This window comes from Streptacidiphilus jeojiense (genome assembly GCF_000719095.1).
Classification (GTDB): Bacteria; Actinomycetota; Actinomycetes; order Streptomycetales; family Streptomycetaceae; genus Streptacidiphilus; species Streptacidiphilus jeojiensis.
Window position 1 is genome coordinate 56624 of sequence record NZ_JOEH01000004.1, and the last position, 57293, is coordinate 113916.

The window sequence follows — 57293 nt, forward strand, 5'->3', positions numbered from 1 at the left end:
CCCGCGGTCGCCGGGCCCGGTCCCGGAGCGGAACGGGGCGTAGGGGTAGAAGGCGGCCGACACCAGCGGCGCCGCCGAGGCCGGTAGCCGCCAGGACACCGGCAGCCGGTGCGGCACGATCCTCGGGTTGTGCGCCAGCAGGGTCATCACCGCACTGCTGGACGGGTCGTAGCTGAGCCCCGCCCACTGGTCGGTGCCGACGATGGAGAACGGGTCCAGCTGGCCCGGGTCGCCGACGAACAGGGCCCGCTCGAACAGCCTGGCCACGGCCAGCAGCGCGTCGGAGCGCATCTGGTAGGCCTCGTCGACGATGGCGTGCCGCCAGGGGTCGACGTCCTTGACCCACTGCCACTTGGCGGCGGTGGACACCACCACCGAGCACTCCAGCAGGTCGGCCGGCTTGGTGGAGGCGGACACGGCCGGGTGCCGCAGCGCCTCGGGCGCGGGCGCGGCGTCGCTGCCGTGCAGCCGTCCGACGGTGAGCCCGGGGTCTGCCGTGGCCAGCCGGTCCACCAGGTCGTCCACCTGGCTGTTGGTCTGCGCGACGATCATCAGTCGTTCGCCGGCGCCGACCAGCTCCCGGGCGGCCCGGACCACCAGCGTGGACTTGCCGGCCCCGGGCGGGGAGTCGACCACGGTGCCGCGCTCGGTGCCGTGCAGGGCGGCGTCGAGGATGGCGGCGACGGCGCGGTCCGCCTCGGCGCCAGGGTCCGCGCCGGGGCCGGTTCCGGGGCCGGTTCCGGAGGCGCCACCGGGCGGGCGGGAGAGCGGAGGCACAGGTCAGGCCCCTTCTTCGTCGGCGGGCGCGGTCGGGAGGTCCGGCTGGGCGGTGGCCGTGCGGGTGACCGGAGGGCCGCCGTGGGTCCAGGGGGTGTCCTCGGGTTCGGGCAGCGGCGCGGACTGGCGGGCCGTCAACTCGAAGAGGGTGAAGCACACCTGCTCGCCCGGCTCGGGGACGCTGCCCGGCTCGGGCTCCTTACGGCGGCCCATGCCGTTCAGCAGCCGCACCGTGACCAGCCCGGCCGCCGGGTCCGCGGACACCAGCTCGGCCTTCTGCGCGGTGGGGCCGCCGGCCCGGTACAGCTCGCGCCCCGGGTCCCCGTGCGGACGGTCCGAGGTGCGGACGGTGACCAGCGGCCGCGGCTTGGGGCTGCGCCCGGTCTCGTCGTACGCCGCCTCGACGGCGACCACCCGTCCGGCCAGGGCCTCGCCGGCGAGCCGGTGCTCGGCCATGGCCAGCGGGTCGTCCAGGGCCTCCTGGATGTCCAGCCGGGTCTGCTCGCGCTCGCGCTGGGCCAGCTTGCGGGCGGCGGTCACCGCGTCGTCGCGGACCGGCTGCGGGGGCTCGCCGGCCGCGATCCGGTCCCGGTGCGAGGTGTAGGACCAGCGGTCGCCCTCCCAGCGCTCCGGCAGGTGCGCAGCGGCGGGCAGCGCCCGGAGCAGGTCCAGGCCCTGCCACAGCCGGTCCCAGGTCGGTCGCAGCACCGCCTCCAGCAGTGCGGCGATCTCCGCCTCGCGGGCCTGCGCGGCCACGGCGTCGTCCAGCTTGCGGGCGGCGTCGTAGCGGGTGATCGCCGGGGCCAGCAGGCCGCTGTCGAAGCGCGGGTCGGTGGTCGGCCCGGCCGGCGGGCACAGCAGCTGGCCGTGGCCGTCCCGGGCGGTCTCCGCCAGCAGCGCGGCCTCGGCGCCGGTGCGGCCGGCGGGCGGGTCGATCCAGGCCAGCAGTGCGCCCAGGTGCTGGTCCTCCAGCCGGCTCTGCCCGGTGGCCCAGTGCCGGCCCAGCAGGTCGGTCATGGCGAGCAGCAGTGAGGAGCCGGGGACCTGGGCCCGGTCCCGCAGGTGGGTCAGCCAGCGGCCCAGCAGCGGGACCCGGGCCGGCACCGGGTAGGGGCCCGGGTCGACCCCCTCGTCGAGCGCGGTCTCGGCGCTGCGGCGGAAGCGGGTGGAGCGGCCCAGCAGCCCCAGGAACTCCACCGCGGCCGGGCCGGGAACCAGCAGTTGCGGGGCGTTGGTGCACAGTTCGCGCACCTGCTCGGTCTTCTCCCCGGTCGCCGGGTCCTTCACCTCCCTGGTCAGCAGGTCGACCTCGGTGCCGAACCCCTCCAGCCAGGGCAGCAGCTCGGCGGCGAGGTCCGCGAGCAGAGCGAACCGGCGGTCCCGGTCCAGCGGCTGCGGGACCGTCAGCAGCACCGGTGACTCCCGGTCCTGACCGAGCATCACCGCCAGCGGCGCCCCGGCCTCACCGGCGGCGGCCAGCGGCACCAGGACCATCGGCCGGTCGGCGAGGTGCCGGTGCCGTACCGTCGCCAGCGGCACGGCCCGACCGTCGCGGACCGCCTCCATCCGGGCCAGGGTGGAGAGCAGGCTCATCCGGCACCGCCCACGGGGGCAGCGGCCTGCAGCGCAGCGGTCTGCAGTGCCTCGGCGCGCAGTGCGGCGGCGCGGGCGAGCCGCAGGGCGGACTCGGCGTCGCCGTCGTCGGGGGTGTCGGCGAGGGTGTCGGAGGGGGTGCCGCCGGCGGTGTCGGCGTGAGTTCCGCCGGGTGCGGTGACTGCGGCTGCGGCTGCGGCCAGGGCCTGCTCGACGGTGTGGAAGCTGCCCAGCTCGCCGCGCACCCCGCGGCCCAGGGTCTCCACCGATCCGGCGCAGCGGGCCTCGGCCCGGCAGTGGAAGCCCAGTTCGCAGGCGGAGAGGCAGTCCGGGGAGTACACCGCCTGCAACGCGCCCACGGCGGCGGCTAGTTGCCCGTCGGAGCGGTCCCGGCCGAAGCCGGTGCCGGTCGGGAGGACGTCCAGCAGCTGCTCGACCCGGGTCAGCCGGTCCAGCTGGCGCCGGGTGACCGCCATCGGCTTGCGGACGTCGACCGCGGCGGCGGTCGGCTGGTTGCCGAAGTCCTTGGGGCAGACCAGCAGCGCCGTACTGTCGGGGGCGCCGGCCAGGCCCTCGGGCTCCCGGTAGGGGTCGCGCACCGGCTCGACGCCGGCCAGCGCGGCCGCGGTCTCCCGCAGCGCGAGCACGTACACCGCCGCCTGCCGGGCCGCCGCGCCCACCTTGACGGCATCGGCCCCGCCGTCCAGGATCGGGAAGGACTTGATCTCCACCACGGTCCAGCGGCCGTCGGGGCGGACCACCACCAGGTCAGGTTCCAGATGCGCGGTCGAACCGGCGACCTCCAGCCGCAGCAGCGGCTGGTCCAGCACCGTCCACACGCCGGGCCGGGCCGCGGCAGCGGCCAGCGCGACCCGGGCGCTGGCGACCCGTCCGGCCGGCAGTCCGGGGTCGTCGACCAGTTCGGCGAAGACCACCGGAGCGCTGTCCTCGGGCAGCCGCAACTGCTCCCTGAGCAGGTCCAGCAGCACCGTGCAGCCGTCGGCCTTGACCCGGCGCTCGAAGCCCAGGCCACGGCTGATCGCGAACGGCGACTGACCGAACGGCGCCGGGTTCCCGAGCCGGGTCGCCAGATCGGTCTTGTCCACCCCGGCGGCGTCCAGCACCGCCCGCCGGCCGCACCCGGGATTGGCCGCCAGCGCGGCCAGTGCGCGGGCGTCCAGACTGCGTTGCGGCGCGTCGCCGCGGAGGCCGGCGAGCCGGCGCTCCAACGGACTCGGGGACAGCCTCGGCGACTGCGGGGGCTCCGGTGCCGGACGCCCGGGGATGAAGTCGTTCATGGTGCGGATCAGTCTTGCACCCACGACTGACAAGGGGAGCGCCGTACGGGTCAGTGCAGCGCCGGAGTTCGCCGTTCGACGGGTGCGGCGGGTATGCCGGAGGCGACGGCGGTGCCGGGTGCGGTGGATGTGCTGGCTGTGCTGGATGCGGTCTGACGGGACGTCGGGATCTGCTGGTAGTCGGGAACCGGGTGGCGGACCGGCAGATGGATCGGCAGGTGGACGATGTGGGTGCGGGATCCCGAGGTTCCCCGGAGCCGGTCGGTGAGCCGCAGCGCCGGGCCGGTGAGCAGCGCGCCCACGCCCAGCAGTACCGCGCCGGCCACGCAGTCCAGCAGGTAGTGGTTGCCGGTGCCCATCACCACCATGGTGATCACCAGCGGGTAGAGCAGCCCCAGCGTCCGCACCGTGCGGTCCCGCGCCAGCCGGAACAGCAGCAGCCCGCACCACAGCGACCAGCCCACGTGCAGGCTGGGCATCGCCGCGAACTCGTTGGTCATCGACCCGAGCCCCTTGGGCGCGCTCGCCGCCCCGCTCCACCAGCCGAGGTTGGCGTGCTGGGCCATGGTGTCGGTGAAGCCGTAGGAGGAGGGCATCAGCCGCGGCGGGGCCGCGGGGAACAGGATGAAGCCGACCAGGGCCAGCACCGTGGTGATCCCCAGCCAGGTCCTGGCGCGGCGGTACTGGTCGCGGTGGTGCCGCCAGAGCCACACCAGCACCGCCGGGGTGACCAGGTAGTGCAGCGTCGCATAGGCGTAGTCGGCGGGTACGCCGAGCCACTGCTGGCTGCTGAAGGTGCTGTTCAGCCAGCGTTCCGGGTCGAGGTGGAGCCACTGCTCCACGTCGATCAGACTCCGCGCGTCCTGTACGGCTTCGCCGAAGCCGCCGCTGACCAGCAGCCGGCTGCCGTCGTAGACCAGGTAGATCGCGGCTACCAGCAGCAGTTCCAGCTGCCAGTGCCCCGGTCGCCTCCTGAGAAGGGTGCGTGCCATGACCACTCCGGACGTTCGAGCGAAAGCGTACGCTCTACCGTACGCTGTACGTTAGGGAGAAATCATCTCCGGGTCACATCTGGTTCTCACCTGGGCCCTGTAATCTCCGACACAGCGCCCTCCCAGGGCCCAGACAGCCCCCCGTCCCCGCAGCGTCCGGAAGGCCATGTCGCAGTCAGTGCCCCGCCGTCGTGCCCCTCGCAATTCCCTCAGCGCGGAGCTGATCGTCGACCGTGCCCTCGCGCTGCTGGACCAGAAGGGCATCGAGGCCTTCTCCATGCGTGCCCTGGCCGAGGAGCTCGGGGTCGGCACCATGGCGCTGTACACCTACTTCCGCGGCAAGGAGGAGCTGTTCCGGGCCGCCCGGGACCGGGTGCTCGGCACCTACCAGCCGCCCTGCACCAGCGGCAGCTGGGACGAGCAGCTGCGCGCCCTCTGCCTCTCCATGTACGAACTGTTCACCGGCCGCCCCTCGGTGCTGCAACTGCTGGCCGAGGGCAAGGCCGAGGGCGACTTCGCCGACGCCGCCTCGGTCACCATGGAGCAGGTCGTCAAGCTGCTCTGCGGGTCCGGCCTGGACCGCCAGGCGGCGGCCCGCGCCGCCGGGACGCTCATCGGCTTCACCATCGGCTCGGCCCTGCGCCAGGTGCGCGAATGCGATGAGGAGGGGCAGATGACGGCCAAGGCCGAGCTGCTGCGGCGGCGCTTCGCCGCCCTGTCGCCGGAACGCCACCCCGCGCTCACCGACCTGGCCCCCGAACTCACCGTCGCCCGCGAGGACGGCGAGGGTCAGTACACCTTCGGCCTCGGCCTGATCCTGTGCGGCCTGCGGGAGCTCGCCGGCTCGGACTGCGCGGCGCCGCAGTCCTGATCCGGTCGTGGATCAGGGATCATGGACGGGTACACCAGCACTGCCATCCAAGGGAGACCCCTGTGCCCTCGCGCATCCTTCTGGTCCGACACGGCGAGACCGAGTGGTCCGCCGGCGGTCGGCACACCGGGCGGACCGACATCCCGCTCACCGAGGAGGGTCGCGAGATGGCCCGCCGCCTCGGCGACCGGCTGAAGCGCGAGCCCTGGGGCGGCCTCCCGGCTGCCGAGATCCGCACCAGCCCGCTCCGGCGCGCCCGGGAGACCTGTGAGCTGGCCGGCTTCGGCGACCGCGCCCTGGACACCCCCGACCTGCTGGAGTGGGACTACGGGCGGTACGAGGGCATGACCGGACCCGCGATCCGGGCCGAGGACCACCCGGGCTGGCTGATCTGGCGCGACGGCGTCCCGGACGGGGAGACGCTGGAGCAGGTCGCGGCCCGCGCCGACGCCTTCATCGCCTGGACCGCCGAGCACGGCGGCGTGCCCGACCCCGACACCACGGTGATGCACAGCGCCGACAACGACGTGCTGGTCTTCGCGCACGGCCATTTCCTGCGCATCCTCGCCGCCCGCTGGCTGGGCCTCCCGGCCACCCACGGCCAGCGGCTCAAGCTGGGGCCGGCCACCCTCTCCATCCTCACCTGGGAGTACGGCGCCAGAGCCGTCGAGCTCTGGAACGACGGCTCGCACCTGCACTGAGCCGACGCACCGGCGAACCGTAGCACCGGCAACCAGCAGCAGCCGAACGGTGAGTGACGTCCCGTCAGCTCGCCATGGAGACGTCGTAGCGGCTGATGAACTCCGCCACCTCCGGTACCGCCCGGTGCGGCCGCAGCCGGGACGCCGTGTCGGCGACCATGGACCTGATCCGGGTGGAGTGCACCTCGCCCAACAGGGCCACCACCTGGCCGCCGCTGGTCGCGGCGGCGGCCAGCTCGCCCCGTCCCAGCTGGTCGTGCGCCAACTCGGCGGTGTAGAGCGCCCTGTTGCGGACGAAGTGGGGCTGCTGGAGCTCTATGGCGCTGCGGGCGCAGCCCTCGGCCTGTTCCCACTCGCCCAGCGCCGACCAGCACTGCGCCTCCAGGCCGGCCAGTTCGGCCTCGCCGTAGAAGGACATCCACTCGGGATCCGCCTCGGCCGGGCCGGCGGCGTACAGCCGCTGGGCCTGCTGCAGCGAGCGCACACAGGCGCCCCGGTCCTGGAGCTGGGCCCAGGCCCCGGCCTCCCGCATGGCCAGCAGTGAGCAGAGCCGCTGGGAGCCGAGCTTCAGGGCCACCTGGTGGGCGGCCTGGGCGGCCCGGACCGCCTCGCGGGGGCGGCCGGCGTCCCGGGCCAGGAAGGCGCTGTTGCAGAACGCATGCGCCTCCAGCGCCGGGTCGTCGGCCATCCGCGCGGTGGCCAGGGCCTCGGCGTAGAAGGAACGGGCATCGGCGAGCCGCCCCGAGTCATGGGCGAGCCAGCCGACCGAGATCGCCAGCTCCCCGGCGCCGGACTGCAGCCGCTGCTCCACCCCCCGGCCGTAGGAGCCGCAGTTGAGCAGTTGGTAGGCGGTCCGCAGGACCCGTCCGGCGCGGTCGAAGAGTGCGTCCCCGCCCTGGACGTCGTCGAGCAGCCGGATCTCCCTGACGGCCGCCTCGACCCGGCGGGCGTCGGCCGCGCCGACCTTGCGGCCCGGGGCCACGGTCCCCGGGGCTGCGGCAGCCGCCGGTAAGGGTTGGTCCAGGCCCAGCACCGCGGCCATGGTGACCGGGGCGCCGGACAGGAACGTGCGTCGGTGCACGTCGTCGTTCTCCTCGTGGTTCTGGTCCGTGGTCTCCCGCATGCCGCCTGCGCGCCGGGCTTCGGCGCGCGGGGCGAAACCCAGGTCCTCCAGGGAGGAGCCGGGGAACATATGCAGGAAGACCCTCTCGTACGCGTAGTTGGGGCGTCTGATGGCACCCGACTCGACCCGTCCCACATAGCGCGCGTCGCAGGATACGTGCTCGCCGATCTCCCGCCCGGCCCGCCGTACGGCGGTGGCGAACTCGCCCGCCGAGCGGTCCCCGCGCAGTGCTCGCATCGCCTGGTTCACAGTGAGTGCTGCGGTGTGGTTGGTGAGGGTGTTGGTCATGTCGGCCCCCTTGCTCTCAGACGCCACGACAGTACCCTCTGCAATGATTCGAACACTCAGGGTTTCTGGACAAACCGGGCATGCGCCGGAAAGATGCCATGAAATGCCATGCTCTGCCAGGCATGACAACCGTGGCCCCGGTGCCCCCTGATGCGTTGTGCTTGGCAGTAACCGCCGACACCACTCAACGGCGAGCGGTCAATGATGGAGGCGTCCATGTTCGCAGCGGAGTTCCCTTCGGACCCGTTCCCTGCGGCTCTGCCCACTCCCTCCTGCGATCTGGTGAGGGTTCCGGAGCGGCAGGGGCTGGAGACCGTCGACATCCTGCGGTTGCGCGGGGCCTGCGGCCCGGTGCTGCTGGAGGACGCCGACGCGACCCTCTCCTTCCTGGTCCCGGCCGGCGCGGTCGACACCTGGCAACTGCCCGGCGGCTCCTGCACCGAGGCGCTGGCGCCGGAGGACGACGGCGCCTGGCTGCTGCCGCCCTCCCCGGAGCGTGCGCTCACCGACCCGGCGCAGCTGTGCGCCGCCCTCGGCGAGGCCGCCAGGACGCTGGCCGCCTCCGGCTCCGGCGCGGCCGCCGCGGACGGGGCCTGACCAGCGGATCCGTCGCTGCCCTGACCCTCGGCTGCCCGCATACTTGGCAGGTGGCCAGGAAGCAGCAGCACCCCACCCCCAAGAAGTCCGTACCGCAGGACACGGCCGAGCAGGTCGCCTCGGGCCGGGCCGAGCTGGTCCCGGACCGCGACCGGCCGAACGCCTGGACCCTGCTGCTGGACGGCACGCCCCAGTCCCATGTGGACCTGGACGACCCGACCCGGCTGTCCTTCGAGTACCAGCGCCGCTTCGGCCACCTGGTGGACCTCGCCGCACCGCCCCGGCAGCCGATCACCGTGCTGCACCTGGGCGGTGGGGCGCTGACCCTGGCCCGCTACGTCGCCGCCACCCGGCCGCGGTCCCGGCAGCAGGTCGCCGAGATCGACACCGCGCTGACCGAGTTCGTCCGGCGAACCCTTCCGCTGGACCGCGGCTGGCAGCTCCGGGTCCGCGGCGGTGACGCCAGGGAGATCCTGGCCCGCGCCCCCGAGGCCCAGGCCGATCTGGTGGTGGCGGACGTCTTCAGCGGTGCCCGGACCCCGGCGCACTGCGCCTCGGTGGAGTTCGCCGGGCTGGCGGCGCGGGCCCTGCGGCCGGAGGGGCGCTACGCCGTCAACGTCACCGACGGCGGCCGGCTGGACTTCGTCCGGGGCCAGGTGGCGACCCTGCGTGCGGCCTTCGCCGAGGTGGCGCTGATCGCCGACCCGGTGGTGCTGCGCGGTCGCCGGTTCGGCAACCTGGTCCTGGTCGCCGCCCAGCAGCCTTTGCCGCTGGAGCAGTTGACCCGGTTGATCGCCACCGACCAGCACCCGGGACGCATGGAGCACGGCCCCGGCCTGACGGACTTCCAGGCGGGGGCCGTGCCGGTCGCCGATGCCGGCGCGGGCCCCTCACCCGCGCCGCCACCGGGCGCTTTCACTTCTTGATCGACCCTTTCGGAGGGAGGACCGGGGTCAGGAGACCGGGGTCAGGAGACCGGGGTCAGGTGCAGGATCAGGTACTCGTAGGCCTGGCTGTTGGGCGACGGGTTGATGTAGGGGTTGTCGGAGGTCGGCCAGCCGGTGAAGTTGGCGGAGCTGTACTCGTACCAGGCGGCGCCGTAGAGCACCGGCACGGCCGGGACGTCGTCGGAGAAGATCTGCTGCAACGTGTCCAGCGCGGTCTTCTGCGCGTCCGGCGTGGTGGCGTTCTGGTACGCGGCGATCGCGGTGCTGGCCTTCGCGCTGGTGTAGCGGCCGAAGTCACCGGCCGCGGTCTTGCCGACATCGGCCGTGGTGCTCGGGTCCAGGATGAACTGCAGCCGCTGGAAGGCGGTGACGCCCTGACCCCAGTGCAGGGCGGCGTCGTACTTCCCGGTGGTGATCGCGGCGTTCCAGGTGTCGTAGGTGAACGCGCCGTTGTCGTTGATGTCGAAGCCCTGCGCGTTCAGGCCCTTGACCATCGCCTGGGCGTCGCACCAGTAGTCGCTGAAGGAGTTGGGGTCGATGATGGTGAACTTGATCGTCTTGCCGTTCTTGGTCCACTTCCCGCCGACCTTGGCGTAGCCGTCGGCGGTGAGCAGCGAGGTGACCTTGGCCGTGTCGGCGTTGGCCTTGAGGTCGTTGGTCGTCGCCGAGGAGACCGAGGCCTGGTCCGGGCCGGTGGCGATCAGGCCGCCGGAGGAGGTGGCCGGGTTCTCGTAGTTGGTCTCGCACTGGGCGGCCAGCGACTGCCGGTCCACCGCGGCGCTGATCGCCTTGCGGACGGCCACGTCGGCCAGGGCCGGGGCGGTGCTGCTCTTCTGGTTGAGCAGCAGCGAGACCGTGTTCCCGGCCGGGAAGTACGGCGCGGTGTTCTGGAACAGGTGGTTGTTGGCCGGGTCCTTGGCGACGAAGACGGTCTGCACGTTGTTGATGTCGTTGCCGGCCAAGTCGATCTGGCCGGAGGCCAGGGCGATGGTCGCGGCGTCGTTGGTGGCGTAGGCCGGGAAGGAGATCTCCTGGACCTTGGGCGCACCGCCCCAGTAGCTGGGGTTGGCCTTGAAGGTGACGTTCTGCGAGCTGAACTTGTCCACCAGGTAGGGGCCGGTGCCGATGGCCTGTGCCGAGGTGATCTGCGCGGTGGCCGGGTTGCTGATGCTGGACCACAGGTGCTGCGGCACGATGACCTGGTTGCCGATGGCGACGAAGTTCGACGCCTGCGGCGTGGAGAAGTTCATCACCAGGGTGTTCGGGTCGGGCGTGGTCATGCTGGTGGTGGCGGGCACGCCGCCGGTGTTGGCGGCCGCGGTCTTCTGCAGCAGCTCGAAGGTGAACTTCACGTCGGCCGAGCTGAAGGCCTGGCCGTCGCTCCACTTGACTCCGGACTGGAGCTGGATGGTGAGCGTCTTGTTGCCGTTGGACCAGGCGTAGCTCTTGCCGAGCCACGGGATCGGCGCCTGGTCGGACTTGAGGCTGTTGAACATGAACAGCGGCTCGTAGGTCAGCGAGACGGCGTTCTCGTTGGCGCCGAAGGCGTTGCCGTCGAACGGGTTGAAGTCCTCGTCGAAGGAGGGGACCGGCTTGTCCTCGATGACCAGGGTCTTGGCCTTGGACGAGCCCGAGCTGCCGGAAGCGCTGCTGCTGCTCCCGCTATTGGACGTGGCGCCGGAGCTGGTGCAGGCGGTGAGGCCCAGGCCCACGACGGCCACCAGGGCCAGGCCCTTGATGGTGGTGTTGCGACTCATTGCGTACGCTCCTTGTGTCCGGCCGACGAGGTATCGGCCAGTGGTGAGCGGCCATGACGGTCTCCGTCATGGCGTGACGGGTCTTGATTGGGTGGTTCCGAACGAGATCGCGTGCCTTGCTGCTGTTGCCTGGTGCTGCGCTGCGGGCGGTTGCCCCGGACGAGTTGCACCTCGTCCGGGAGCGGGCCCGACGGCGCCGGGGCGGAAGGCGGGCCCCGGCGCCGGCCGGGTCTGGCTGGGTCTCCCATGTCGTCGACTCCTCGTTGAGTACGGACTGTGGTGAAGCTGTGCGGTGAACCGCGTCCTCAGAGATCTGCGCCGGTGCCGGCCGCAGTCGGGGGATCCGCAGGAGCCGTGTGTTCGGCGCTGTGCAGCCAGCAGGCGGCCACCTGGTCGGTGGCGACCGGCAGCGGTGGCGGCGCGGCCTCCTTGCAGATCGCCATCGCGAAGGGGCAGCGCGGGTGGAACCGGCAGCCGCTCGGCGGGTTCACCAGGCTCGGCGGGGCGCCGCGGCCGCGCAGCACCGGCGGCTCGGTCCGGGCCGGGTCGGGTGCGGCGCTCAGCAGCAGCTGGGTGTAGGGGTGGGCCGGCGCGTCGGTGATCTGGGTGGCCGGACCGGACTCGACGACCTGCCCGGCGTACATCACCAGTGCGGTGTCGGCCAGGTAGCGGGCCGAGGCGATGTCATGGGTGACGTAGAGGATGGCCAGCCGCTCGCGTTCGCGCAGCTCGTCCAGCAGGTTGAGGACGCCGAGCCGGATCGACACGTCCAGCATGGAGACGGGCTCGTCGGCCAGCAGCACCCGGGGTTCGACGGCGAGGCCGCGGGCGATGGCGACGCGCTGCCGCTGGCCGCCGGAGAGCTCGTGCGGGTACTTGTCGATGAAGCGCTCGGACGGGCTGAGCGAGACGCGTTCCAGCAACTCCCGCGCCTTGGTGTCCAGATCGTCCCGGCCGGCCCGCTTGTGCAGCTTCAGCGGCCGCTCCAGGTGATAGCGGACGCTGTGCACGGCGTTGAGCGAGGAGAACGGGTCCTGCAGCACCAGGTGCACCAGCCGGGTGTACTCCCGGCGGGCCTTGGCGCTGCTGCCCACCGGCACGCCGTCCAGCAGCAGTTCGCCGGAGGTCGGCGCGATCAGCTGGGTGAGCAGCCGGGCCAGGGTGGACTTCCCGGAGCCGGATTCGCCGACCACGGCGGTGACCGTGGCCTCGGGCAGGGCCAGCGAGATGTCCTCGACGGCGTGCACGACCTGGCGGGTCCGGGACGGTCCGATCTGGTGCACCGGGAAGTGCTTGGTGAGGTGCCGGGCCTCCAGGGCGGGGATGCCGGGGCGCTTCGGCCCGTGGACGACGGTGGTCCCGTCGCTGAGGGTGGGCGTCACTGGTCGCTCCCATGGGTGTCGTCGGTGGCGGGGGACCCGTTGCCGGTCGCCTCGCGGTGCAGCGGCGCCGGCGGCTCCTGGAGTCCGTCCTGCAGCCAGCAGGCGGCGACCCGGTCCTCACCGCCGGTACGGACCGGATCGGACACCGGCCGCACCAGCTGCGGGGTCTCGGTGCGGCAGCGGTCCATGGCGTAGGGGCAGCGCGGATGGAAGGCGCAGCCGCCGGGAAGGGCGGTGAGCGAGGGGGGTGAGCCGGGGATGCCCTCCATCCTGACCCGGTCGCCGTGCAGCGCCGGGAAGGAGTTGAGCAGGCCCAGGCTGTAGGGGTGCCGCGGGGCGTGGAACAGCTCGTCCGCGCCGGCGCGTTCGACGATCCGCCCCGCGTACATGATGGCGATGGAGTCCGCCAGCTCGATCAGCAGCGACAGGTCGTGGGTGATGAAGATGATGGCGAAGCCCAGCCGCTCCCGGAGCTGCATCAGCTCCTCCAGGATCTCCCGCTGGGTGACCACGTCCAGGGCCGTGGTCGGCTCGTCCATGATCACCAGCTGTGGCTCCAGGGCCAGCGCCATCGCGATCATCACGCGCTGCCGCATCCCGCCGGAGAGCTCGTGCGGGTAGCTGCGGAGCCGGTCGGCGCTGATGCCGACCATGCGCAGCAGCTCCACCGCCCGCTCCCGGCGCTCGGTCGGGCTCATCTGCCTGCGGTGCGCCTTGAGCACATCGGTGAGCTGGGCGTCGATCCTGGCGACCGGGTTGAGCGCGTGCATGGCGCTCTGGAACACCACGGCCAGCTGCGACCAGCGGATCTCCCGGAGCTTGGCCATGTCGGCGCCGAGCAGGTCGACGATCTCGGTACCGGCCGACACCACCTCGTTGGGTGCGGCGCCGAACGCCGAGGACTGCGGCCTGTTGTGGAACAGCACCTCGCCGCCGCTGATCACGCCGGGAGCGCGCAGCAGCCGGGTCAGCCCGTAGGCCAGCGTGGACTTGCCGGAACCGCTCTCGCCGGCCAGGCCGAGCACCTCGCCCCGGCGCAGGGTCAGCGTGGCGTCGGTGACGGCGCGGACCGCTCCGGCGCCGACGCCGTAGTCGATGCAGAGGTCGCGGACCTCGAGGACGGTGTCGGCCGTCGCGGCACGCGGTGCCGGGACTGCGGTGGGCGCGCTCACTTGGACTTTCCTTCCGAGGCGGCGGCGACGGGGGTGGGCAGGTCGGCCGAGCCGGCGGTGGCGCGGTGACTGCGCGGCGGGCTGCCGTTCCCGGCCGTGCGCAGCACCGGGGTCAGCCCGAGGGTGTACCTGACGCCCTTGCGGTTGTCACGGGCCGACCGCAGCCGGGGGTTGATGATCTCGTCGATGCCGAAGTTGAGCAGTGCCAGGGCGATGCCGACCAGCGCGACGCAGAGCGCCGGCGGGACGTACCACCACCAGTAGCCGCCGAGCATGGCGCTGTCCTGCTGGGCGGTGTTGAGCATGGTGCCCCAGGTGGACGTGGCCGGGCTGATGACGCCCAGCCAGGACAGCGAGACATAGGTCCCGATGCCGTAGATCACCGTGAAGATGAACGAGGAGGCCAGGATCGGCAGCAGGTTCGGCAGGATCTCGAAGACGATGATCCTGGGCTTGCGCTCGCCGATCACCCGGGCCGACTCCACGTAGTCCTGGTTGCGCAGGGCCAGGGTCTGCGCCCTGAGCACCCGGGCCCCCCAGGCCCAGGCGGTGAGCGCGATGACCGCGCCGATCAGCAGCGGGTTGTCGGTGTCGGCCGGCGGCAGCGGGGTCATCACCACCATCAGGATCAGCAGCCCGGGCAGGGCCAGGAAGATGTTCGACAGGATGGAGAGGACCTCGTCCACCCAGCCGCCCACGTATCCGGCGGTGACCCCGATCAGCACCGAGAGGCAGGTGGCGATCAGGCCGGCCACGAAGGCGATCAGCAGGGTGTCCCGACCGCCGGCCAGGACCTGCGAGAAGATGTCGTGCTGCTGCTGGTCGGTGCCGAGCAGGAACTTCCCGGACGGCGGCAGCGGGGTGCTGCTGGTGGAGTTGGCCTGCCAGTCGGGGGAGTGCGGTGCGACCATCGGCCCGAAGATCGCGACCAGTGCGAAGAAGATCAGGATCACGGCGCCGACGAGGACCTTGGGCGTCAGCGGTATTCGGGAGCCGCGGCGGAGCCGGGCCGGCTTCACGGCGGGGGTGGTGCCCGGGGTGGCCGGACCGGTGGTCTCGGTGGGAACAGCCATCGGTCAGGCCTCCTTGCGGGCGCGCGGGTCGAGGATCACATAGGCGATGTCCGCCAGGAGGTTGGCGCCGAGCACGGTGAAGGTGACCACCAGCAGGATGCCCTGCATCAGCGGGTAGTCGGCGTCGAGGACGGCCAGGTAGACCTGGTAGCCGATGCCCGGGTAGGAGAAGACGATCTCGGTGACGATCGAGCCGGTGACCACCAGGCTGATCGACAGGGCGAAGTTGGAGATGGTCGGCAGGATCGCGTTGCGGGCCGCGACCGCGATCACCTTCCACCGGGGCAGGCCCTTGGCCGCCGCCACCAGGACGTAGTCCTCGTCCATGGTCGTGATCATCATATTGCGCATGCCGATGATCCAGCCTGCGATGGAGGCCAGCGCGACGGTCGCGGCCGGCAGCACCCCGTGCTCCACCACGCTGGTGACGAACGGTCCGTTCCAACCCTGCGTCAGATTGGAGTTGCGGCCGGTGTCGTAGCCGTTGGCGTAGGGGAAGAGCTTCCAGTAGAAGCCCCCGGTGATCAGCAGCAGCGAGGCCAGGATGAAGTAGGGGACTGCCTGGAAGAAGGTCGCCGCCGGCAGCAGCGCGTCCAGCAGGCCGCTGCGGCGCCAGCCGACGACGATCCCCAGCAGGGTTCCGATCACGAAGGCCACGATGGTGGCCGAACCGACCAGGCCGATGGTCCAGGGCAGGTCCTTGCTCAGGATCTGGGTGACGGCCACGGACTTGGACGTGGAGTGCCCCAGGTCGCCCTGGAACAGGTGGCCCAGGTACGTCATGTACTGCGAGAAGGTGCTCTGCTTGCTGTTCAGCCCGTACTGGTCGGCCAGGGCCTGCAGTTGCTGCGGGGTGATGGTGGTGGTCTGCATCTTCGCGAGCAGCGCCTGCAGGGCGTTGCCCGGGAGCATCCGGGGCAGGAAGAAGTTCAGCGTGACGGCTGCGAACGCGGCCAGCACGTAGAAGCCGAGTCGGCGCAGGATGGTGGTCATCGTCGGCTCCTCTCAGGAGATCTGGCGCCACACGGCGGGGCGGGAGTCGGGTGGGCAGCCGCAGCTCTCGCGGCGGATCAGACGGGTCGGCAGGACGAAATCCTGTACGGCGTCGCTGTCTTGGGGGGCATCAGCAGAGATCATGCTGTGGAGGACCTCGAAGGCTTTGGCGCCGATCTCCTGGATGGGCTGGCGCACGGTGGTCAGCTGGGGGCGGAGGTGTCGGGCGAAGGGCAGGTCGTCGAAGCCGGTCACGGCGACGTCCCCGGGGACGTCGAGACCGTGCTCGGCGAGGGCGTAGATGACGCCCAGCGCGGTCTGGTCGTTGGCGCAGGCGATGGCACGCGGCAGGGTCGCACCCAGGGCGATCAGCCCCCGGACGATCTGCACCCCGCTGCCGGCCGAGTAGTCGCCCTGCCAGGCGGGGCCGGTCAGGCACTCGCCTCCCAGCGCGTGGACCTCGGAGGCGAAGGAGCGGCCGCGGACGATGTTGTCCGGGCTGTCGGCGTGGCCGGCGATGTAGGCCAGCCGGCGGTAGCCGTGGTCCTGCACCAGGTGGCGTGCCATCTCCCGCATGCTGGTGGCGCTGTCGCCGCGGACGTTGGCCACCGGGCCGCCCTCGGCACCGGCCAGGGTGACCACCGGCACGGTGCGGGCGATGCTCGCGATCCCGGCGGGGGAGAGCACCTGGTCGTGCAGGATCAGGCCGTCGCACTTGCCGGCGATGGTCATGATCCGGTTGGGAAGCGTGTGTTCGTCGATGTTGACTGAACTCACCAGGAGGTCGTATCCGCGACGCTGCGCCACGATCTCGATACCCCGGTTGATCTGGTCGCCGAACAGCAGGCTCTCGGACTCGTCCTCGAACATGCCGCCGTCGTCGGTGCCGTACACCCGGCGGAAGACCACTCCCACCACCTGCTTCAGCCGGCTGCTGAGGGCCCGCGCGGCTCCGTCCGGGACGAAGCCCAGCTCGCTGATGGCCTTGAGCACCCGGTCGCGGGTGGCCGGACGCGGATTGTCCCGTCCGTTGAGGACCCGGGACACGGACGCGATGGAGACCCCGGCACGGCGGGCGACATCGTAGATCGTCGGCGTCGCGCCGGAGGTGGGTCGTGCGTCCATCGGAGGCTGTCCTCTGGTTCCTGGGAGTGTGTCCGGAGACTGGCGTAAGCGCTTACTGGAAATGTTCTGGGTTGACCGTAGGACGGGGGTGCAGTCGCCGCAAGAGTGGATGTCGCTGCCGTTACGCTGATGTGACTTTTCTTCAGGAAGTGTGGCCTGCATTGCTCCTGTGTGTTCACCAAATGAACAGACAGGGGGAATGGGCGGCGGCTCAAGAAGCTCGTTCGGATGCCGATGATACTGGTCTGACCTGGAAGTATCGTTGATTTGCGGGCTTTGTGACGGCATTTCGAACGATCGCTGCGGATTGAAGCTGTGAAGTTTCGGGCCGACACTCGCTGCCTAGTCGGCGGACCGGACCCGGCGTCGGGCCCGGCCGTGCACGAAGCGTGGCAGCCGTGTGCTGATGCGTCTGGAAGCGCTTACTGGAACGATCAGCCGACCTGTCGCAGGCAGGGCCTCAGTGGCCGCGCGGCAGACCCCGGTGCTTGTACACGGCGATGCCGGTGAGCACGAGTCCCAGGATGATCGGGACGACCCCGGGCGTGCCGTCACCGGGGTCGGCGGCGTTCTCACTGGCCGGCGGACGCGGCCGGGCCGCACGCGCGGGCGCACGCGCGGGCGCGGGCCGGGCGGCGGCGGTCGCGGTTGCGGCAGGGCGGCCGGTGGGCGCGGTGTCGGCCAGTGCCGTGCCGGCCAGAGCGGGGCCGGAGGCCGCGGACAGCCCGCCGGCCCAGCAGAGCAGCAGCGCAGCGGCAGCGGCGCGGCGGCGCAGCGGTGTTCGCGGTCCGCGGGAGAGCTGCATGGTCGGTTGACTCCCCGGGAAGGCTGCGACGGACGGGAGCGGCGCCGCTGCCGGCGGGTCCCACCGGTGCAACGACCGTCCATAGCAGGCGGTTACGACTTCCCGCAGGTGAAAGGCGGTTCGCCGGGGCAGGACGGCGTCGTGGGCGGCACCGACCCTCAACGGTGCCGCCCACGCATCCCGGTCGGGGTCAGGGTTCCGATCGGGAGATCGCGCCGCGCCGGATCGTCTCCCCGTACCAGTGCGCACTGGCCTTGGGGATCCGGCGCTGGGTGGAGTAGTCGACGTACACCGCGCCGAAGCGCTTGCCGTAGCCGTACGCCCACTCGAAGTTGTCCATCAGCGACCACAGGAAGTAGCCGCGCACGTCGGCGCCGTCCCGGATGGCCGCGTGGATCGCGGCCAGATGGCCGTGGACGTAGGCGATCCGCTCCGGATCGCGGACCTCGCCCTCGGGGCTGATGTAGTCGTCGAAGGCGGCGCCGTTCTCGGTGACCATCAGCGGCAGGTCGGGGTGGCTCCGGGCCACCCCGGTCAGCAGGTCGTAGAGGCCGGACGGGTCGATGCTCCAGTTCATCGCGGTGAGCCGGCCCGGGGGCTGGTGGAAGACCACGTTCTCGGAGCCGGGCCAGGGCGAGAAGTCGCTGCTGCCGTGGCCGTCGTTGCGTGCGGCCTCGCCGGCCGCACCCTGGTCCCCGCCCGCGGAGACCACGGTCGGGTTGTAGTAGTTCACCCCGAGCAGGTCGATCGGCGCGGAGATGGCGGCGAGGTCGCCGGGTCGCACCAGTTCGTCCCAGTCCACCAGGTTCGCGGTGTCCTGGCGCAGGTCGGCCGGGTAGGCGCCGTCCAGGATCGGGCCCAGGAAGACCCGGTTGCCCACGGCGTCGATCCGCCTGGCCGCGTCCAGGTCGCGGTCGCTGCCGGTGAGCGGGCGGACGGCGTGCAGGTTGAGGGTGATCGAGAGCTGCGGGTCCGCAGCGGCGGGGAGGGCGGAGCGCAGCGCGGCGACGGCCCGGCCGTGGGCCAGGTTGAGGTGGTGCGCGGCGCGCAGCGCGTCGGTGGGATCGGTGCGCCCCGGGGCGTGCACCCCCGAGCCGTAGCCCAGGTAGGCGGTGCACCAGGGCTCGTTGAGGGTGGTCCAGTAGCGGACCCGGTCGCCGAGGGCGTCGCCGAGCAGGGCCGCGTACTCGCCGAAGCGCTCGGCGGTGTCGCGGGCCGGCCAGCCGCCGGCGTCCTCCAACTCCTGGGGCAGGTCCCAGTGGTAGAGGGTGGCGACCGGGGTGATCCCGGCGGCGAGCAGTTCGTCGGTCAGCCTGCGGTAGAAGTCCAGGCCGCGTTCGACCGCCGGGCCGCGTCCGGTGGGCTGCACCCGGGACCAGGACACCGAGAAGCGGTAGGAGTTCAGGCCCAGCCGGCTCATCAGGGCGACGTCGTCGCGGTAGCGGTGGTAGTGGTCGGCGGCGATGTCACCGGTGTCGCCGTTGCGGACCCGTCCGGGGGTGTGGCTGTAGGTGTCCCAGATGGAAGGGGTCCGGCCGTCCTCGGCCGCCGCTCCCTCGATCTGGTAGGCGGCGGTCGCGGCGCCCCACAGGAATCCGCTCGGAAAGTGGAGTAGTCCGTCGTCTGCGCCGACCGGCCCGGTTCGGGGCGGGGCGGCGGGGAGGGGGTGGACTGCGGTCATACGGGAGCGCTCCCAGGGGTAGGTGCGGTTCGCGAGGGCGGGTACCAGGCGCTGTCGTACGCTGCCGGGGCCTCGGCGGCGCCGGAGCGCAACTGCGGTCCAGTTGCGGGCGAGGATGCAGGCGCGGGCGCCCATGCGGGAGGTGCCTCCAGGCTGGTGCAACAGTCTGGGAGCGCTCCCATTGCTCTGTCGACATGGTCGTGCTTGGATGATGGAGTGTCAAGCAGTTGGGACGAAGGCCGCTGCGCGACCGGGACGTGGGCTTCCGCAACCGTCCCTTCCTGTCGAAATGCACGCGCCGGCCACGGGATTCCATGCGGGCTCAGGGACTAGTGTGCGACGCGAGCAGAGCGGAACGGAGGACGCACCATGACCCACGTCGGCGAGAGGCCCGCGCGCCGGGGATCGGCCAGGCCCACCCTGGAGGCCGTCGCACAGCTGGCCGGCGTCGGCCGGGGCACGGTGTCCCGCGTGGTGAACGGTGCCCCCGGGGTGAGCGACCAGGCCCGTGCCGTCGTGGAGCGCGCCATCGCCGAGCTCGGCTACGTACCCAACCGGGCCGCCCGGACCCTGGTGACCAGCCGCACCGACGCGATCGCGCTGGTCATCCCGGAGACCGAGACCCGGCTGGCCTCCGAACCCTTCTTCGCCGAGATCATCCGCGGGGTCGCCAGCGAACTCTCGGACACCGAGATGCAGTTGCTGCTCATCCTGGTCCGCACCGCGCAGGAGCGCGACCGGCTCGCCGCCTACCTCAGCGGCCACCGGGTGGACGGGGTGCTGATGGTCTCGGTGCACTCCGAGGACCCGCTGGTGGACCTGCTCGAACGCACCGGCCTGCCGGCCGTCCTCGGCGGCCGCCGCTCCGAGCTGGAGTCGCTGAGCTACGTCAACCCGGACAACTTCGGCGGCGCCTGGGCCGCGGTGCGCCACCTGGCCGGGCTCGGCCGCACCAGGATCGCCACCATCACCGGGCCGCCGGACATGGAGGGCGCGCGCAGCCGTCTGGACGGCTACCGGCGCGCCCTGGAGGAGGCCGGCCTGCCGGAGGACGAGGCCCTGCTCGGACGGGGCGACTTCAGCGAGGAGTCCGGGGTCCGGGCCATGCACGAGCTGCTGGAGCGCCGGCCGGACCTGGACGCGGTCTTCGGCGCCTCCGACCTGATGGCCGCCGGAGCCATGCGGGTGCTGCGCCAGTCCGGCCGGCGCATCCCAGAGGACGTGGCGGTGGTCGGCTTCGACGACTCGCCGGTGGCCCGGCACACCGACCCGGCGATGACCACCGTGCGCCAGCCCAGCGAGGAGATGGGCCGGGCCATGGCCCGGCTACTGCTGGAGGAGATCGCGGCCCCGAGCAGGACGCACCGGCAGATCATCCTCACCACCGAACTGGTGCGCCGCGAGTCGGCCTGAGGCCCGGCCGCCGCACTGCCTCGGTCGGCCTGTTCCGACCGGGACGACCGGCGAGTAGCGTGGAAAGGGGCCCTCGGTGAGCGCCTTCCTCTTGTCGACGTGGGGTGACCGCGATGATCGTGGTGGATGTACTGCTCGGTGTACTGGGGGCGGGGGCGTTGTGGCTGGCCACCGGTGTGCGGGTGGTCCAGCAGGTCGAACGGGGAGTGGTCTTCCGCTTCGGCCGGGTCCGCCGGGCGGTCCGGCAGCCCGGCGTCACCCTGCTGGTGCCGATCGCCGACCGGCTGCGCAAGGTCAATGTCCAGATCATCACCATGCCGGTGCCGGCCCAGGAGGGGATCACCCGGGACAACGTCACGGTCCGGGTCGACGCGGTGGTCTACTTCAAGGTCGAGGACCCGATCCTGGCCACCGTGAACGTGCAGAACTACACCTTCGCCATGTCCCAGGTGGCGCAGACCTCGCTGCGCTCGATCATCGGCAAGAGCGAACTGGACGATCTGCTCACCAACCGCGAGCCGCTGAACCAGGGACTGGAACTGATGATCGACAGCCCGGCCGCGGGCTGGGGCATCCACATCGACCGGGTGGAGATCAAGGACGTCGCCCTGCCCGAGTCGATGAAGCGCTCGATGTCGCGGCAGGCCGAGGCGGAACGTGAGCGCCGGGCGCGCATCATCACCGCGGACGGCGAGTTCCAGGCCTCCCGCAAGCTGTCGGACGCGGCCGCGATCATGAGCAGCACCCCCGCGGCGCTGCAACTGCGGCTGCTGCAGACGGTGGTGGAGGTTGCGGCGGAGAAGAACTCCACGCTGGTGCTGCCCTTCCCGGTGGAGCTGCTCCGCTTCCTGGACGGTGCGACCCCGGACTCGTCCAAGTCCCCGCCGCTGGTCTCCGAGGCCGCGAAGGCGGCGGCCGCTGCCGCGGCGGCCCTGATCAAGCAGGATCTGACGGACGAGCTGAACGGGACGGTGCCCCCGGTGCCGGAGATCCCGGAGGCCGCGGTGGCGGATCTGGAGCTGGAGAGCGGCGAGCCGTTCGGCAGCGGCGAGCCGTTGACCGGTGGCGAGCCGCAGAAGCAGCAGTCGGAGGAGAACTGACGACCCGTACGCGAAAAAGCTGCGGCCCCTGACCTCGTCCGAGGTCAGGGGCCGCAGCCCATGGGGTGAGTGACGGGACTTGAACCCGCGACACCCGGGATCACAACCCGGTGCTCTGCCAGCTGAGCTACACCCACCATCCGCCAGCCGCTTGTCGCGCTGACGGAGATAACTCTACAGGATCGGACCGAGTGCTCACGACCGCCTTTCGGCGTGGCCGCGGCCCCGGTTCGGTCGGCGTCTCGGCAGGTCAGGCCGGGGGTAGCTGGTAGCGGGCGGCGATGGCCCGGGCCGCGTCGGTGTCCGGGCCCGGCTGCGGGACGAAGACGGCCTCGCGGTAGAACTTCAGCTCCGCGATGCTCTCCCTGATGTCCGCCAGGGCCCGGTGGTTGCCCTGCTTCTTGGGGCTGTTGTAGTAGGTCCGCGGGTACCAGCGCCGGGCCAGCTCCTTGATCGAGGAGACGTCGACGATCCGGTAGTGCAGGTGGCCCTCCAGCGCGGGCATGTCCCGGGCGAGGAAGCCCCGGTCGGTCGCGACCGAGTTGCCGCAGAGCGGGGCCTTGCCCGCCTCCGGGACGTGCTCCCGCACATAGGCCAGCACCTGGGCCTCGGCCTCGGCGAGGGTGACCCCGTGCTCCAACTCCTCCAGCAGGCCGGAGGCGGTGTGCATGGCGCGCACCACGTCGGGCATGTTGGCGACCGCCTCGGCCGGGGGACGGACGACGATGTCGACCCCCTCACCTAGGACGGTGAGCTCGGAGTCGGTGACCAGGGCGGCGACCTCGACCAGTGCGTCGGTCTCGAGGCTGAGCCCTGTCATCTCGCAGTCGATCCAGACCATGCGATCGTTCACGTGCCTTCACCGTCCTGGTGGGAGTGCGCCTGTGCCAGGACCGGGCGGCCCCGCAGGGTCGATCATCTGTCGGATCGCGCCCAAAGCAAACCCGGCGCGGCCCTCAGGGGTCGGTTCCCGATCCGAGAGGGCCGCGGGTCAGTCCGCGGACCGCTGCTGCGCCGGCACCCTGGCCGGATCCGCCGGGCCGGCGTCGGCACGTCCGCCGTCGGGACGTCCGGCATTGGCACGTCCAGCGTCAGGACGTCCGCCGTCGGGGCGTCCGCGTGCGGGCAGCACTCCGGGCGACGCGGTCGCGGGCCCGGCGGAGGCGCTGCGGTGGGTACCGTCGCCCGGTTCGGGGGCGGCCGACTCGCGGCGCCCCCGCGCGCCCGCCTCCGTTCGGCCGTCCTCCGTCGCGGCGTGGTCGGTCGGGTCCGGGCGTCCGCCCCGTGGCCGCGCGCCGACCCGACCGGTACGCGACGTCCGGGCCTGGGCCGGGACCCGGCCCTGGTCGGCGCGGGCGTCCGGGGCCGCCGGGTTCGGGCCCTGCGGTCCGGGCTGGGGAGCGGGCATGGTCGTGCCGCCCTCCTCCGCGGTGAACGGCGGCAGGCCGCCGAGGCCGCCCAGTCCGACGGCCGCCACCGAGGGCGCGGTGGCGCCGTCGGCGGCACCGGGCTGCGGGCGGCGGGCCCGGAACGCGGTCCGGTAGACGGCCGGGGACATCCCCAACTGCCGCCGGAAGTGACCGCGCAGCGCCACCGGCGAGCGGAAGCCGCAGCGCCGGGCCACCTCGTCCACGGACGCCTCGGTGGTCTCCAGCAGCCGCTGCGCCTGCAGCACGCGCTGCGAGATCAGCCACTGCAGTGGGGCGCTCCCCGTGAGGGAGCGGAACCGGCGGTCGAAGGTGCGCCGGCTCATGTAGGCGCGGGCGGCCAGGGCCTCGACGTCGAACTGCTTGGAGAGGTTGTCCAGGGCCCAGGTCACGACCTCGGCGAGCGGGTCGTTGCCGATTTCCTCAGGTAAAGACCGGTCGATGTACTGGGCCTGTCCTCCGGAACGACGGGCCGGGACGACGAGTCGGCGGGCCAGCGCGGCGGCCGCCTCGGCGCCGTGGTCGGTCCGCACCACGTGCAGGCAGAGGTCGATCCCGGCGGCGGTACCGGCGCTGGTGAGCACGTCGCCGTCGTCGATGAACAGTTCCCTGGGGTCGACCTGGACCTGCGGGTAGCGCTTGGCGAGGGTGGGCGCGTACATCCAGTGGGTGGTGGCGGGCCGTCCGTCGAGCAGTCCGGCTGCGGCGAGGACGAAGGCGCCGGTGCACAGGCCGATGATCCGGGCGCCCTCCTGGTGGGCCTTGCGCAGGGCTGCGAGCGCCTCCGGCGGCGGGAGTTGGGCGGCGGAGCGCCAGGCGGGCACGACCACGGTGCCGGCCCTGGCGAGGGACTCCAGGCCGTGCGGCGCGGTCATGGTCAGCCCGCCGGTGGTGGCCAGCGGACCCTCCTCGCCGGCGCAGACCAGCAGCCGGTAGCGGGGGACGCCGGCGTCCTGGCGATCGACGCCGAAGACCGAGAGCGGGATGGAGCTCTCGAAGATCGGGGCACCGCTGAACAGCAGCACCGCGACGATCTCGGGGCGGCGCCGACCGGAGAGCTTGCGGGCCGCGCCGGCCGGGGCCGGAGCCGCCGGCTCTCCGCTGCCGCCGCCCGGCGGGGCTGTTTCGACGCCCGGGCCCGGGGCGCTGCCGCGGGCATGGGGGGAGACCGAGCCGTCCGCTGACGCGGCGTTCCTGCTGACCCTGCTCAAGGCGCTCCGGCCCCCCTCGGTCGTGTGTCTGCCCGACGTGGCTGGTGAGTCGTGCGGAGTCCCCGGTCGACCTCCGGGGCTGCCGTCCGCACGGTCCACGCCTGCGACGTCATGGTTGTCCGGTCCTGTGCTGCACTTCGCGGCCCCCCGCTCTTGCCAAGATCGAATCTACTGGGTCCAGGGTTGCTGGTGCGACAAGTTCACCATCCGACGCTATGTCGATAAGGCAATTTGGCGTGAAGCATTCGATCACCGAGAGTGGCATCCACCGGCGCCCCGGGGAAGAGGGCGTGTCAGGCACTGGCCAGTTGTCGCACGGGTGCCCGCCCGCCCTGGGAGATTCCGCTGCTCAGCCGGTGCGTCTGGGCTGCGGCGAAGCGCAATCAGGATGGGGCGTCCTGAAGTTGACCGAAAAACAGCCATCGGGAGCACGAGAGGGTGCACGGAGGTGCGTGGGGCGCGCATGGGGCGCATGGATCGGCGTCAGCGGCGCCCCATGCGCGGTGAAACCGCCGAACCGGCCGAACCGGAAGGCCAACGGCCCGGCCACGGTGCTGATCCGGGATGATCCGGATCGCCGGAGCGGCGGATAGCATCGGCCGATGGAGCCTCGCAGTCGCCTCGAACTGGCCAATGACAACGCGGCCGGGCAGTGGCTGGCACTCGCCGGCGTCGAGGGCTGGGAGACCCGCAGCGGGACCGGCTGGGCCGCGGTCCGCTGCGGGGACGGTACCGGCAACGCGCACCAGGTCCAACTCACCCGGGCGCCGGCGGACGCCGCGGAGTTGACCGGGCAGTTGGTCGCGCTGTTCCGCGAGTGGGACACCCGTTGGCTCTCCCTGGTCGACCCCTACGGTGCGGTCGACCTCTCGCGCTTCGGCTGCGAGCGGACCCTGCCGACGCCGGTGATGGTCCGTGACCCCGGGCCGGTGCCGTCGCGTCCGGGGGGACGGCGCGCAGCGGCCGGCGGGGCGGTGGGGCCGACGGCGGTCGAGGAAGTGGCCGTCGCGGCAGTGGTGGTCGGGCCGGAGGCGGGCGGGGCGGCAGTGGTCGGGGCGGTGGAGGTCGTGGAGGCCGCCACGGAGGGCGAACTCGCCGATGTGGAGCGGGTGGTGGTCGAGGGCTTCCCGGTCGCCCCGAGGCTGCCCTGGCGGCGCGGAGCGACCTTCCCCGCGGGCTGGGACGTCCTGGCCGGGCGCCGCTCCTGGCTGGCACGGCTCCGGGGTGAACCGGTCGGCGCCTGCGTCTCCTGGGACGACGGCGCCTCGGTGGGTGTGTACTGGGTGGCGGTCCTGCCCGAGCACCGCTCCCGTGGGATCGCCAGGGAACTGATGGCGGCGGTGCTGCGGGCCCACCCGGACCGTCCGGCCGTGCTCAGCGCCACGCTGCTGGGCGAGCCGCTCTACCGCCGACTGGGCTTCGTCGAGCAAGGGGTGGCCACCTGGTGGCGGTACCCGGGGACGGGAATGGGCGCCCCCGGGCCGACCGCCGCACCCTGAACCGCCGCGCACCGACCGGAGACCGGGCCCGGAAGCCGGGCCCGGGGACCCGGCCCGGGAACCCGGCCCGCGGACACGCCTCAGGGTGCCGAGCGTGATCCCGGAAGGGCCCCGGGAAGAACTCCCGGAACTGCCCGGGGCAGCACCCCGGGCCCTACGGGCCCACCGGACCCCGGCCCGGAGCGGTTCCCGGGGCGGGATCCGGACCGCCAGGAGTAGCCGCGGGGATAGCGCCCCCGGTCGGTCCGGTGCAGGTCCTCCTCGGCCAGCACCAGGGCCACCGCCTCGGGCAGGTTCCGCGCGGTGAGGGTGGGGCGGTAGCCGGTCTCGCCCCAGGAGCGGCCGTGGTCGATCCAGACGCTGCGCATGCCGGACACCGCGGCCCCGGCGATATCGGCCGGGGCGTGGTCGCCGACCATCCAGGCGGAGGCCGTCCAGTCGGCCGCGGTGTCCATCCCGCAGCGCTCGGCGGCCAGATGGAAGATGCGGGGGTCGGGTTTGGCGCAGCCCGCCTCCTCGGAGACGGTGCAGCCGTCCACGAGTTCGTCCAGCCCGGTCCGCCGGATCTTGGCCCACTGCTGTTCGGTGGCCCCGTTGGAGACGATCCCGAGGACCCATCCCTCCGTCCGGGCCAGGCGCAGCGCCTCCAGGTGGTCGGCCGGGCAGGCGATCAGTTCGGTGACAGTGGTCCGGTAGTCCTCCAACAGGTCGTCGATCGGTTCGGAGAGGCCGTAGCGGTCGACCGCCGCCCTGATGAGCACGGCACGGTCGAGATAGCCACCGCAGTCCAGGGTGGTGAACCAGCGGAGATCACCCGGCGGCAGCGCCCGCTCCGAGAGGAAGCGCATGGCCCAGCCCTGGAATGCCTGGTTCCGGTTGACCAGGGTGTTGTCGAGGTCGAAGAGCAGCAGGGGTGACATGGGCGGCATCGTCTCAATCCTTTGGCATATGCACGAGGCATATGGGCTGGACTGACCGAAAAGCGGCCTGCGCACCCATGAGTCCAGGACACCGTGCGACCGGACCCGAGCGGAAGGGCCGTGCAGAAGTCAACCGATGTGCGTGGAAGGAACCCGGTATGTGCAGATCAGATAAGCAACAGCTCAGAACCCTGCAGACACCGTTGCACAAGCGCGGCTCCTCAGGCATGCTCCATGCACGCCCAGGGCGCAGCGCGGACGTGCTGAAGCGCTGCGGCGGCGCGAACGCCTCCGCGTGCGCGTCCGCCGTTAGCGGTAACCGCACGATCCATGCGCTCCGTATCTGGGCGCGGACAGATTGTCGCCGTACCCTGGAGGGAAGAGGTCACGCAAGCCGTCACCCGGCCTAATCCGATCAGGATCGGGCGCACCGTGATGGTTTCCCCGGTCCCACAGTCCCTGGGTGTGACCACGCACCACACCCCGTATCCCACCTCGCCGAAACGACCATCGTCATGGCCGGTTACGACCTTCCAGAGCCCAGTGAAGGCAACCCGGCGGCGCGCCCCGCGGGGCCGGCGCCGCAGCAACCCAGGCTGCCCTGGCCCAAGTCGAAGTCGTCGAAGTCCGAGCCATCGAAGAGCCCGGCGCCGAATTCCCTGCCCCCGCCCGCGTCCCCGACGGGATCCACATCCTCCATGCCCAGTTTCGAATTGCAGTCGCAGACTGTCCGCCCCTGCGATCCGGCGTTCCTGCACGGAGTCGTCGTCGGCTTCGACGGCTCCGTCTCCAGCGAGCGTGCCCTGGCCTACGCCGTCGGCATGGCCCGGCGTTCCCGGGTCGGCCTGGTGATCGTGCATGTGGCCAACCGGCTTCCCGCCACGGTGTGGGCGGGCTGTGAACCCCCTGTCTTCGTCGACGTCCCGGACCACCGCACCGAGGTGCTCGGCCTGGAACTCGCCTGCTCGGACTTCCTGGGTGACGTCCCCTGGGTGCTGGTGGAGCGCGGCGGGGACATCTGCCACGAACTGGAGGAGGTCGCGCGGGAGTACGCCGCGGACGCCATCGTGGTCGGTGGCACCCACGGCTTCCTGGGCAGGCTCTTCGGCTCGGTGGCCGGCCGGCTGGCGCGTCGTGCCAACCGACCGGTCGTGGTCATCCCCTGAACTCGTCCTCCTGAACTCGTCCTCCGAGCTTCAGGGGCGGCTGTCCTCCATGCCCAACTCGCGGGCGATGAGCATGCGCTGGACCTCGGAGGTGCCCTCGCCGATCTCCAGGATCTTGCTGTCGCGCCAGAAGCGGGCGACCGGGTACTCGTTCATGAAGCCGTAGCCGCCGTGGATCTGGGTGGCCTCACGGGCGTTGGTGACCGCGGCTTCGGAGGAGTGCAGCTTGGCGATCGCGGCCTCCTTCTTGAAGCGCTCGCCGGACAGCAGCCGGGAGGCCGCGTGGTACCAGGCCAGCCGGGAGGTGTGGGCGCGCATCTCCATGTCGGCGATCTTGAACTGGATGGCCTGGTTGGCACCGATGGGCTTGCCGAAGGCCCGCCGCTGAGCGGCATAGCTGAGTGATTCGTCGACACAGCCCTGGGCCAGGCCGGTGGCCAGGGCGGCGATGGCGATACGGCCCTCGTCGAGGATGCGGAGGAACTGCGCGTAGCCGCGGCCTGCCTCCCCGAGCAGGTTGGCGGCCGGTACGCGACAGTCGGCGAAGGACAATTCCCTGGTGTCCGAGGCGTTCCAGCCGACCTTTGAGTACTTCTTGGAAGCCGAGAACCCCGGGGTCCCGGTGGGCACGATGATGGTGGAGATCTCGCGCCGGGTCGAGCCGTCGGGGTTCTTTTCGCTCGAAAGGGTGAGGGCGGCGACGGTGACCAGACCGGTGATCTCGGTGCCGGCGTTGGTGATGAAGCACTTGGAGCCGTTGATGACCCACTCGTCGGTGTCCGCGTCGTAGCGCGCGGTGGTGCGGGTGGCCCCGGCGTCCGAACCGCCCTCCGGCTCGGTCAGCCCGAATGCCCCGAGCAGTTCGCCCGAGCAGAGCCGGGGCAGCCAGGTGCGCTTCTGCTCCTCGGTGCCGTAGCGGTGGATCGGCATGGCGCCCAGCGAGACTGCGGCCTCCAGGGTGATCGCCACCGACGAGTCCACCCTGGCCAGTTCCTCCAGGACCAGGCAGAGCGCCAGGTAGTCGCCGCCCATGCCGCCGTACTCCTCCGGGAAGGGCAGCCCGAACAGGCCCATCCGCCCCATCTCGGCGACGATCTCGTAGGGGAACTCGTCGTGCTCGTAGTACTCGCCGATCTTCGGTGCGACGACGTCGTGGGCGAACTCGGCGACGGTCCGCCGCAGTTCCTCGTGCTCGGGGGCGAGGCGGTGGTCGAGCATCGTGGTCTCCTGAGGGTGTGGAGAAGGTGGGACGGGCCCGCGGGATGTGCGGGTCAGCCGGTGAGCGCGCGGACGGCGCGGGAGGGGCTGGGACGGCCGAGTTCCCCGGCCAGCCAGGCGCTGGTCGCGGCCAGCGCGTCGAGGTCGACACCGGTCTCGATGCCGAGTCCGTGCAGCATCCAGACCAGGTCCTCGGTGGCCAGGTTGCCGGTGGCGCTCTTGGCGTAGGGGCAGCCGCCCAGCCCTCCGGCCGAGGCGTCGACGGTGCGGACCCCGCCCTGCAGCGCGGCCAGGGTGTTGGCCAGGGCCTGCCCGTAGGTGTCGTGGAAGTGCACGGCCAGCCGTTCGGGACCGACGCCCCGGTCGGCGAACGCCGCCAGCAGTGCCGCCACCTGGCCCGGCGTGCCGGTGCCGATGGTGTCGCCGAGGCTCAGTTCGGTGCTGCCGAGCTCCAGCAGCGCGCAGCCCACCGAGACCACCTGGTCGATCGGCACCGAGCCCTCCCAGGGGTCGCCGAAGGCCATCGACACATAGCTGCGGACCGGGACCCCGGCCTCCGTCGCGCGCCGCACCACCGGGGCGAACATCTCCAGCGACTCCGCGACGCCGCGGTTGAGGTTGCGTCGGGCGAAGCTCTCGGTGGCGCTGGCGAAGACCGCGATGTCGCCGACGCCGTTGGCCAGTGCGCGGTCCAGGCCGCGCTCGTTGGGCACCAGCACCGGCAGCCGCAGCCCCGGATACTTCGCCGGCAGCTCCGCCAGCTGCGGGAACAGCTCCTCGGCGTCGGCCAGTTGGGGCACCCACTTCGGGTGCACAAAGCTGGCCACCTCGATGGTGCGCAGCCCGGCGGCGGCCAGCCTGGCGATGAACTCGGCCTTGACGGCGACCGGCAGGGTGGCCTTCTCGTTCTGCAGGCCGTCGCGCGGGCCGACCTCGTGGATCCGCACGCTCGCGGGCAGTCCGCCCAGCGGCACCCGGTCGGGCAGTCCCAGCTGAGTGACGGTGGGTTCGGCGGGTTCCGGCTGCGTGGTCGTCGGCTCCGGGCTGGTCATCGCACATCCTCCTCGATCGCGGGGCTCCCGGAAGGAGCGTCCCCGGCCGGCGTGATGGCGGCGAGCAGCTCGTCCATGGCGACCGTGCCGCCCGCGGCGACCCGCAGCTGTTCGACCGTGCCGTCGTAGGGGGCGGTGATGACGTGCTCCATCTTCATCGCCTCCAGGATCATCAACGGCTGACCCTTGGTCACCCTGTCGCCCACGGCGGCCTTGACGACGGTGACGGTGCCGGGCATGGGCGCGTTCAGGGCGGCGCCGGCGCCGCCCGCGCCACCCAGGGCCAGCTGCTCCAGCGGGTCGTGCGGACGTACGGCCCAACTGTCGCCGTCCTTGGCCAGCCAGTGGGTGCCGGGGCCGGCGCCGTGCCGGTCGACGGCGTGGGTGAAGCCGCGGGTGACCCCGTCGACGGTGAGCAGCAGCCGGTCGCCGTCCTGGACGGCGCGTGCGGAGAACGCGGCCCGCTCCGGCAGCCGGACCTCGAAGCCGCCCGGCCCGCCGGGGGCCTCCGCGCCGCCGGGGACGGGTCGGACCAGGACGGTCACCGGTTCGGCGCCGACGATCCGCAGGTGGTGCGGCGTCCAGGCGGGCCGGCCGCCGGTGCGCCAGCCGGACGGGCGGGCGAACGGGTCGACCCAGCCGTCCTGGCCCGGCGCCGGCTCCAGCGCCTCCTGCCGGGCCAGCGCGGCGGCCACCAGCACCTCGGACTCGGGCCCGAGAGCCCCCGCGCCGGGCTCCGCCTCGGCCCCGCTACCGGGCTCCGCGCCGGGATTGTCGGTGGCCGCTGCTACGGTCAGTTCCGGGTGGCGCTCGACCAGGCCGGTGTCGAGGCGACCCGCGACCACATCCGGATGCGTGAGGAGCCGGCGCAGATAGCCGGCGTTGGTGGTGACCCCCAGCACGCAGGTCTCGGCGAGGGCGGCGCGCAGCCTTCGCAGGGCGGTGGCGCGGTCGGGGCCGTGGACGATGATTTTGGACAGCATGGGGTCGTAGCTGCTGCTGACGGTGGTCCCCTCGGCGAGACCGGAGTCGACCCGGACGCCCTCGCCCTCGGGCTCCCGCAGCAGCAGCACCCGGCCGCCGGTGGGCAGGAAGCCCCGGGCAGGGTCCTCCGCGCAGATCCGCGCCTCCACGGCATGGCCCTGGAAGGCCACGGACCCCTGCGTGAAGGCGAGCGGTTCGCCCGCGGCGACGCGGAGCTGCTGCTCGACCAGGTCGATCCGGGCGCCGTCGACGGTGACGGCGAGTTCGGTGACCGGGTGCTCCACCTGGAGCCGGGTGTTCATCTCCATGAAGAAGTAGGAGGAGGGATCGTCCCCGGGGACGATGAACTCCACGGTGCCCGCGCCGGCGTAGTCACAGGCCCGGGCCGCCCGTACGGCGGCCTCGCCCATGGCCGCGCGCAGTTCGGGCGTGAGCAGGACGGAGGGGGATTCCTCGATCAGTTTCTGATGCCGCCGCTGCAGGCTGCACTCGCGTTCACCGAGGTGGACGGTGTTCCCGTGGGTGTCGGCCAGCAGTTGGATCTCGATGTGCCGGGGCCGGTCGATCCAGCGCTCCACCAGGAGGGTGTCGTCGCCGAAGGAGGTGCGGGCCTCGCGGCGGGCGGCGGCGATCTCCTCGGCGAGCGCCGCGTCCTCCCGGACCAGCCGCATGCCCTTGCCGCCGCCGCCGGCCGAGGGCTTGAGCAGGACCGGGAGGCCGATCGACCGGGCCGCGGCCAGCAGTTCGCCGTCGTCCAGGGCGTCGCCCTCGCTGCCGGGGACCACCGGTACCCCGGCGGCCTGGACCGCCGCCTTGGCGTGGATCTTGTCACCCATCAGCGAGATGGAGGAGGGAGAGGGGCCGATGAAGACCAGCCCGGCCTCGGCGCAGGCCCGGGCGAAGCCGGCGTTCTCGGCGAGAAAGCCGTAGCCGGGGTGCACCGCCTGGGCACCGGTGCGCCGGGCCGCGGCGAGGATGCGCTCGACATGGAGGTAGCTCTCGGCCGCCGAGGCGCTGTCGGCCGGGCCGAGCAGCACCGCGGTGTCCGCGGCGCGGACGTGCGGCGCGTCGGCGTCCGCGCCGCTGTGCACCGCGACCGAGCGCACGCCGAGACGCCGCAGGGTACGGATGACGCGGACCGCGATCTCGCCGCGGTTGGCGACCAGCACACTGTCGAACATGGGGATGATCCTCCGTCAGATGCTGTCGGTCACATGCGAAAGACGCCGTAGGGGCGGGGCTCCGGCAGCGGGGCGTTGGCGCAGGCGCTGAGGGCCAGGCCGAGCACGGTCCTGGTGTCCAGTGGGTCGATGATGCCGTCGTCCCAGAGCCGGGCGGTGGCGTAGTAGGCGTTGCCCTGCTGCTCGTACTGGTCCCGGACCGGGCGGCGGAACTCCTCCTCGGCCTCGGCCGACCACTCCTCGCCGCGCAGCTCCAGCTGGTCCCGCCGGACCGTGGCGAGCACCGAGGCGGCCTGTTCGCCGCCCATCACCGAGATCTTGGCCCCCGGCCACATCCACAGGAAGCGGGGTGAGTAGGCCCGGCCGCACATCGAGTAGTTGCCGGCGCCGTAGGAGCCGCCGACCACCACCGTCAGTTTGGGCACCCTGGTCCCGGCCACAGCGGTGACCATCTTGGCGCCGTGCTTGGCGATGCCGCCGGCCTCGTACTGCCGGCCGACCATGAAGCCGGAGATGTTCTGCAGGAAGACCAGCGGGATGCCGCGCTGGTCGCACAGCTCGATGAAGTGGGCGCCCTTCAGCGCCGACTCGGCGAACAGGATGCCGTTGTTGGCGACGATGCCGACCGGGTGGCCGTGCAGCCGGGCGAATCCGGTGACCAGGGTGGGCCCGTACTCGGCCTTGAACTCGGCGAAGCGGCTGCCGTCGACCAGCCGGGCGATCACCTCGCGGACGTCGTAGGGGGTGCGCGGGTCGGCGGGCACCGCACCGTACAGTCCGCCCGGGTCGACGGCCGGCTCCTCGACCGGAAGCACCGGCCAGGGGCGCGGTGCGCGCGGGCCCAGGCCGGCGATCATGGTGCGGAGCATCGCCAGGGCGTGGGTGTCGTTCTCGGCCAGTTGGTCGGTCACGCCCGAGGTCCGGGCGTGCAGTTCGCCGCCGCCCAGCTCCTCCGCGGTGACCACCTCGCCGGTGGCGGCCTTCACCAGCGGGGGGCCGCCGAGGAAGATGGTGCCCTGGTTGCGGACGATCACGGCCTGGTCGCTCATGGCCGGGACGTAGGCGCCGCCCGCGGTGCAGGAGCCCAGTACCGCGGCGAGCTGGGGGATGCCGGCGGCGGACAGCCGGGCCTGGTTGTAGAAGATCCGGCCGAAGTGGTCCCGGTCTGGGAAGACCTCGTCCTGCATCGGCAGGAAGGCGCCGCCGGAGTCCACCAGGTAGACGCAGGGGAGCCGGTTGTCCTGGGCGACCTCCTGGGCGCGCAGGTGCTTCTTCACCGTCATGGGGTAGTAGGTGCCGCCTTTGACCGTGGCGTCGTTGGCGACCACCACCACCTCCCGGCTGGCCACCCGCCCCACACCGGTGATCAGCCCGGCGGCGGGGGCGTCGCCGCCGTAGAGGCCGTCGGCGGCCAGCGGCGAGAGCTCCAGGAACGGCGATCCGGGGTCGAGCAGGGTGTCCACGCGGTCACGCGGCAGCAGCTTGCCCCGTGCGGTGTGGCGGTCCCTGGCCCGGGCGCCGCCGCCCTGGGCGGCGCCGGCGATCCGGGTCCGCAGCTCGGCGACCAGCGCCTGCTGGGCCTCGGAGTTGGCCCGGAACGTCTCGGACGCCGGGTCCACGGCGGTGCCGAGGACCGGCGCCGGGGCAGCGGCACCCGGCACGGTCGCCGCTGCGGTCGCGGGTGTCATGGCCACGAGCTCCTTTGCTCACCGGCGCATGTTAACGACTGTTAACAGCACTGGCCAGGTTAACGACCTCTAACCCCGCTGTCTAGGATGATGGGATGCCGACACCCCCGAGCCCCGTCGAGAACCCGCGCCGCCAGCAGATCCGGCGCGAAGCCGCACGTCTGTTCGCCGCGCGTGGCTTCCTCGGGGTCGGCGTGGACGAGATCGGCCGCGCCGTCGGCATCTCCGGGCCCGGCCTCTACCGGCACTTCGCCGGCAAGGACGCCATGCTCGCCGATCTGCTCGTCGGCATCAGCGAACGGCTGCTGGACGAGGGCCGCCGCCGGGTCGACGAGGCCGCGGACGCCCGGGCCGCGCTGGACGCGCTGCTGCAGGGCCACATCGACTTCGCCCTGGACGAGAGCGCACTGATCACCCTGCACGACCGCGAGCTGCTGCACCTGCCGGACGAGGAGCGGCACCGGGTCCGCAGTCTGCAGCGCCAGTACGTGGAGCTCTGGGTCACCGTCGCCGGGGACAGCTTCCCCGGTCTCGGCAAGGACGCCCGGGCCGCCGTCCACGCCGTCTTCGGCCTGCTCAACTCGACGCCCCACAGTGCGGCGGGCCAGAGCGGCGACGCCGCGGACCGCACCGCGATGGCGGCCCTGCTGCACCGCCTGGCGCTGGGTGCGCTGGGTGCGGCGGCGCAGGCGGCTGAGGCCTGACCGGCCGTCAGTCCGCCGTCGGTCCGCTGCCGGCCCGCCGTCGGTCCGCCGGGTGACCTCGGGGAACAGACGGCGCCCCGGGAATGCTGTGAGTACCAGCAGTGGCCGTCGCGATCGGGTCGTCCGTCGAAGCGTCGTACGTCGAAACTTGGTGGACGACCCACCGCCATACAGTTAGCATCGCTAAATATGCCCAAGGCTCAAAAGTCTCCTGCCGTTGATACGGCTGCCCCGGCCGCACCGATAGCCCCCGGCTGGCTGCGGCGGCTCAGCTCGTACTGCTGGCGCTACCGGCGCAACGTGCTGCTCTCCTTCGGCGCCTCGCTGCTCGGGATGGCGGTCAGCGCCCTGGTCCCGCTGATCCCGCGTCTGATCATCGACGATGTGATCACCACCCACAGCAAGCCGCTGGCCCCCTGGGCGTTCGCCCTGATCGGGGCGGCGGTACTGGTCTTCGTGCTGACCCTGGTCCGCCGCTACTGGGGCGGCCGGCTGGCCCTGGACGTGCAGCACGACCTGCGCCTGGACCTGTTCCAGTCGCTCTCCCGCCTGGACGGCACCCGGCAGGACAGCCTGGACACCGGCCAGGTGGTCGGCCGGGCCACCTCCGACCTGCAGATGATCCAGGGCCTGCTGTCGATGCTGCCGATGATGACCGGCAACTTCCTGCTCTTCCTGCTCTCGATCGTGGTGATGCTCTTCCTGTCGCCGCTGCTCACCCTGATCGCCCTGGCGATGGCCCCGGCGCTGTGGTGGTTCGCCACCCTCAGCCGGAAGAAGCTCTTCCCGGCGACCTGGACCGCGCAGCAGGAGGCGGGTGCGGTCGCCGGCGCCGTCGACGGCGCGGTGTCCGGCGTGCGGGTGGTCAAGGGCTTCGGCCAGGAGGAGCAAGAGCTGAACCGGCTGGAGCGGGCCAGCCGCCGGCTGTTCGCGATGCGGCTGCGCAGCATCAGGCTCAGCGCCCGCTACAGCCCCGCGATGCAGGCGATCCCCGCGCTCGGCCAGGTCGCGGTGCTCGCCCTGGGCGGCTGGCTGGCGGTGCGCGGCGAGGTCACCCTGGGCACCTTCGTCGCCTTCTCCACCTATGTCGCGCAGATGACCGCGCCGGTGCGGATGCTCACCATGCTGCTCACCGTGGGCCAGCAGGCCCGCGCCAGCGTGGAGCGGGTGTTCCAGCTCATCGACGAGCGCCCGGTGGTCACGGAGCGCCCGGACGCCGTGGAACTGGACCCCGCCGAGATCGAGGCCACGGAGCCCGGCCCGGTCGCGGCCGGGTCCGCCGCCGTCACCCCCGCGCTGGCCTTCGAGCACGTCGACTTCGGCTACGGCGGTTCCACCGAGCCGGTCCTCAGCGACCTCAGCCTGGCCCTCGCCCCGGGCGAGACGGTGGCCCTGGTCGGGGCCTCGGGCTCGGGCAAGTCCACCGTCGGCATGCTGGTCCCGCGCTTCTACGACGCCAGTGCCGGCCGGGTCCTGGTGCACGGCCACGACGTCCGCGACCTGACGCTGCGTTCGCTGCGCTCCGCCATCGGCATCGTGCCCGAGGACAGCTTCCTGTTCTCGGAGTCGGTGCACACCAACATCGGCTACGGGCGCCCGGACGCGTCCCGCGACGAGGTCGAGGCGGCCGCCCGGGCGGCCCAGGCGGACGGGTTCATCCGCGAACTGCCGGACGGCTACGACACCGTGGTCGGCGAGCAGGGCCTCACCCTCTCCGGCGGCCAGCGCCAGCGGGTCGCGCTGGCCCGGGCGATCCTCGCCGACCCCCGGATCCTGCTCCTGGACGACGCCACCTCGGCCGTCGACGCCCAGGTGGAGGCGGAGATCCACGAAGCCCTGCGGACCGTGATGAGCGGCCGCACCACACTGCTGATCGCCCACCGCCGGTCCACGCTCCAGCTCGCCGACCGGATCGCGGTGCTGGACCGCGGCCGCCTGGTCGACATCGGCACCCATCAGGAGCTGGACGCCCGCTGTCCGCTCTACCGCTCGCTGCTCACCGACCCCGACGCGCTGGCCGGCGACATCCGCACGGCCGACCCGGTCGCCAGCCTGCTCGCCGAGGTGGCGGACGCCGGGGACCAGCCCGGTAGCACCGCCGCGGACTCCGGAGCCGATGGAGTCCACGGCGACCACGGCGACCACGGAGTCCACGCAGTCGGCGCGGTCACCCCGGAACTGTGGGACCGCGTGCGCTTCCCCGAGCCCGACTCCGACGCCCTGGGCCGCGGTTCCGGCGCTGCGGGACAGGCCGGTGCCGGCCACGGCGGCGCCGGCGGAGTACACGGGGCCATGGGCGGCATGCCGGCCACCCCCGAACTGCTGGCCAGGGTCGCCGCGCTGCCCCCCGCTGACGGCGTCCCCGACATCGACCTGGACGAGGCCCGGCGCCCCGATCCGCAGTTCAACCTCCGCCGGATGCTGGCCCCGTTCCGCAGGCCGCTGCTACTGGCCCTGCTGCTGGTCACCCTGGACGCGCTGGCCTCGCTCTCGCTGCCGATCCTGATCCGCCACGGCATCGACGAGGGCGTCACCAAGGCGGCCTCCGGAGCGGTCGCGGCGGCCTCGCTGACCGCCCTGGCCATCGTGCTGCTGGACTGGCTGGTGCAGGCCACCGAGACGCAGGTCAGCGGACGTACCGGCGAGCGGGTGCTGTACTCGCTGCGGATCAGGATCTTCGCGCATCTGCAGCGCCTGGGCCTGGACTACTACGAGCGCGAGCTCGGCGGCCGGATCATGACCCGGATGACCACCGACGTGGACGCGCTCAGCTCCTTCCTGCAGACCGGTGTGGTCACCGCGGTGGTCAGCCTGCTGACCTTCTTCGGGATCTTCGTCGTGCTGCTGGTGCTCGACGTGCAGTTGGCGCTGTACGTCTTCGCCGTGCTGCCGGTCCTGGTGCTCACCACGCTGGTCTTCCGCAAGAAGTCCTCGGCCACCTACAAGCTGGCCCGGGAGAAGGTCAGCACGGTCAACGCCGACCTCCAGGAGAACGTCGCCGGCATGCGCATCGTGCAGGCGTTCCTGCGCGAGGACCGCAACCGGGCCCGCTTCGCCGAGCGCAGCAGCGACTACCGCACCACCAGGGTCCGGGCGCAGCTCTACATCTCGCTCTACTTCCCCTTCGTCCAGTTCCTGTCCAGCGTCGCCGCGGCGCTGGTGCTGATCGCCGGGGCGCACCGGGTGGACGCCGGGACGCTCACCACCGGCGCGCTGGTCGCCTACCTGCTCTACATCGACCTGTTCTTCTCGCCGGTGCAGCAGTTGTCGCAGGTGTTCGACGGCTACCAGCAGGCGGCGGTCGGTCTCAGCCGGATCCGCGAGCTGCTGCGCACGCCGACCTCGACCCCGCAGGCAGCGGACCCGAGGCCGGTCGGGCGGCTGCGCGGGGACGTCCACTTCGACGACGTCCACTTCAGCTACACCGGTCTGGACGCCGGCGCCGACAACACCGAAGGGCGCGCCGCCGGGTCCCGCAAGCCCGAGGTCATCGCCGGCCTCAACCTGCACATCCCCGCAGGCCAGAACGTCGCCCTCGTCGGCGAGACCGGGGCGGGCAAGTCCACGGTGGTCAAGCTGCTGGCCCGGTTCTACGACGTCACCGGCGGCGCGGTCCGGGTGGACGGGACCGATCTGCGCGCCTTCGACCTGACCGGTTACCGGCACCGCCTCGGCGTGGTCCCGCAGGAGGCCTACCTCTTCGCCGGGACGGTCCGCGACGCCATCGCCTACGGCCGTCCCGGCGCGAGCGACGCCGAGGTGGAGGCCGCCGCGCGTTCGGTGGGCGCGCACCAGATGATCGCGGGTCTCTCCGGCGGCTACCTGCACCGGGTCAGCGAGCGGGGCCGCAACCTGTCCGCGGGGCAGCGCCAGCTGATCGCGCTGGCCAGGGCGGAGCTGGTCGATCCGGACCTGCTGCTGCTGGACGAGGCGACCGCGGCGCTGGACCTGGCCACCGAGGCTGCCGTCAACCGGGCCGCCGACCGGCTGGCCCAGCGCGAGAACGGCCGCGGTCGCAGGACCACGATCGTCATCGCGCACCGGCTCAGCACGGCCGCCCGGGCGGACCGGGTGGTGGTGCTGGACCACGGCCGGGTGGTCGAGGACGGACCGCACGAGGAACTGCTGGCCATGGGCGGGGCGTACGCCCGGCTCTGGCACGCCTTCGCGGGCGAGGAGGAGCCCGCCGCGGCACACTGACGGACAGTCACCTGGGAGCTGGCTGAAAAGAGCGCGTTTGGGCAGGTCAAACCCCTGTTCGGCAGATGGACGGCCGTTCGGTGAAGCATGCTGGCGTATCTCCTGTCGCCGGACGAACGTGCGCTTCACTCGGTCAACCCCCGTCGCAAGGGTCCGTCCATGTCTGCGCGCTCCGTCACGCCTTCACTGACCATGCTCTTCTCCGCCGGCTATCTGGCCCCCTACCTGCTGCCGACGCTGGTCGGACGACTCACGGCCGACTACCGGCTCGCGCCGACCCCGGCCGGGGCCATCGGCAGCGCCCTGCTGCTGGCCTCGGCCGTCGCCGGGCTGACGCTGATGTCCAGGGGCGCGGCGAACGGTGCCGTCGGCAAGGCCCGGGTCGGCCTGGCCCTGGTCGTCGTCGGCTTCGGCCTGGCCGCGGTCGCCCCGGCCGGCTCGCTGCCGCTGCTGGTCCTCGGCTGCCTGCTGGGCGGTGCCGGATCGGGGACGGTGGCCGCGGTCGCCACCGCGGGCATCGCCGGGCAGCGGGACCCGCACCGGATCTCGGTCCACGGGCTGCTGCTGGCTTCGAGCGTGGCCGTCGCCCTCTACCTGATCCTGCCTCAACTCGGCGGCGGCCACTGGCTGCCCTTCGCCTGCATCGCGGGATGGGGTGCGCTCGCCCTGCTCTGGACCGGAGGGCTGGCCGAGCGCCAGGCCGGGCCGCCCTCCCCGGCGACCGGACCGGTGCGCCGGTCGGGACCGCTTCCCGCGCGTGCCGCCGGAGTGACCCTGGCCTGCTGCATCCTGTTCTGGTCGATGGCCCAGAACGCCCTGTGGGGGGTCAGCGGACGGATCGGGCTGAACCGGGTCGGCCTGGCCGAGGCGCCGCTCGGCCTGGTCTTCGCCCTGGCCCTCGGGGCCGGGCTGCTCGGCATCGCCGCCGCGGGCTCGCTGGGCGACCGCTTCGGGCGGACCCTGCCCATCGGGGTGGGCACCGTGGCCATCGCCGGCTTCGTGGCGATCAGCGGGGCCGCACACTCCGCGGCCCCCTTCGCGCTGGGGGAGATCGCCTGGAACGCCGTCTACCCCTTCGTTCTGAGCCATCTGTTCGGCCTCGCCGCACGCCTGGACGGGGAGGGCCGCTGGGCGATACTGATCGGCTCCGCCACCGCCCTGGGCGTCGCCTGCGGGCCGATCGCCGGAACCGTGCTGTCGGTGGACGCCGGATTCCCGGTGATGGGACTGGTGCTCGCGGCGGTGCTGCTGCTGGTGGCGCTGCCGATGGCGGTGGTCGCCCGCGGCACCGAGCCGCGGGCACTCAACCCCTCCGCCTGACCCGGATCACGGCGACAGGGTGCGCGCTGTCGGGGATCACGCCGCCGGGGATCACGGCGCCGGCCAGACCGCGGTCCGCAGCCCGCGCTGCCCGGCGGCCCAGGCCGTGGCACAGGCCAGCAGCGAGCCCAGCACCAGCAGCGCCCCGGTGCCGCCGAGGTACTGCAGCAGCAGACCGCCGAGCCCGCTGCCGAGCGGCACCCCCAGCCCCATCAGCGACATCGTCGCGGCGATGGTCCGGCCCCGCAGCCCGTCCGGCACCTGACGGAAGATCAGTACGTCCAGCAGCACCATGATCGCCGGGGAGCCCAGGCTCGTCCCCAGCAGCACCAGGCCGATCTGCCAGGGCCCGGAGACCAGTCCGAGCAGCGCGACCGTCAGGGCGGCCCAGCCGGAGGCCGCCAGCAGCAGCGTCCCCGGGCGGAACCGGCGGTGCAGCGGGCGCACCAGGGCGGCCCCGATCAGCCCGCCGACCGCGGAGCCGGCCAGCGCCAGGCCGATCGACCAGGACGGCGCGGAATGGCGGTGCAGCTGGTAGACGGCGGCCAGGGTCAGCGGGACGCCGGCGACGTTGAAGGCGAACAGCAGCACCACCACCGGCCGCAGGGTGGCGTCCTGCCACAACGCCCTGACCCCGGCGAACATCCCGCCCCGGTGCTCCCCGCCGCGCGGGGCGCCCGAAGCACCGGCGGGGCGCACCGCGACCGCCGCGGTCAGCGACAGCACGAAGCCCAGGGAGCTGAGCAGGAACGGCAGGATCCGCGCGATGCCGTAGAGCAGTCCGCCCAGCGGCGGGCCGGTCAGCTCGGCGGTACTGACCCGGACCTCGTCCTGCGTGAGCGCCGCGCTGAGCTGCTCGGGCTCCACCACGGCGCGGACCGTGAGCATCCTGGCCGCGCCGACGAACGGCTGCGCCCCGCCGACCAGGGCGCCGACCATGAGCAGCTGCACGAAGGTGACGTGGTGCAGGGCGAAGGCCAGCGCCACGCTCGCGGTGGCGGCGACCCGGACGCTCTCGGCGGCGATCTGGATCCTGCGCCGGTCGTGACGGTCCACCAATTGTCCTGCGGGCAGCGTGCAGAGCACCGACGCCGCGGCCTGGACCAGGCCGAACACCCCGGCCAGGGCGGGTGAGCCGGTCAGCGCCAGGATGATCAGCGGATAGGCCACATCGGTCGCGTAGACGCCGATCAGGGCGGCTCCGGAGCCGACGCACAGGGTCTGGAAGCGCCAGTTGCGGAGCAGTGGGACCGACGGCGGCGCCTGGGCGGTGGTGGCGGCGGTGCTGGTACTGGACACGAAGCTCCTCCCGACTGCGTGAACGCTCACGCACACAAAACCATTCACTCTTGCGTGAATGATTGCGCAGGCGTGAGCCCCTGGCAAGATGTGGTCATGGACGGAGCGCGCGCGGCAGCAGGAGCAGCGGAGGAGACCCGCACGGCGGTGCCGGGCGTGCGGGTGGTGGACGACACCGACACCCTCAAGGCCCTCGCCGATCCGCTGCGGGTCACCATCCTGCGGGTGATGATGGACCGCGCGGCCCAGGGCCTGCGCGGCTGGACCGCCAAGGAGCTCGCGGCCGAACTCAGGGAGCCGCAGACCAAGTTGTACCGGCACCTCAAGCAGTTGGAGGAGCGCGGACTGCTCCGGGTGGCCGAGACCCGGGTGGTCTCCGGCATCACCGAGCAGCGCTATGTCGCCGGGCAGACCACCCTGGAGTTCAGCAGGGACTTCCTGGACACCCGGGCCGACCGGGACGACCAGGCCGAGGCCTTCGGCGCCGCGATCGACAGCTTCCGGCGGCAGTACCTGGCGGCGGCGCGCGGTGGTCGCCTGGACCCGCAGGGCACGGAGGCCCTGCGCAGGCCGCTGATGATGCTCGGGGACGTACGCGTCTCGCCGGGGCGTGCGGCGCGGTTCCGGGACCGGCTCTCCGCGCTGATCGCCGAGTACCTGGACGAGGAGGACGATGCGGACGGTATCCCGCTGAACGTCCTGATCGCGGTCTACTCCGAGAACACCGCGTCCGGTTGACCGCGGCCGACCCGGGTTCGAGGGCGATCCCTCCGGGGAGGAGAGGTGGATGGAGGAGGACGACGAGGGGCCGCTCACGCCCCTGGACCAACTGCTGTGCCCGCCGGACGTGGCGATTGAGTCGATGAACAGCCTGGCCGATGAGATGCTTGGCCCCTTGCGTGAACGGGGATCGGGGCACGGGGGAGCGGCGATGGCGTCGGGCGGTCAGGGCGGTCAGAACGGTCAGGGGGCGAACGGAGTGCAGGGCCGCCCGGTCGGCGGGGTCGCGGGCACCGGGAGGAGCGGCGGGCGGGCCTATCTCGCCCAGCAGTACACCGAGGTGGCCGAGGACGCCGAGCAGCGCCTGGAGGAACTGCTCGCGCTGGCCGCCGAGCCGTCCCCGGCCGTGGACTTCGATGCGCTGCGCCGCAGTTACGAGCCCCGGCCGCTGCCCGCCGACGCCGTGGTCGAGCCGCCGCGCTGGGCCGACTACGCACCGGACCCGGGCCAGGTCAGCTCCGAGGCGCCAGGACGCCCCCTGCTCAGCGGCCCCTACCAGCAGATCCTGGCCGAGGCCCGGTTGAAGCACCAGCGCGCCCTGCGCGAGTACCGGCACCAGGAACGGGACCTGCGCGCCCAGGCGGAGCAGGCCCGGCTCGCGCACGAGCAGGAGGAGCAGCAGCGCGCCCGCAGCGTGCGCGAGTACAACGAGCGCCTGGAGGGCTACCGCAGGTCCTACGAGGAGGGCCACCCCGCCGCCGTCGAATCGGTGCTGGAACGGGCGCTGGCCGCGGCCGGCCGGCTGCCGGGGCTGGAGGTCCCGGCCCGGGTCAGCTACCGCGAACTGACCCGGACCGCCGTGGTCGACCTGGTACTGCCCGGGCCCGCGGTGGTCCCCGCCGCGCTGCGGTTCCAGGTGGCGCCGGACGGGGGCGTGGAGGCCGTGCCCCGGCCCCGGAACGAGTGCCTGGCCCGCTACCGCCAGTTGACGGCCCGTCTGGTGCTGCGCGCACTGGACGCGCTGCTGGCCGCCGACACCGAGTCCCGGCTGGACGGGATCGTCGTCAACGGCCGCGCGGTGACGGCGGAGGCGGGGGAGTCCTGCCTGGTCAGCGTGGACGCGCGGCGCGAGGACCTGTTCGCCGGATCGCTGCTGCCGGACACCGACGCCGAGGCAGTCGAGCGGCTGTCCGAGCTGACCTGCGTGCTCTCCACGGACCCGTTCGCCCCGGTGCCGGTGCCGCCGTTCGCGATCGGCCGTTCCGGACCCCCGGCTCCCGAGGAACTGTCCCCGGGTGAGTTCACCGCGCTGATCGCCGAACTGTTCGAACAGATGGGACTGGAGGACTGGGAGCTCCAGCTGCGCGGCAGGGACGGGCTGCTGGCCTTCGCCCAGGGGGACGGCCGCGGGTTCAGCACCGAGCGGCACGTGGTGTTCGCGGCCCGCCGTCCGATGACGGTGGGGGCCGACGCGGTACGGGACGTGGCCGAGGTGGTCGCGGACGAGGGAGCCGCGGGCGGCATCTGGGCGACCACCGGCAGCTTCGAGGCGGACGCCGTGGTCGCGGCCGCGGCCTGCCCCGAGCTCAGGCTGATCGACGGCGGCGAACTGCGCGCCCTGGTCCGCGCGCATCTCGGCGCTGAGCTGGGCGGTTGACCGTCCTATCGCTCGTCGGCCCGGGGGCTGTCACGCTGTAGCCATGGGCTTCGCTTTTCTGGACCGTTGGCGCACACGGCGTGACCCGGGGACCGCCGGTCCTTCCGGGACGCCCGACCCCGGCACCCTGGACGAGATGCTGTCCGAGTGCGCGATGCTGCGCGAGCAGGCCTCCGACGCCGGTCTGGTGCTGGACGACTCGGCCGCCTCGCTGCAGGCGCTGGACCAGTTGATGCCCGGATGGCGGGACGATCCGGACCCGGAGACCTCCGAGGGGCTCGGCCACGACGCCGGCCTGTACCTCGGCACCGTGATCGTCCACAGCATCGACGGCGCCCGCTGGCAGCAGCTGCCCGACGGCCGACCGGTGGTGGTGCTGGCGAGCGGACGCGAACTGGACGTGGTGGCGATGGGCCAGGGCTGGGCGGCCGAGGGCTCGCCCGAACTCTCGGCGGTCTACACGGAACTCGACAGCGGCTGAGCGCGGCTGGGCCGGCCGGGACCCCTCCCGGCTACCGGCCGCTGCGCACCGACACCGCGCAGGCCACCTGGACCGGGGAGCCCGGGTTGTGCACCGTGATGTACGCCGTGGTGCCGTTCGGGCAGTCGACGTTGCGGGCGACCAGCCCGATGACCCGGTAGTCGGGCCGGTCGGCTCCGGTGGCGTCGCAGGCGGTCTCCCGCAGGGTGCCGCCGCCGGTGTCCTCCATGCAGTCGCCGACGACGATCCCGAAGCCGCCCCCGCCGCCCGGGTCCCCGGGATGCGGTGCGTGCAGGTTGCGCAGACAGGCGACACCGGTGACCTGGCCCTTCGAGCCGGTGGTCGCCGCGGCGTCGGTGCCGATGCTGGTGATCTGCAGGGCGAAGTCGGTGCCGCTCGGGCAGGAGGTGGCGGGCGTTCCCGCGGCCTGCCGCCGGATCACGACGGCGGACGCGGCACTGCTGCCGCAGTCGACCTGGCTGTAGGAGGCGCCCGCGGACCCGGTGACGGTCGCGACGCAGGCGCCGACCGGAAGGAAGGCGGCGGGGGCCGCCGAGGTCGCGGAATCCGCACCGGACCGGGCGGCGGCGGAGGCGCTGGTGGCGGCGTCGCTGAGCCGGGTGCCCCGGGAGACGGTGGCTGCGGACCGGCCGGTTGAGGCGCCAGGGGACGGACGTGCGCCGGCGGTGCGCTGCCCGGAGGCCGCGCCTGAGGCCGACGCGCGCCTGCCGGAACCGGAACGCGCCGCGCCGGGCCGGTCGGAGCCGGTCGACGGTCCCTGCGGTACCAGGCTCACCTCGACCCGGGACGAACCCGCCCCGGTGCCGCCGACGTGTCCGACCGCGCAGCCGGCGCCCAGCGTCAGCACCGCCATGGCCAGGCCCAGCAGCAGACCGGGTGTCAGCAACCGTGCCCCTGCCCGTCCCTGCCGCCGTCCCCGCCCTGCTCCCCCTGGCGCAACCCCGACCATGGCCCCCGCCCCCCTGCGGTTGATGCCCCCCGACAGCGTACGCAGCACCGTACGGTCCGGTAAGTACGTCGGCGGTGACCCGTCCGGCGCAGTTCGGGGCGCGCGGGAGTGCGGGGTCGCGCACGATTGCGGTGAGGGCGCGGGTTGGGCCACTCCCGAGGGCGGCGGCGACTGGGCAGGGCGCCGCCGCCCTCCCGCTCGTGCGGACGCCTCCCGCTCGTGCGGACGCAGCTGAGGACACCGGCCGGGTCGCGGGTGCGGGCGCACTCCCGGGGCCAGGTACGATCCTACTAACGATAAGCATTATCATTACCGCTTGCTGGGAACGACGCACGGGACCACCCGCTTGCGCGCAGCGGGACGCGATGAGAGCGAGCGTGCGGGAATGCCGGTTCTGGTGGCCGCTGGGGCCTTCCTGATGACCTTGGTGGGCGGCCTGGTGGCCGGGAAGGTCGGCGACAAGCGCCATCTGGTGCTGGGCCTCGCGGCCGGACTGATGCTCGGGGTGGTCGGGTTCGACCTCCTTCCGGAGGCGCTGGACGCGGCGCCGAGCCACCTGTGGGGCGTTCCGCAGGGACTGCTGATGTTCGTGCTGGGCTTCCTGGTGCTGCACGTGGTGGAGCGTTCGGTGGCGATCCACCGGGCCCACGAGGCCGAGTACGCGGCACACCAGCACGGGCACCAGCACGGAACGGCACCGGCGCCGGCGCCCTCCGACTTCACCGGGCACAGCCACGGCCGGAGCGAGAAGCTGGGACTCGCCGCTGCCTCCGCGCTGTGCCTGCACAGCGTGATGGACGGGTTCGCGATCGGCGCGGCCTTCCAGGTCGGCGACTCCTTCGGGACCGTGGTCGCGATCGCGGTGATCGCCCACGACTTCGCCGACGGCTTCAACACGTACACCATCACCAGGCTCTACGGGAACGACCGGCGCCGTGCGCTGATCCTGCTGGGCTGTGACGCGGTGGCCCCGGTACTGGGCGCGGGGATCACCCTGCTGTTCACCATCCCGGAGCATGTCGTCGGCCTCTACCTGGGCTTCTTCTCCGGCTTCCTGATGTACCTGGCGACCTCGGACATCCTCCCCGAGGCGCACAGCCCGCACCCCTCCCGCTCCACCCTGCTCTGCACCATCGCCGGCGCCGGCTTCATGTGGCTGGTCATCGGCCTGGCCAACTAGCGGGAGCGGGGCGCCGCCTCCGGCACCGGCTCGCACGCCGGCTCCGATGCTGGCTCGGACGCCGGTTCGGGGGCCGAGACCCGCTGCGGCCAGTGCTCCTTGAGAGTGTCCAGGGCCGCGGCGATGGCAGGACGCCGGGAGGCGTGCTGCCGCCAGAGCGCGAACACCCGGCGGCTGGGCGCGGGGTGCACCGGTCGCGCCACCACCGAGCCCGGCAGCGTCCCGCGGCCCAGCCGGGGGACCAGGCCCAGGCCGAGGCCCGCCGCGATCAGCGCGATCTGGGTCTCGAACTCGCCGACGTGGTAGCGGATGTCCGGTTCCTGCCCGGCCTCGCGCATGGTCCGCACCAGCCAGTCGTGGCAGATGTTGCCGGCCGGCACGCTCACCCAGGGGCGCCCCGCCATGGCCTCCACCGGCAGTACCGGCAGCGCGGCCAGCGGGTCGTCGGCCGGGAGCAGCACATCCACCGGGTCCTCGCCCAGCGGCATCCTGGCCACCCCCTCCGGCACCCCGAGCGGGGTGTTGGGCCAGTCCTGAACCACCGCCAGGTCGATCTCGCCGCGGGCGACCAGGTCGGCCATCAGATAGGGGTCGCTCTCCAGCAGGCTGAGCTCCAGCTCCGGATGGCGGGTCGCGAGGTCGGCGAGCACGCCGGGGAGCAGGCCGCGGGCCGCGGTGGCGAAGGCCGCCATCGACAGCCGCCCGGAGACCCGGCCCCGGCGCTGCTCCAGCGAGACCTCGGCCTGCTCCACCAGGGCCAGCACCTGGCGGGCGGCGCCGACCAGCTCCTGGGCCGCGTCGGTGAGCACCACGCCCCGGCCGCGCTTCTCCAGCAGTTCGGTCCTGGTCTCCCGCTCCAGCTTGGTGATCTGCTGGGACACCGCGGAGGGGGTGTAGCCGAGGGCGGCCGCGGCCGCGCCGACCGAGCCGTGCACCGCGACCGCGTGCAGCGCCCGCAGGCGCCCGAGATCCATCATGCGGACGAGCCTATGCGCATCGGCCTCGTGCCGGTCCCGTGTGCCGCCCCCGTGCGGCGCCCCGTGCGGCGGACCTGCAGCCGGTCAGCCCTGGAGCACCGCGGCCCGGTAGACGGCGGCGATGGCCGCGCCGAAGTAGGGCGAGTAGGAGATGTCGTCGGTCAGGCCGCCCGCCTGGTAGCCGCCGATGACGCCGACCACGGTGCCGCGCCCCGCTCCGGTCGGTCCGACCCCGGTCAGCAGCGGGCTGCCGCTGGTGCCTCCCGGCAGGCCGGGGCAGTCGAACTCCAGCTGGGTGGCGCTGCGGGCCCGCAGCCCGTTCCCGCAGTACACCGGGCGCTGGGTGCGGCGGGGATAGCCCACCGCCACCGCGCCGGCGGTGCGCGGGGTGCCGAAGCCGACGGCCTCCGAGCCGACTGCGTCCTGGACCCGCCGGCCGCCGGCCCCCGCTCCCGGACGGGTCGTCAGGAAGGCCACGTCGTAGTCCGGGTCGCCCTGCCTGGACCACCGGACGTCCGTGGTGACCCGGCTCACCGACCACTGCCCGTAGGGCTGGATCCCGTCGTGGTAGCCGGGGACGAAGACCATGCCGTTCCTGGCCTTGCCGGTGCCGGGGGCCACCGCGCAGTGGGCCGCCGTGACCAGCAGGTCGTGCCCGGGGCTGTCGACGACCGAGGCCGTGCAGTAGTGCCCGCCCAGGGTGCCTCCGGCGGAGTTGAACAGGGCGCCCACCCGGGGCACTCCGGCGAAGGCCACGGAAGCGGGCAGCAGGGAGGCGGGTCGTGCCGAGGCGGGCCGTGCGGAGGCGGGTAGCGCCGAGGCCGCGGCCGGGGCGGGGGCCGCAAGGGTGGTGGCCGCTATGGCGGCGGCGAGTACACCGAGCAGGGGCGCGAGCGCGGGGAAACGATGCGTCATATGACCGTATTGTTCTGACAGCTGCAGCGGGCCGCCACCGTCGGAGCGCAGCCGGGTGACGGGGCATCAGCCAATCGTTCAGCACTGCTAATGGGATCGCTGAAGAACTATTCGCTGGTGCTCAACGATCCCCGGGGTCAGGATCGGTCCATGCCTCCCCGTCATCTCGCCCTGGCCGTCGCCGTCGCAGCCGTGTGGGGCGTCAACTTCGTGGTCATCGACATCGGCCTGGCGCACTTCCCGCCGCTGCTGTTCTCCGCGCTGCGGTTCACCGTGGCGGCCGTGCCCGCGGTCTTCTTCGTCGGTCGGCCCCGGGTGCCGTGGCGCTGGGTGCTGGCGGTCGGGGTGGTGCTCGGGGTGGTGAAGTTCGGGCTGCTGTTCATCGGGATGCACGCCGGGATGCCGGCCGGGCTCAGCTCGCTGGTGCTGCAGAGCCAGGCGGTCTTCACCGCCGCCTTCGCCGCACTGCTGCTGGGTGAACGGCCGGGCCGCCGGCGGCTGGTCGGTCTCGGCGTCGGGGTGGCCGGCATCGTGCTCGCCGCCTTCGACCAGGGCTCCGCGGGCGGCGGCTCCGGGCCGATGCGGGCCTTCGCCCTGGTGGTGGCCGCCGCGGTGGCCTGGGGGCTGTCCAATGTGCTCACCCGCAAGGCCGCGCCGCCGGACCTGTTCCGCTGGATGGTCTGGGTCAGCGTGGTGCCGCCGCTCCCGCTGCTGGGCCTGTCGCTGCTGTTCGAGGGCCGCGCGGCGGACCTCGCCGCGCTGCGCTCGCTGAGCCCGGGCGGAGTGGGTGCGCTGCTCTACGTGGCTTGGGGCGCCACCCTGTTCGGCTTCGGCGCCTGGGGCTATCTGATGCGGCATCACGAGGCGACCGTGGTGGCGCCGTTCTCGCTGCTGGTGCCGGTCTTCGGGATGTCCTCGTCCTGGCTGCTGCTCGGCGAGCCGGTCACCCCGGTGGCGGGCGCTGCGGCGCTGCTGGTCATCGCCGGTATCGGGCTGTCCTCGGTCACGCCCGGCCGGTTCCGCCGGGCCCGGACTGCGGCTGCGACTGCGGGTGCGGATGCGGATGTGCATGCGGGTGCGCCTGCTCGTACGCCTCGTCCGTCAGTCGCAGCAGCCGCAGCAGCGCGGTCCGGTCGTCCGGACTGATCGGTTCGAAGTACTCGCGGGCGACCTCCCGGCGGACCTCGCCGATCCGGGCGACCATCCGCTCGCCCTCCTCGGTCAGCTGCAGCAGGATCGCCCGCCGGTCGTCGGGGTCCTGCACCCGGCCGACCAGGCCCGCCGTCTCCAGCGCGTCCACCACGGTGGTGACCGAGCGGGGCGCGATGTGCAGCCGCTCGGCCAGCTGGTTCAGCCGGATCATCTGGCCGCCGCGCTGGGCGCCCCGCGCCAGTACGTCCAGGGCGCGCCCCTGTGAGGGGGTGATGCCGAAGGGCGCCAGCCGGTTGAAGGTGCCCCGCCTGATCCGCTTGGCCGCGCGCATGACGGCGTCCGCGAGGTCGACCTCGGCGGGTACGGGGTTCGGGGCGGCCACGGGGTCTCCTGCGGGTCCTGGCGATATTGCAGAGCTTGGCTCATATTTTCCGTAAGGGCAGCCTGAGTCAACCCAGCGCCAGCTTGAAGCCCAGATGTGAGGCGGTGAAGCCCAGCCGCTCGTAGAAGCGGTGCGCATCGACCCGGCTGGTGTCGGAGGTCAGCTGGACCAGGCTCGCGCCCAGTCGCCGGGACTCCTCGACGGCGTGCTCCATCAGCCGGGTGCCCAGCCCCAGGCCCCGCTCGGTGGAGCGGACCCGCACCGCTTCGATCACGGTACGGGTCGCACCCGCGCGGGAGAGGCCGGGGATCACCGTCAGCTGCAGCGTCCCGACGACCTCGCCCCCGCGTTCGGCGACCAGCAGATGCTGGTTGGGGTCGGCCGCGAGCCGGTCGAAGGCGGCCAGATACGGCGTCAGGTCGTCGGGGGTCTCCCGGCCCGCGCCCAGCGGGTCGGCGGCGAGCAGCGCCACGATCGCCGGGACGTCCCCGACCACGGCCGGCCTGAAGAGATGATCCGTCATGATCACCAGCTTAGGCCGGGCCCGGGCCGGGGCACCGCAAGGGGTCAGGCCGGCAGCTGCGCCTCGATCGCGGCGACCACCTCGGGGGCCTCCGGCTCGGTGCGCGGGCGGAACCGGCCGACCACCTCGCCCTGCGGCGACAGCAGGAACTTCTCGAAGTTCCACTGCACGTCCCCGGCCTCGCCGTCGGCGTCCGGCGTCTGCGTCAGCTCGGCGTAGAGCGGGTGCCGGGACTCGCCGTTGACGTCGATCTTCTCCAGCAGCGGGAAGGAGACCCCGTAGGTGGTGGAGCAGAAGGTCTGGATCTCCTCGGCGCTGCCCGGCTCCTGCCCGGCGAACTGGTTGCAGGGCACCCCGAGCACGGTGAACTCGCGGTCCCCGTACTGCTGCTGGAGCCGCTCCAGGCCCGAGTACTGCGGCGTCAGACCGCACTTGGAGGCGACGTTGACCAGCAGCACCGCCTTGCCCTGGTACGCGTCGAGGGTGGTCTCCTCACCGGACAGGGTGTGCAGCGGGATGTCGTACAGGCTCATGCGGGACCTCCGTGATCGGGCACTGTCGTGTCTCGGTGACAACAGTGCCCGATCACGGGGTCTTCCCGTCCGCCCGGGGCCCCACCCCGCGCGGCTCAGCCCTGCTGGGCCGGCGCCTCGGTGGCGATCACCGAGAAGCGGGCGCCCAGCGGGTCCGTCAGCTGCGCCATCCGGCCGATGCCGGGCATGGTCTCCGGGCCCATCAGCGCGCTCGCCCCCAGCGCGGTCGCCTTGGCGAAGGTGGCGTCGCAGTCCGCCACCTCGAAGTACGGGTTCCACAGCACCGCCGGGAACTGGGTGTCCGCCATGATCCCGGCGAAGCCGGTGGGCGCGCCGCCCGGCAGCGAGACGACGTTGTAGACCATGTCCGGGCCGATCGGGTTGGGCGTGACGGTCCACCCCAGCACGGCCTCGTAGAAGGCGATCGCCACCGGGCCGTCGTGGGTCTGCAGCTCGACCCAGGAGATGCTGCCCGGAACGTCGACGACCTGGAAGCCGGTGTGCTCCAGCGGTTGCCAGACGGCGAACTTCGCCCCGGTGGGGTCGGTGTACTGGGCCATCCGGCCGGAGGACATCACGTCCATGGCCGGCATCCGGACCGTCCCGCCGGCCATCTCGACGGACTTGCTGGTGGTCTCGACGTCGGCGGTGCCGAAGTAGGGCGTCCAGGCGCCGTCGGCGCCGGGCTCCATGTTCGGGCCGAGGCCGCCGATCATCTTCCCGCCGAGTTCGAGGAAGACGTAGCCGCCGCTGTCCGGGCCGGCGGAGCGGGCGGTCCAGCCGAACAGCTCGGTGTAGAAGGCGGTGCTCGCGTCGACGTCGTTGCTGCCGAGGTCGAGCCAGGTGGGGGTGGAGGGGGTGTTGGAGTTGCTGAGCATGGTGTGCTCCTGCGGGGTGGGGTCGGTGAGGGACTGCGGTTCACTGCCGGTTCACAGTCTTGCGCCGGGCACTGACAATCTGGAGCCCTCGGGGCAGCAGGATCGAAAAGAAATTATTTCGGTCATTTTCGATCACGTTCGATAGTGGCAAAGACAGCGGCCCCGCGCCTGTCGGACCCCGGCGGTACGGTTCCCCCATGCCCGACCGGAATCCCGCAGCGCCGATCCAACTCGCCGAGGTCACCGGTGTGCTGGAGCGGATCACCTATGCCAACGAGGAGACCGGCTACACCGTCGCCCGGGTCGACACCGGCCGTGGCGCGGGGGACCTGCTCACCGTCGTCGGGGCGCTGCTCGGTGCCCAGCCCGGGGAGAGCCTGCGGCTGCACGGCCGCTGGGGCAGCCACCCCCAGTACGGCAAGCAGTTCACCGTCGAGAACTACACCACCGTGCTGCCGGCCACGGTCCAGGGCATCCGCCGCTACCTCGGCTCCGGGCTGATCAAGGGCATCGGTCCGCGACTGGCCGACCGGATCGTGGAGCACTTCGGCACCGAGACCCTGGAGATCATCGAGCAGAGCCCGGCCCGGCTGGTCGAGGTCCCCAAGCTCGGCCCCAAGCGGACCAGACTGATCGCCGCCGCCTGGGAGGAGCAGAAGGCGATCAAGGAGGTGATGATCTTCCTCCAGAGCGTCGGCGTCTCCACCTCCCTGGCCGTCCGCATCTACAAGAACTACGGCGACGACTCGATCCGGGTGGTCCGGGAGGAGCCCTACAAGCTCGCCGCCGACGTCTGGGGCATCGGCTTCCTCACCGCCGACCGGATCGCCCAGGCCGTCGGCATCCCGCACGACAGCCCGCAGCGGGTCAAGGCGGGGCTGCAGCACGCGCTGTCGCAGAGCGCCGACCAGGGCCACTGCTTCCTCCCGGAGGAGCGGCTGATCTCGGAGGCGGTGAAGCTGCTGGCGGTGGAGGTCGGCCTGGTCATCGAGTGCCTGGCCGGTCTGGTCGCGGAGGAGGGCGTGGTCCGCGAGCAGGTGCCGTCGGACGAGGGCGTCGGCGAGAGCCTGACCGCGGTCTACCTGGTCCCCTTCCACCGCGCCGAGATCTCGCTGGCCAACCAGCTGCTGCGGCTGCTCAAGGGCCCGGAGGACCGGCTCCGGGCCTTCGCCGACGTGGACTGGGGCCGGGCCCTGGCCTGGCTGCGGACGCAGACCGGCGCCGACCTCGCGCCCGAGCAGGAGCAGTCGGTGAAGCTGGCCCTCACCGAGAAGGTCGCGGTGCTCACCGGGGGCCCCGGCTGCGGCAAGTCCTTCACCGTGCGCTCCATCGTGACCCTGGCACTGGCCCGTAAGGCCAAGGTGGTGCTGGCCGCCCCCACCGGGCGGGCCGCCAAGCGGCTGGCCGAGCTGACCGGCTGCGAGGCGTCCACGGTGCACCGGCTGCTGGAGCTCAAGCCCGGCGGGGACGCCGCCTACGACCGGGACCGTCCGCTCGACGCCGACCTGGTGGTCGTGGACGAGGCCTCGATGCTGGACCTGCTGCTGGCCAACAAGCTGGTCAAGGCCGTCGCCCCTGGCGCGCACCTGCTGCTGGTCGGCGACGTCGACCAGCTGCCCTCGGTCGGCGCCGGCGAGGTGCTGCGGGACCTGCTGGCCCCCGGCAGCCCGGTCCCGGCGGTGCGGCTGACCCGGATCTTCCGGCAGGCGCAGCAGTCCGGCGTGGTCACCAACGCGCACCGGATCAACGAGGGCGTCCCGCCGATCACCGACGGCATGGCCGACTTCTTCCTCTTCGCCGAGGAGGACACCGAGCTCGCCGCCGGGCTCACGGTGGACGTGGTGGCCCGCCGGATCCCGGCCCGCTTCGGCCTGGACCCGCGCCGGGACGTCCAGGTGCTGGCCCCGATGCACCGCGGCCCGGCCGGCGCCGGCAACCTCAACACGCTGCTGCAGGCCGCGGTCACCCCGTCCCGCCCCGACCTGCCCGAACGCCGCTTCGGCGGGCGGACCTTCCGGGTCGGCGACAAGGTCACCCAGATCCGCAACAACTACGAGAAGGGCGCCAACGGGGTCTTCAACGGCACCGTCGGGGTGGTCACCGCGCTCAACCTGGAGGAGCAGCGGCTCACCGTGGTCACCGACGAGGACGAGGAGGTGCCCTACGACTTCGACGAGCTGGACGAGCTGGCGCACGCCTACGCGGTGACCATCCACCGTTCGCAGGGCAGCGAGTACCCCTGCGTGGTGATCCCGGTCACCACCAGCGCCTGGATGATGCTGCAGCGGAACCTGCTCTACACCGCCGTCACCCGGGCGAAGCAACTGGTGGTGCTGGTGGGGTCCCGGCGCGCCCTGGCCCAGGCCGTTCGGGCTGTTTCCGCTGGTCGCAGGCATACCGCGCTGGACCACCGGCTGCGCACGGGCTGATCGGGCCGCCGTCCTGCTGTCGACTTGTGAACGCACAGCGGTCCGATCTTTGTGGTGTTCAGCTCTTTTTGGGCACCCTGGCTGCACGTTTGTCAGGCAAATGGTGGACAGTGTTATTAGTCAGGGCACCCCTTGAAGAGGTTCATTTCGCTGGTGAGGGAAGACGTGAGCGACAACTCTGTAGTACTCAGCTACCACGGCGACGAGTACGAGTACCCGGTGGTGGACGCCACCGTCGGCAACGCAGGCTTCGACATCTCGAAGCTGCTCAGCCAGACCGGCCTGACCACGCTGGACAACGGCTTCGGCAACACCGCGGCCTGTAAATCGGCGATCACGTACATCGACGGCGACAAGGGGATCCTGCGCTACCGCGGCTACCCCATCGAGCAGCTCGCCGAGCAGGGCACCTTCCTGGAGACCGCGCACCTGCTGATCAAGGGCGAGCTCCCGTCCGCCGCCGAGCTGACCGCGTTCCAGCGGGACGTGTCCCAGCACACCCTGCTGCACGAGGACGTCAAGCGGTTCTACCAGGGCTTCCCGCGTGACGCGCACCCGATGGCGATGCTGTCCTCGGTGGTCAGCGCGCTGTCCACGTTCTACCAGGACAGCCACAACCCGTTCGACGCCGAGCAGCGCGACCTGTCGGCCATAAGGCTGATCGCCAAGCTGCCGACCATCGCGGCCTACGCCTTCAAGAAGGCCCAGGGCCACCCCTTCGTCTACCCGCGCAACGACCTCGGCTACGTCGAGAACTTCCTGCGGATGACCTTCGCGGTGCCGGCCGAGGACTACGAGCTGAACCCGGTCGTCGTCAGCGCCCTGGAGAAGCTGCTGATCCTGCACGCGGACCACGAGCAGAACTGCTCCACCTCCACGGTCCGCCTGGTGGGCTCCTCGCAGGCCAACCTGTTCGCCTCCATCTCGGCCGGCATCAACGCGCTCTGGGGCCCGCTGCACGGCGGTGCCAACCAGGCCGTGCTGGAGATGCTCACCGCGATCAAGAACGACGGCGGCGACGTCGACGCCTTCATCCGCAAGGTGAAGAACAAGGAAGACGGCGTGAAGCTGATGGGCTTCGGGCACCGCGTCTACAAGAGCTTCGACCCGCGCGCCCAGATCATCAAGAGCGCCGCCCACGACGTCCTGGCCCAGCTGGGCAAGGCCGACGAGCTGCTGGACATCGCGCTGAAGCTGGAGGAGCACGCGCTCACCGACGACTACTTCGTCTCGCGCAAGCTCTACCCCAACGTGGACTTCTACACCGGCCTGATCTACCGCGCGATGGGCTTCCCGACCAGCATGTTCACCGTGCTGTTCGCCATGGGCCGACTGCCGGGCTGGATCGCCCACTGGCAGGAGATGATCACGGACCCGACCAACAAGATCGGCCGTCCGCGGCAGATCTACACCGGCATCGAGACCCGCGACTACGTCCCCGTCTCGGAGCGCTGAGCGCCCTCGGCAGGAACGTCGAGGCGCGCACGGCGCGGACCGTAGGGGGAGGCCGCTCAACCACCCCCCGGCCGCGCCGTGCGCCTGTCGGCCACCCAGCGACGGAGGCCGACGTACGGGGTCCGCCGGAACCCCGATTCACGTGTTGTAACACACAACAGGGGGCCGGAAGTTACGCCGGTCCCCTGTGACTCCGCTCTCATGGCGCAGAGTAGTGGTGATGTGACGTCAGAACGCCTCAGTCCCGCTGCCCCTGGAAGCTCCGCAGCCGCAGGCTGTTGCTCACCACGAACACCGAGGAGAAGGCCATGGCCGCTCCGGCGATCATGGGGTTGAGCAGGCCGAACGCGGCCAGCGGCAGTGCCGCCACGTTGTAGCCGAAGGCCCAGAACAGGTTCCCCTTGATGGTGCCGAGGGTCCGTCGGGACAGCCGGATGGCGTCCGCGGCGGCCCGCAGGTCGCCACGGACCAGAGTGAGGTCGGCCGCCTCGATGGCGGCGTCGGTGCCGGTGCCCATCGCCAGTCCGAGATCGGCCCGGGCAAGTGCGGCGGCGTCGTTCACCCCGTCGCCGACCATGGCCACGGTGCGGCCCTCGGCCTGGAGCCGGGCCACCACCGCGGCCTTGTCCTCCGGCAGCACCTCGGCGATCACCTGGTCCTGGTCGATGCCGACCTCGCGGGCCACGCTCGCCGCCACGGCCCGGTTGTCGCCGGTCAGCAGCACCGGCGTCAGCCCCAGCGCCCGGAGCCTGCGCACCGCCTCGGCACTGGTCGGCCGCACCGCGTCGGCGACCACCAGGACGGCCCGTACCGCTCCGTCCCAGCCCACGGTGACCGCGGTGAGGCCCGACCTCTCGGCGCTCTCCCTGGCGGCCAGCAGCGGCTCCGGCAGCGCACCGTCCCCGTGCACGAAGCCCTCCCGGCCGGCCAGCACCAGATGCCCCTGCACCACGCCCTGGACGCCGAGCCCGGGAGTGTTCCGGAAACCGTCGACCGGTGGCAGCACGCCGTCCGGTTCGGCGGCGGCCGCGGCATCCGCGACGGCCCGGGCGATCGGGTGCTCGGAGGCGTGCTCCAGCGCCCCGGCCAGCCGCAGCGCCTCCGCGCCGCTGACGCCCTCGACCGTGTGCACGGAGCGCAGCGCCATCTGACCGGTCGTCACCGTGCCGGTCTTGTCCAGCACCACGGTGTCCACGGCCCGGGTGGACTCCAGCACCTCGGGGCCCTTGATCAGGATGCCCAGCTGGGCACCGCGCCCGGTGCCCACCATCAGTGCGGTGGGGGTGGCCAGGCCCAGCGCGCAGGGGCAGGCGATGATCAGCACCGCCACCGCGGCGGTGAACGCCTCGGCCGCGTTGCCGCTGACGGCCAGCCAGCCGAGGAGCGTGGCCACGGCGATGGCCAGGACCACCGGCACGAACACGGCGGAGATCCGGTCGGCCAGCCGCTGGGCCGCGGCCTTGCCGTTCTGCGCCTCCTCGACC

45 protein-coding genes, 1 tRNA gene and 2 pseudogenes (2 of these 48 running past the window's edge) are annotated in these 57293 nt (G+C 72.4%); 18 read left to right on the forward strand and 30 right to left on the reverse strand.

From position 1 onward, the window contains the following. The 4 genes in view from IF29_RS0105250 to IF29_RS0105265 are tightly spaced (at most 50 nt apart) and all read right to left on the reverse strand, a layout consistent with a single transcriptional unit that may run on beyond the window. Window positions 1-777, reverse strand: partial view of an AAA family ATPase gene (locus tag IF29_RS0105250; protein ID WP_051724911.1) — the 5' portion only. Its footprint begins 609 nt before the window's first position; the window shows 777 of its 1386 coding nt (coding positions 1-777); it begins with the start codon at window positions 775-777; its stop codon lies beyond the left edge, outside the window. A gap of 3 nt (window positions 778-780) precedes the next feature. Continuing rightward, window positions 781-2370, reverse strand: coding sequence for a hypothetical protein (locus IF29_RS0105255; RefSeq protein WP_051724912.1), 1590 nt, complete (start codon window positions 2368-2370; stop codon window positions 781-783). Then, window positions 2367-3668: a hypothetical protein gene (locus IF29_RS0105260; protein ID WP_232242034.1), complete on the reverse strand. Its 1302-nt coding sequence runs from the start codon at window positions 3666-3668 to the stop codon at window positions 2367-2369. The genes IF29_RS0105255 and IF29_RS0105260 overlap by 4 nt, the downstream gene beginning before the upstream one ends. Window positions 3669-3718: 50 nt before the next feature. After that, window positions 3719-4660, reverse strand: a complete 942-nt coding sequence (locus IF29_RS0105265; RefSeq protein ID WP_051724913.1) for a phosphatase PAP2 family protein — start codon at window positions 4658-4660, stop codon at window positions 3719-3721. A gap of 166 nt (window positions 4661-4826) precedes the next feature. Here IF29_RS0105265 and IF29_RS0105270 point away from each other — a divergent pair, with 166 nt between their 5' ends. Together IF29_RS0105270 and IF29_RS0105275 are read left to right on the forward strand one after the other, a co-directional pair. After that, window positions 4827-5531 carry a TetR/AcrR family transcriptional regulator gene (locus IF29_RS0105270; protein ID WP_051724914.1) on the forward strand — a complete coding sequence of 235 codons (705 nt, stop codon included), beginning with the start codon at window positions 4827-4829 and terminating at the stop codon, window positions 5529-5531. Between the two features lie 62 nt (window positions 5532-5593). Further along, complete coding sequence (locus IF29_RS0105275) at window positions 5594-6232, forward strand: histidine phosphatase family protein (RefSeq protein WP_030250236.1); 639 nt, start codon at window positions 5594-5596, stop codon at window positions 6230-6232. Window positions 6233-6296: 64 nt separating this feature from the next. Here the strand turns inward: IF29_RS0105275 and IF29_RS0105280 are convergent, their stop codons facing one another. Then, on the reverse strand, window positions 6297-7643 hold the full coding sequence (locus IF29_RS0105280) for an NsdA family TPR-like regulatory protein (protein ID WP_030250238.1): 1347 nt from the start codon (window positions 7641-7643) through the stop codon (window positions 6297-6299). A 216-nt stretch (window positions 7644-7859) separates the two neighbouring features. Here IF29_RS0105280 and IF29_RS0105285 point away from each other — a divergent pair, with 216 nt between their 5' ends. Both IF29_RS0105285 and IF29_RS0105290 read left to right on the forward strand, forming a co-directional pair. Next, complete coding sequence (locus IF29_RS0105285; RefSeq protein ID WP_051724915.1) at window positions 7860-8240, forward strand: hypothetical protein; 381 nt, start codon at window positions 7860-7862, stop codon at window positions 8238-8240. A gap of 134 nt (window positions 8241-8374) precedes the next feature. Then, on the forward strand, window positions 8375-9166 hold the full coding sequence (locus IF29_RS0105290) for a spermidine synthase (protein ID WP_380520835.1): 792 nt from the start codon (window positions 8375-8377) through the stop codon (window positions 9164-9166). 41 nt (window positions 9167-9207) lie between these two features. On the opposite strand, the gene IF29_RS0105295 is transcribed toward IF29_RS0105290, so the two are convergent. From IF29_RS0105295 to IF29_RS0105330, 8 genes are all read right to left on the reverse strand, one after another. Then, entirely contained in the window at window positions 9208-10944 is a 1737-nt protein-coding gene (locus IF29_RS0105295; protein WP_030250244.1) for an ABC transporter substrate-binding protein, read from the reverse strand. A gap of 305 nt (window positions 10945-11249) precedes the next feature. Beyond that, a complete protein-coding gene (locus IF29_RS0105300) occupies window positions 11250-12269 on the reverse strand; it encodes an ABC transporter ATP-binding protein (RefSeq protein WP_051725002.1) in 1020 nt (339 codons plus the stop codon). Window positions 12270-12322: 53 nt separating this feature from the next. After that, entirely contained in the window at window positions 12323-13498 is a 1176-nt protein-coding gene (locus IF29_RS0105305; RefSeq protein ID WP_063757433.1) for an ABC transporter ATP-binding protein, read from the reverse strand. After that, window positions 13495-14571 (reverse strand): ABC transporter permease, encoded by a 1077-nt coding sequence (locus IF29_RS0105310; protein ID WP_051724916.1) that lies wholly within the window; start codon window positions 14569-14571, stop codon window positions 13495-13497. The genes IF29_RS0105305 and IF29_RS0105310 overlap by 4 nt, the downstream gene beginning before the upstream one ends. Before the next feature lie 3 nt (window positions 14572-14574). Further along, window positions 14575-15564: an ABC transporter permease gene (locus IF29_RS0105315; RefSeq protein ID WP_030250257.1), complete on the reverse strand. Its 990-nt coding sequence runs from the start codon at window positions 15562-15564 to the stop codon at window positions 14575-14577. Between the two features lie 12 nt (window positions 15565-15576). Then, on the reverse strand, window positions 15577-16689 hold the full coding sequence (locus IF29_RS0105320; protein WP_051724917.1) for a LacI family DNA-binding transcriptional regulator: 1113 nt from the start codon (window positions 16687-16689) through the stop codon (window positions 15577-15579). Between the two features lie 460 nt (window positions 16690-17149). After that, window positions 17150-17494 (reverse strand): hypothetical protein, encoded by a 345-nt coding sequence (locus IF29_RS0105325; protein WP_030250262.1) that lies wholly within the window; start codon window positions 17492-17494, stop codon window positions 17150-17152. 190 nt (window positions 17495-17684) lie between these two features. Further along, window positions 17685-19175, reverse strand: a complete 1491-nt coding sequence (locus IF29_RS0105330) for a GH1 family beta-glucosidase (protein WP_030250264.1) — start codon at window positions 19173-19175, stop codon at window positions 17685-17687. 369 nt (window positions 19176-19544) lie between these two features. Here IF29_RS0105330 and IF29_RS0105335 point away from each other — a divergent pair, with 369 nt between their 5' ends. Together IF29_RS0105335 and IF29_RS0105340 are read left to right on the forward strand one after the other, a co-directional pair. Beyond that, entirely contained in the window at window positions 19545-20588 is a 1044-nt protein-coding gene (locus IF29_RS0105335; RefSeq protein ID WP_030250266.1) for a LacI family DNA-binding transcriptional regulator, read from the forward strand. A 113-nt stretch (window positions 20589-20701) separates the two neighbouring features. Continuing rightward, window positions 20702-21688 (forward strand): slipin family protein, encoded by a 987-nt coding sequence (locus IF29_RS0105340; RefSeq protein WP_084713584.1) that lies wholly within the window; start codon window positions 20702-20704, stop codon window positions 21686-21688. A 61-nt stretch (window positions 21689-21749) separates the two neighbouring features. Here the strand turns inward: IF29_RS0105340 and IF29_RS0105345 are convergent. The 3 genes and pseudogenes from IF29_RS0105345 to IF29_RS44705 all read right to left on the reverse strand — a co-directional run. Continuing rightward, window positions 21750-21825: transfer RNA gene (locus IF29_RS0105345), tRNA-His, on the reverse strand. A 113-nt stretch (window positions 21826-21938) separates the two neighbouring features. Continuing rightward, window positions 21939-22541, reverse strand: a complete 603-nt coding sequence (gene orn / locus IF29_RS0105350) for an oligoribonuclease (protein WP_037594411.1) — start codon at window positions 22539-22541, stop codon at window positions 21939-21941. A gap of 472 nt (window positions 22542-23013) precedes the next feature. Next, window positions 23014-24218 (reverse strand): annotated as a pseudogene (locus IF29_RS44705) (GlxA family transcriptional regulator); the annotation flags it as partial. A 710-nt stretch (window positions 24219-24928) separates the two neighbouring features. Here IF29_RS44705 and IF29_RS0105360 point away from each other — a divergent pair. Next, window positions 24929-25825 (forward strand): GNAT family N-acetyltransferase, encoded by an 897-nt coding sequence (locus IF29_RS0105360; RefSeq protein ID WP_030250275.1) that lies wholly within the window; start codon window positions 24929-24931, stop codon window positions 25823-25825. 80 nt (window positions 25826-25905) lie between these two features. Here IF29_RS0105360 and IF29_RS0105365 read toward each other — a convergent pair whose 3' ends face one another. Beyond that, window positions 25906-26745, reverse strand: a complete 840-nt coding sequence (locus tag IF29_RS0105365; protein WP_198037305.1) for an HAD family hydrolase — start codon at window positions 26743-26745, stop codon at window positions 25906-25908. Window positions 26746-27443: 698 nt separating this feature from the next. On the opposite strand from IF29_RS0105365, the gene IF29_RS0105370 reads away from it, so the two are divergent. Further along, on the forward strand, window positions 27444-27911 hold the full coding sequence (locus IF29_RS0105370) for a universal stress protein (protein ID WP_051724919.1): 468 nt from the start codon (window positions 27444-27446) through the stop codon (window positions 27909-27911). A gap of 30 nt (window positions 27912-27941) precedes the next feature. Here the strand turns inward: IF29_RS0105370 and IF29_RS0105375 are convergent, their stop codons facing one another. Genes IF29_RS0105375 through IF29_RS0105390 form a run of 4 tightly spaced genes read right to left on the reverse strand, consistent with a single transcriptional unit; the run spans window position 27942 to window position 34034 of the window. Next, complete coding sequence (locus IF29_RS0105375) at window positions 27942-29129, reverse strand: acyl-CoA dehydrogenase family protein (RefSeq protein ID WP_030250283.1); 1188 nt, start codon at window positions 29127-29129, stop codon at window positions 27942-27944. Window positions 29130-29182: 53 nt separating this feature from the next. Then, window positions 29183-30181, reverse strand: coding sequence for a hydroxymethylglutaryl-CoA lyase (locus IF29_RS0105380; RefSeq protein WP_084713588.1), 999 nt, complete (start codon window positions 30179-30181; stop codon window positions 29183-29185). Then, the gene (locus tag IF29_RS0105385; protein ID WP_030250290.1) at window positions 30178-32346 is read right to left on the reverse strand and encodes an acetyl/propionyl/methylcrotonyl-CoA carboxylase subunit alpha; all 2169 of its coding nucleotides are present in this window, start codon (window positions 32344-32346) and stop codon (window positions 30178-30180) included. Before IF29_RS0105385 ends, IF29_RS0105380 begins: the two co-directional genes overlap by 4 nt. A 29-nt stretch (window positions 32347-32375) precedes the next feature. Then, window positions 32376-34034: a carboxyl transferase domain-containing protein gene (locus tag IF29_RS0105390; RefSeq protein WP_051724920.1), complete on the reverse strand. Its 1659-nt coding sequence runs from the start codon at window positions 34032-34034 to the stop codon at window positions 32376-32378. Between the two features lie 95 nt (window positions 34035-34129). On the opposite strand from IF29_RS0105390, the gene IF29_RS0105395 reads away from it, so the two are divergent. The 3 genes from IF29_RS0105395 to IF29_RS0105405 all read left to right on the forward strand — a co-directional run bounded on the left by IF29_RS0105395 (window position 34130) and on the right by IF29_RS0105405 (window position 40258). Continuing rightward, complete coding sequence (locus IF29_RS0105395; RefSeq protein WP_030250294.1) at window positions 34130-34738, forward strand: SACE_7040 family transcriptional regulator; 609 nt, start codon at window positions 34130-34132, stop codon at window positions 34736-34738. A 189-nt stretch (window positions 34739-34927) separates the two neighbouring features. Further along, a complete protein-coding gene (locus tag IF29_RS0105400) occupies window positions 34928-38938 on the forward strand; it encodes an ABC transporter ATP-binding protein (RefSeq protein WP_030250297.1) in 4011 nt (1336 codons plus the stop codon). A gap of 159 nt (window positions 38939-39097) precedes the next feature. Continuing rightward, the gene (locus IF29_RS0105405) at window positions 39098-40258 is read left to right on the forward strand and encodes a hypothetical protein (RefSeq protein ID WP_030250300.1); all 1161 of its coding nucleotides are present in this window, start codon (window positions 39098-39100) and stop codon (window positions 40256-40258) included. A 51-nt stretch (window positions 40259-40309) separates the two neighbouring features. On the opposite strand, the gene IF29_RS0105410 is transcribed toward IF29_RS0105405, so the two are convergent. After that, window positions 40310-41557 carry an MFS transporter gene (locus IF29_RS0105410; protein ID WP_051724922.1) on the reverse strand — a complete coding sequence of 416 codons (1248 nt, stop codon included), beginning with the start codon at window positions 41555-41557 and terminating at the stop codon, window positions 40310-40312. Window positions 41558-41653: 96 nt separating this feature from the next. Here IF29_RS0105410 and IF29_RS45840 point away from each other — a divergent pair, with 96 nt between their 5' ends. Genes IF29_RS45840 through IF29_RS0105425 form a run of 3 tightly spaced genes read left to right on the forward strand, consistent with a single transcriptional unit; the run spans window position 41654 to window position 44415 of the window. After that, window positions 41654-42295 carry a winged helix-turn-helix domain-containing protein gene (locus IF29_RS45840; protein ID WP_030250306.1) on the forward strand — a complete coding sequence of 214 codons (642 nt, stop codon included), beginning with the start codon at window positions 41654-41656 and terminating at the stop codon, window positions 42293-42295. A 49-nt stretch (window positions 42296-42344) separates the two neighbouring features. Then, window positions 42345-43934: a restriction endonuclease gene (locus tag IF29_RS0105420; RefSeq protein WP_030250309.1), complete on the forward strand. Its 1590-nt coding sequence runs from the start codon at window positions 42345-42347 to the stop codon at window positions 43932-43934. Window positions 43935-43977: 43 nt separating this feature from the next. Then, window positions 43978-44415 carry a DUF6278 family protein gene (locus tag IF29_RS0105425; protein WP_030250312.1) on the forward strand — a complete coding sequence of 146 codons (438 nt, stop codon included), beginning with the start codon at window positions 43978-43980 and terminating at the stop codon, window positions 44413-44415. A gap of 31 nt (window positions 44416-44446) precedes the next feature. Here the strand turns inward: IF29_RS0105425 and IF29_RS43215 are convergent, their stop codons facing one another. Next, entirely contained in the window at window positions 44447-45322 is an 876-nt protein-coding gene (locus tag IF29_RS43215) for a hypothetical protein (protein WP_051724924.1), read from the reverse strand. A 448-nt stretch (window positions 45323-45770) separates the two neighbouring features. Between IF29_RS43215 and IF29_RS0105435 the strand changes: the two genes are divergently transcribed. After that, a complete protein-coding gene (locus IF29_RS0105435) occupies window positions 45771-46565 on the forward strand; it encodes a ZIP family metal transporter (protein WP_030250317.1) in 795 nt (264 codons plus the stop codon). Here IF29_RS0105435 and IF29_RS0105440 read toward each other — a convergent pair. Together IF29_RS0105440 and IF29_RS0105445 are read right to left on the reverse strand one after the other, a co-directional pair. Beyond that, window positions 46562-47542 (reverse strand): LysR family transcriptional regulator, encoded by a 981-nt coding sequence (locus tag IF29_RS0105440; protein WP_063757434.1) that lies wholly within the window; start codon window positions 47540-47542, stop codon window positions 46562-46564. The genes IF29_RS0105435 and IF29_RS0105440 overlap by 4 nt on opposite strands. An 84-nt stretch (window positions 47543-47626) precedes the next feature. Beyond that, window positions 47627-48457, reverse strand: coding sequence for a trypsin-like serine peptidase (locus IF29_RS0105445; protein ID WP_051724925.1), 831 nt, complete (start codon window positions 48455-48457; stop codon window positions 47627-47629). Between the two features lie 150 nt (window positions 48458-48607). Between IF29_RS0105445 and IF29_RS0105450 the strand changes: the two genes are divergently transcribed. Next, window positions 48608-49603, forward strand: a complete 996-nt coding sequence (locus tag IF29_RS0105450; RefSeq protein WP_051724926.1) for an EamA family transporter — start codon at window positions 48608-48610, stop codon at window positions 49601-49603. Window positions 49604-49727: 124 nt separating this feature from the next. On the opposite strand, the pseudogene IF29_RS48760 reads toward IF29_RS0105450, so the two are convergent. From IF29_RS48760 to IF29_RS0105470, 4 genes and pseudogenes are all read right to left on the reverse strand, one after another. Next, window positions 49728-50129: pseudogene (locus tag IF29_RS48760) on the reverse strand (MarR family winged helix-turn-helix transcriptional regulator); the annotation flags it as partial. After that, window positions 50059-50514 (reverse strand): GNAT family N-acetyltransferase, encoded by a 456-nt coding sequence (locus IF29_RS0105460; RefSeq protein ID WP_030250331.1) that lies wholly within the window; start codon window positions 50512-50514, stop codon window positions 50059-50061. The pseudogene IF29_RS48760 and the gene IF29_RS0105460, both read right to left, overlap by 71 nt. Before the next feature lie 44 nt (window positions 50515-50558). Next, window positions 50559-51047, reverse strand: coding sequence for a glutathione peroxidase (locus IF29_RS0105465; protein ID WP_030250333.1), 489 nt, complete (start codon window positions 51045-51047; stop codon window positions 50559-50561). Between the two features lie 95 nt (window positions 51048-51142). Then, a complete protein-coding gene (locus IF29_RS0105470; protein WP_030250336.1) occupies window positions 51143-51925 on the reverse strand; it encodes a VOC family protein in 783 nt (260 codons plus the stop codon). 197 nt (window positions 51926-52122) lie between these two features. On the opposite strand from IF29_RS0105470, the gene recD2 reads away from it, so the two are divergent. Continuing rightward, on the forward strand, window positions 52123-54354 hold the full coding sequence (gene recD2, locus IF29_RS0105475) for an SF1B family DNA helicase RecD2 (protein ID WP_030250338.1): 2232 nt from the start codon (window positions 52123-52125) through the stop codon (window positions 54352-54354). Between the two features lie 165 nt (window positions 54355-54519). Then, window positions 54520-55809 carry a citrate synthase gene (locus tag IF29_RS0105480; protein ID WP_030250341.1) on the forward strand — a complete coding sequence of 430 codons (1290 nt, stop codon included), beginning with the start codon at window positions 54520-54522 and terminating at the stop codon, window positions 55807-55809. 238 nt (window positions 55810-56047) lie between these two features. Here the strand turns inward: IF29_RS0105480 and IF29_RS0105485 are convergent, their stop codons facing one another. Further along, window positions 56048-57293, reverse strand: the 3' portion of a protein-coding gene (locus IF29_RS0105485) for a heavy metal translocating P-type ATPase (RefSeq protein WP_051724927.1). Its footprint extends 1064 nt past the window's final position; 1246 of the gene's 2310 nt are visible here — the last part of the coding sequence; its start codon lies off the right edge, out of view — the gene reads right to left on this strand; its stop codon occupies window positions 56048-56050.

Bases quoted from the DNA above. Each gene is read 5' to 3' on its own strand.
- IF29_RS0105255 (WP_051724912.1), bottom strand. From the start codon at position 2,370: ATGAGCCTGCTCTCCACCCTGGCCCGGATGGAGGCGGTCCGCGACGGT.
- IF29_RS0105260 (WP_232242034.1), bottom strand. From the start codon at position 3,668: ATGAACGACTTCATCCCCGGGCGTCCGGCACCGGAGCCCCCGCAGTCG.
- IF29_RS0105265 (WP_051724913.1), bottom strand. From the start codon at position 4,660: ATGGCACGCACCCTTCTCAGGAGGCGACCGGGGCACTGGCAGCTGGAA.
- IF29_RS0105270 (WP_051724914.1), top strand. From the start codon at position 4,827: ATGTCGCAGTCAGTGCCCCGCCGTCGTGCCCCTCGCAATTCCCTCAGC.
- IF29_RS0105280 (WP_030250238.1), bottom strand. From the start codon at position 7,643: ATGACCAACACCCTCACCAACCACACCGCAGCACTCACTGTGAACCAG.
- IF29_RS0105285 (WP_051724915.1), top strand. From the start codon at position 7,860: ATGTTCGCAGCGGAGTTCCCTTCGGACCCGTTCCCTGCGGCTCTGCCC.
- IF29_RS0105295 (WP_030250244.1), bottom strand. From the start codon at position 10,944: ATGAGTCGCAACACCACCATCAAGGGCCTGGCCCTGGTGGCCGTCGTG.
- IF29_RS0105310 (WP_051724916.1), bottom strand. From the start codon at position 14,571: ATGGCTGTTCCCACCGAGACCACCGGTCCGGCCACCCCGGGCACCACC.
- IF29_RS0105315 (WP_030250257.1), bottom strand. From the start codon at position 15,564: ATGACCACCATCCTGCGCCGACTCGGCTTCTACGTGCTGGCCGCGTTC.
- IF29_RS0105320 (WP_051724917.1), bottom strand. From the start codon at position 16,689: ATGGACGCACGACCCACCTCCGGCGCGACGCCGACGATCTACGATGTC.
- IF29_RS0105325 (WP_030250262.1), bottom strand. From the start codon at position 17,494: ATGCAGCTCTCCCGCGGACCGCGAACACCGCTGCGCCGCCGCGCCGCT.
- IF29_RS0105330 (WP_030250264.1), bottom strand. From the start codon at position 19,175: ATGACCGCAGTCCACCCCCTCCCCGCCGCCCCGCCCCGAACCGGGCCG.
- IF29_RS0105335 (WP_030250266.1), top strand. From the start codon at position 19,545: ATGACCCACGTCGGCGAGAGGCCCGCGCGCCGGGGATCGGCCAGGCCC.
- IF29_RS0105340 (WP_084713584.1), top strand. From the start codon at position 20,702: ATGATCGTGGTGGATGTACTGCTCGGTGTACTGGGGGCGGGGGCGTTG.
- IF29_RS0105360 (WP_030250275.1), top strand. From the start codon at position 24,929: ATGGAGCCTCGCAGTCGCCTCGAACTGGCCAATGACAACGCGGCCGGG.
- IF29_RS0105365 (WP_198037305.1), bottom strand. From the start codon at position 26,745: ATGTCACCCCTGCTGCTCTTCGACCTCGACAACACCCTGGTCAACCGG.
- IF29_RS0105370 (WP_051724919.1), top strand. From the start codon at position 27,444: ATGCCCAGTTTCGAATTGCAGTCGCAGACTGTCCGCCCCTGCGATCCG.
- IF29_RS0105375 (WP_030250283.1), bottom strand. From the start codon at position 29,129: ATGCTCGACCACCGCCTCGCCCCCGAGCACGAGGAACTGCGGCGGACC.
- IF29_RS0105380 (WP_084713588.1), bottom strand. From the start codon at position 30,181: ATGACCAGCCCGGAGCCGACGACCACGCAGCCGGAACCCGCCGAACCC.
- IF29_RS0105385 (WP_030250290.1), bottom strand. From the start codon at position 32,346: ATGTTCGACAGTGTGCTGGTCGCCAACCGCGGCGAGATCGCGGTCCGC.
- IF29_RS0105390 (WP_051724920.1), bottom strand. From the start codon at position 34,034: ATGACACCCGCGACCGCAGCGGCGACCGTGCCGGGTGCCGCTGCCCCG.
- IF29_RS0105395 (WP_030250294.1), top strand. From the start codon at position 34,130: ATGCCGACACCCCCGAGCCCCGTCGAGAACCCGCGCCGCCAGCAGATC.
- IF29_RS0105400 (WP_030250297.1), top strand. From the start codon at position 34,928: ATGCCCAAGGCTCAAAAGTCTCCTGCCGTTGATACGGCTGCCCCGGCC.
- IF29_RS0105405 (WP_030250300.1), top strand. From the start codon at position 39,098: ATGTCTGCGCGCTCCGTCACGCCTTCACTGACCATGCTCTTCTCCGCC.
- IF29_RS45840 (WP_030250306.1), top strand. From the start codon at position 41,654: ATGGACGGAGCGCGCGCGGCAGCAGGAGCAGCGGAGGAGACCCGCACG.
- IF29_RS0105420 (WP_030250309.1), top strand. From the start codon at position 42,345: ATGGAGGAGGACGACGAGGGGCCGCTCACGCCCCTGGACCAACTGCTG.
- IF29_RS0105425 (WP_030250312.1), top strand. From the start codon at position 43,978: ATGGGCTTCGCTTTTCTGGACCGTTGGCGCACACGGCGTGACCCGGGG.
- IF29_RS0105435 (WP_030250317.1), top strand. From the start codon at position 45,771: ATGCCGGTTCTGGTGGCCGCTGGGGCCTTCCTGATGACCTTGGTGGGC.
- IF29_RS0105440 (WP_063757434.1), bottom strand. From the start codon at position 47,542: ATGATGGATCTCGGGCGCCTGCGGGCGCTGCACGCGGTCGCGGTGCAC.
- IF29_RS0105445 (WP_051724925.1), bottom strand. From the start codon at position 48,457: ATGACGCATCGTTTCCCCGCGCTCGCGCCCCTGCTCGGTGTACTCGCC.
- IF29_RS0105450 (WP_051724926.1), top strand. From the start codon at position 48,608: ATGCCTCCCCGTCATCTCGCCCTGGCCGTCGCCGTCGCAGCCGTGTGG.
- IF29_RS0105460 (WP_030250331.1), bottom strand. From the start codon at position 50,514: ATGACGGATCATCTCTTCAGGCCGGCCGTGGTCGGGGACGTCCCGGCG.
- IF29_RS0105465 (WP_030250333.1), bottom strand. From the start codon at position 51,047: ATGAGCCTGTACGACATCCCGCTGCACACCCTGTCCGGTGAGGAGACC.
- IF29_RS0105470 (WP_030250336.1), bottom strand. From the start codon at position 51,925: ATGCTCAGCAACTCCAACACCCCCTCCACCCCCACCTGGCTCGACCTC.
- recD2 (WP_030250338.1), top strand. From the start codon at position 52,123: ATGCCCGACCGGAATCCCGCAGCGCCGATCCAACTCGCCGAGGTCACC.